38 protein-coding genes and 1 pseudogene are annotated in these 45912 nt (G+C 52.6%); 26 read left to right on the plus strand and 13 right to left on the minus strand.

Translation table 11 applies throughout. From position 1 onward, the window contains the following. Positions 1 to 84 precede the first annotated feature (84 nt). Positions 85 to 522 carry a winged helix-turn-helix domain-containing protein gene (locus FH603_RS23025; RefSeq protein WP_186740550.1) on the minus strand — a complete coding sequence of 146 codons (438 nt, stop codon included), beginning with the start codon at positions 520 to 522 and terminating at the stop codon, positions 85 to 87. Between the two features lie 300 nt (positions 523 to 822). Here FH603_RS23025 and FH603_RS23030 point away from each other — a divergent pair, with 300 nt between their 5' ends. Continuing rightward, positions 823 to 1560 carry a hypothetical protein gene (locus FH603_RS23030; RefSeq protein ID WP_186740552.1) on the plus strand — a complete coding sequence of 246 codons (738 nt, stop codon included), beginning with the start codon at positions 823 to 825 and terminating at the stop codon, positions 1558 to 1560. 238 nt (positions 1561 to 1798) lie between these two features. Here FH603_RS23030 and FH603_RS28655 read toward each other — a convergent pair whose 3' ends face one another. Further along, complete coding sequence (locus FH603_RS28655) at positions 1799 to 2125, minus strand: IS110 family transposase (RefSeq protein ID WP_235985554.1); 327 nt, start codon at positions 2123 to 2125, stop codon at positions 1799 to 1801. After that, complete coding sequence (locus tag FH603_RS28660; RefSeq protein WP_235985549.1) at positions 2028 to 2294, minus strand: hypothetical protein; 267 nt, start codon at positions 2292 to 2294, stop codon at positions 2028 to 2030. The genes FH603_RS28655 and FH603_RS28660 overlap by 98 nt, the downstream gene beginning before the upstream one ends. A 289-nt stretch (positions 2295 to 2583) precedes the next feature. Here FH603_RS28660 and FH603_RS28665 point away from each other — a divergent pair, with 289 nt between their 5' ends. The 4 genes and pseudogenes from FH603_RS28665 to FH603_RS28675 all read left to right on the plus strand — a co-directional run bounded on the left by FH603_RS28665 (position 2584) and on the right by FH603_RS28675 (position 3654). Then, positions 2584 to 2817, plus strand: coding sequence for an IS110 family transposase (locus FH603_RS28665; protein WP_235985550.1), 234 nt, complete (start codon positions 2584 to 2586; stop codon positions 2815 to 2817). A gap of 122 nt (positions 2818 to 2939) precedes the next feature. Beyond that, positions 2940 to 2999 (plus strand): annotated as a pseudogene (locus FH603_RS29145) (hypothetical protein); the annotation flags it as partial. Between the two features lie 63 nt (positions 3000 to 3062). Further along, the gene (locus FH603_RS28670; RefSeq protein ID WP_235985551.1) at positions 3063 to 3392 is read left to right on the plus strand and encodes a transposase; all 330 of its coding nucleotides are present in this window, start codon (positions 3063 to 3065) and stop codon (positions 3390 to 3392) included. Then, positions 3316 to 3654: a transposase gene (locus tag FH603_RS28675; RefSeq protein WP_342355222.1), complete on the plus strand. Its 339-nt coding sequence runs from the start codon at positions 3316 to 3318 to the stop codon at positions 3652 to 3654. Before FH603_RS28670 ends, FH603_RS28675 begins: the two co-directional genes overlap by 77 nt. A 537-nt stretch (positions 3655 to 4191) precedes the next feature. On the opposite strand, the gene FH603_RS23045 is transcribed toward FH603_RS28675, so the two are convergent. The 3 genes from FH603_RS23045 to parS all read right to left on the minus strand — a co-directional run bounded on the left by FH603_RS23045 (position 4192) and on the right by parS (position 6425). Next, on the minus strand, positions 4192 to 5208 hold the full coding sequence (locus tag FH603_RS23045; RefSeq protein WP_186740554.1) for a zinc-binding alcohol dehydrogenase family protein: 1017 nt from the start codon (positions 5206 to 5208) through the stop codon (positions 4192 to 4194). Between the two features lie 287 nt (positions 5209 to 5495). Next, complete coding sequence (locus FH603_RS23050) at positions 5496 to 6002, minus strand: RES family NAD+ phosphorylase (RefSeq protein WP_186740556.1); 507 nt, start codon at positions 6000 to 6002, stop codon at positions 5496 to 5498. Positions 6003 to 6014: 12 nt separating this feature from the next. Further along, positions 6015 to 6425, minus strand: a complete 411-nt coding sequence (gene parS / locus FH603_RS23055; RefSeq protein ID WP_186740558.1) for a type II RES/Xre toxin-antitoxin system antitoxin — start codon at positions 6423 to 6425, stop codon at positions 6015 to 6017. A gap of 146 nt (positions 6426 to 6571) precedes the next feature. Between parS and FH603_RS23060 the strand changes: the two genes are divergently transcribed. Beyond that, positions 6572 to 8551, plus strand: coding sequence for a glycoside hydrolase family 127 protein (locus tag FH603_RS23060; protein WP_186740560.1), 1980 nt, complete (start codon positions 6572 to 6574; stop codon positions 8549 to 8551). A 178-nt stretch (positions 8552 to 8729) separates the two neighbouring features. Here the strand turns inward: FH603_RS23060 and treF are convergent, their stop codons facing one another. Further along, complete coding sequence (gene treF / locus FH603_RS23065; RefSeq protein ID WP_186740562.1) at positions 8730 to 10337, minus strand: alpha,alpha-trehalase TreF; 1608 nt, start codon at positions 10335 to 10337, stop codon at positions 8730 to 8732. A 216-nt stretch (positions 10338 to 10553) separates the two neighbouring features. Between treF and FH603_RS23070 the strand changes: the two genes are divergently transcribed. Both FH603_RS23070 and FH603_RS23075 read left to right on the plus strand, forming a co-directional pair. Next, positions 10554 to 11939, plus strand: coding sequence for a DUF4403 family protein (locus FH603_RS23070; protein WP_186740564.1), 1386 nt, complete (start codon positions 10554 to 10556; stop codon positions 11937 to 11939). 57 nt (positions 11940 to 11996) lie between these two features. Next, a complete protein-coding gene (locus FH603_RS23075) occupies positions 11997 to 12926 on the plus strand; it encodes a YihY/virulence factor BrkB family protein (RefSeq protein WP_317171317.1) in 930 nt (309 codons plus the stop codon). Between the two features lie 18 nt (positions 12927 to 12944). Here FH603_RS23075 and FH603_RS23080 read toward each other — a convergent pair whose 3' ends face one another. Both FH603_RS23080 and FH603_RS23085 read right to left on the minus strand, forming a co-directional pair. Beyond that, positions 12945 to 14132, minus strand: a complete 1188-nt coding sequence (locus FH603_RS23080; protein WP_186740566.1) for a PepSY-associated TM helix domain-containing protein — start codon at positions 14130 to 14132, stop codon at positions 12945 to 12947. 51 nt (positions 14133 to 14183) lie between these two features. Continuing rightward, positions 14184 to 16631 carry a TonB-dependent receptor gene (locus tag FH603_RS23085; protein WP_186740569.1) on the minus strand — a complete coding sequence of 816 codons (2448 nt, stop codon included), beginning with the start codon at positions 16629 to 16631 and terminating at the stop codon, positions 14184 to 14186. A gap of 478 nt (positions 16632 to 17109) precedes the next feature. Between FH603_RS23085 and FH603_RS23090 the strand changes: the two genes are divergently transcribed. From FH603_RS23090 to FH603_RS23130, 9 genes are all read left to right on the plus strand, one after another. Continuing rightward, a complete protein-coding gene (locus FH603_RS23090; RefSeq protein ID WP_186740571.1) occupies positions 17110 to 18723 on the plus strand; it encodes a D-arabinono-1,4-lactone oxidase in 1614 nt (537 codons plus the stop codon). A gap of 67 nt (positions 18724 to 18790) precedes the next feature. Continuing rightward, complete coding sequence (locus FH603_RS23095) at positions 18791 to 20278, plus strand: sensor histidine kinase (protein WP_235985552.1); 1488 nt, start codon at positions 18791 to 18793, stop codon at positions 20276 to 20278. Positions 20279 to 20340: 62 nt separating this feature from the next. Beyond that, positions 20341 to 22320 (plus strand): response regulator, encoded by a 1980-nt coding sequence (locus FH603_RS23100; RefSeq protein ID WP_186740573.1) that lies wholly within the window; start codon positions 20341 to 20343, stop codon positions 22318 to 22320. Positions 22321 to 22618: 298 nt separating this feature from the next. Then, positions 22619 to 23044, plus strand: a complete 426-nt coding sequence (locus tag FH603_RS23105) for a hypothetical protein (protein ID WP_186740575.1) — start codon at positions 22619 to 22621, stop codon at positions 23042 to 23044. 63 nt (positions 23045 to 23107) lie between these two features. Next, positions 23108 to 23797 carry a hypothetical protein gene (locus tag FH603_RS23110; RefSeq protein ID WP_186740577.1) on the plus strand — a complete coding sequence of 230 codons (690 nt, stop codon included), beginning with the start codon at positions 23108 to 23110 and terminating at the stop codon, positions 23795 to 23797. A 305-nt stretch (positions 23798 to 24102) separates the two neighbouring features. Then, the gene (locus tag FH603_RS23115) at positions 24103 to 24693 is read left to right on the plus strand and encodes a hypothetical protein (RefSeq protein WP_186740579.1); all 591 of its coding nucleotides are present in this window, start codon (positions 24103 to 24105) and stop codon (positions 24691 to 24693) included. A 55-nt stretch (positions 24694 to 24748) separates the two neighbouring features. Then, a complete protein-coding gene (locus tag FH603_RS23120; protein WP_186740581.1) occupies positions 24749 to 25384 on the plus strand; it encodes a leucine-rich repeat domain-containing protein in 636 nt (211 codons plus the stop codon). Positions 25385 to 25438: 54 nt separating this feature from the next. Next, positions 25439 to 25957 (plus strand): phage tail protein, encoded by a 519-nt coding sequence (locus tag FH603_RS23125; protein ID WP_186740583.1) that lies wholly within the window; start codon positions 25439 to 25441, stop codon positions 25955 to 25957. 154 nt (positions 25958 to 26111) lie between these two features. Continuing rightward, on the plus strand, positions 26112 to 31190 hold the full coding sequence (locus FH603_RS23130; RefSeq protein ID WP_186740585.1) for a beta strand repeat-containing protein: 5079 nt from the start codon (positions 26112 to 26114) through the stop codon (positions 31188 to 31190). A gap of 63 nt (positions 31191 to 31253) precedes the next feature. Here the strand turns inward: FH603_RS23130 and cysC are convergent, their stop codons facing one another. Continuing rightward, positions 31254 to 31805, minus strand: a complete 552-nt coding sequence (cysC, locus tag FH603_RS23135) for an adenylyl-sulfate kinase (RefSeq protein ID WP_186740587.1) — start codon at positions 31803 to 31805, stop codon at positions 31254 to 31256. A 25-nt stretch (positions 31806 to 31830) separates the two neighbouring features. On the opposite strand from cysC, the gene FH603_RS23140 reads away from it, so the two are divergent. From FH603_RS23140 to FH603_RS23180, 9 genes are all read left to right on the plus strand, one after another. Further along, on the plus strand, positions 31831 to 32532 hold the full coding sequence (locus tag FH603_RS23140; RefSeq protein ID WP_186740589.1) for an aspartyl/asparaginyl beta-hydroxylase domain-containing protein: 702 nt from the start codon (positions 31831 to 31833) through the stop codon (positions 32530 to 32532). Positions 32533 to 32556: 24 nt separating this feature from the next. Beyond that, the gene (locus tag FH603_RS23145) at positions 32557 to 33522 is read left to right on the plus strand and encodes a sulfotransferase family protein (RefSeq protein WP_186740591.1); all 966 of its coding nucleotides are present in this window, start codon (positions 32557 to 32559) and stop codon (positions 33520 to 33522) included. A gap of 146 nt (positions 33523 to 33668) precedes the next feature. Further along, positions 33669 to 34091 (plus strand): BLUF domain-containing protein, encoded by a 423-nt coding sequence (locus FH603_RS23150; RefSeq protein ID WP_186740593.1) that lies wholly within the window; start codon positions 33669 to 33671, stop codon positions 34089 to 34091. A gap of 146 nt (positions 34092 to 34237) precedes the next feature. Continuing rightward, a complete protein-coding gene (locus FH603_RS23155) occupies positions 34238 to 36469 on the plus strand; it encodes a bifunctional alpha,alpha-trehalose-phosphate synthase (UDP-forming)/trehalose-phosphatase (RefSeq protein WP_186740595.1) in 2232 nt (743 codons plus the stop codon). A gap of 119 nt (positions 36470 to 36588) precedes the next feature. Further along, positions 36589 to 37575, plus strand: a complete 987-nt coding sequence (locus FH603_RS23160) for a chemotaxis protein CheB (protein ID WP_186740597.1) — start codon at positions 36589 to 36591, stop codon at positions 37573 to 37575. A 258-nt stretch (positions 37576 to 37833) separates the two neighbouring features. After that, positions 37834 to 38607, plus strand: coding sequence for a sialate O-acetylesterase (locus FH603_RS23165; protein WP_235985553.1), 774 nt, complete (start codon positions 37834 to 37836; stop codon positions 38605 to 38607). Between the two features lie 89 nt (positions 38608 to 38696). After that, positions 38697 to 39917 (plus strand): DUF5009 domain-containing protein, encoded by a 1221-nt coding sequence (locus FH603_RS23170; RefSeq protein ID WP_186740601.1) that lies wholly within the window; start codon positions 38697 to 38699, stop codon positions 39915 to 39917. Positions 39918 to 40132: 215 nt separating this feature from the next. Next, complete coding sequence (locus tag FH603_RS23175; RefSeq protein ID WP_186740604.1) at positions 40133 to 41377, plus strand: hypothetical protein; 1245 nt, start codon at positions 40133 to 40135, stop codon at positions 41375 to 41377. 190 nt (positions 41378 to 41567) lie between these two features. After that, positions 41568 to 42245, plus strand: a complete 678-nt coding sequence (locus tag FH603_RS23180) for a TetR/AcrR family transcriptional regulator (RefSeq protein WP_186740606.1) — start codon at positions 41568 to 41570, stop codon at positions 42243 to 42245. 11 nt (positions 42246 to 42256) lie between these two features. On the opposite strand, the gene FH603_RS23185 is transcribed toward FH603_RS23180, so the two are convergent. From FH603_RS23185 to FH603_RS23195, 3 genes are all read right to left on the minus strand, one after another. After that, positions 42257 to 42664, minus strand: coding sequence for a response regulator (locus FH603_RS23185; protein WP_186740608.1), 408 nt, complete (start codon positions 42662 to 42664; stop codon positions 42257 to 42259). Positions 42665 to 42923: 259 nt separating this feature from the next. Further along, positions 42924 to 45194, minus strand: coding sequence for a TonB-dependent receptor (locus FH603_RS23190; RefSeq protein ID WP_186740610.1), 2271 nt, complete (start codon positions 45192 to 45194; stop codon positions 42924 to 42926). Between the two features lie 179 nt (positions 45195 to 45373). Then, entirely contained in the window at positions 45374 to 45766 is a 393-nt protein-coding gene (locus tag FH603_RS23195; protein WP_186740612.1) for a hypothetical protein, read from the minus strand. Between the last annotated feature and the right edge of the window lie 146 nt (positions 45767 to 45912).

The raw sequence follows: 45912 nt of genomic DNA on the forward strand, positions 1-45912 counted from the left end.
GTCCTCAATGCGGTTCGCAACAAGCTCATCCATCGGGTGTACGCGGTGGTGGAACGGGGTGAAAAATATGACAAAAATTATGTGTCACCACTTGCATAAACCATAGAAATCGGTCCGATGACGTGCTTGCTTTTGTGGCTTCTGTCGACTCCAGCCCGCTTTTTTCAATAATCGACCTACTTGAGAAGGGTCATAACTAACCCCAAACAGTTTTTTGATTACGTCATTCACCCGAGGCCGAGTCCAGACGGCTCCCGAAAATCCATGATGCTCAGCCCCTTTGTTGAGTTCAGCAAGCAGTTGGACGATTTGTTCATCGGTTAAACGACTATTTGGTCCGCTGGGCTTTCGCCAGGCTAAACCAGCCTGACCCTCTTGGCGATACTTTTTCAAAGTTCGACTGACCCAGCCCTCAGTAAGTCCTAGCGCTTGCGCAATTCTGGACTGCTTCCAGCCTTGGTCTTTCAATTCGGCACATCGCCGACGTAACAATTCGTAGTCAGATGGTTTGTATGTTGCCATACAGAACTAAAGAGGCAACCTTTACAAGCCTACTCACAGATCTATATTCAATAACCATTAAATCTCAAGACGCTATTATTAGACAAATAATGTGGAATCGAGATAGTTTCTTCCGAGATGGCTTAAACAATCAGGGACATGGCTTTTTCTACCATGATGGCGCGAATTAGCCAATATATGACGGTAATTCACCCGTAAGCTGGACAATGCCTTTTATTAAAATTCAATAATTAGGTGAGTTAAAACACGCATTATATTTATTTTGTATAATGCGTGTTTTAACTTATAAACATAAAAAAAATGAAAGAATTTTTTGTTCTCCTACTAACATTGATTCGCTTAAGCAACGCTTGCGGACAGTCGCCTATAAACGAAAAAAGTATACAAAAGCCCGAGTTTGGTGTTTTTATTTCTGGCAATCATCTATCAATGACAGTAAATCAATATGTGAATGATCAATATTTGATTTACAATAACTCTAAAGAGCAATACCAAGGGATGGAGGTTGGTACATTTACTCGGTATCAACTGACTACGCGGTTTAGGATTAAATCGACATTGTCCTATCTAAAAAACACGTATTTCATTCAGTTTAAAAACCTAAAAGCAGAAGAAGAAATAGCACAAGGTGCCAGTAGAGCTTGGATATTCTCGGGCCCTATTTATAGTTTTCAACGCATATCCTTGTCGCTCTCCGGTGAGTATTTAGTTCGAGAGCCATTTTATGTGCAAGCAGGGGTATTAGTATCTCGTCAGATTACGGACAAAGCTTATTCAAATAAAGACGAATCATTCTTTCAAAATCAATACAATCAAGCTGACCGAATACTCTATTCATATGCTGAAAGTTTTAAACAATTCAACACGAGTGGCCAAGTGGGAATTGGTGTAGACTTAAGACGGTTTGTGTTAGAAGCTAACTACGAAAGATCCATTTCCTATTTAAACGGCCCATTAAATGTGAATAAAGTATCTTTTAATGAGCCACAACATTTCAGTATTTGGAAAGTATCCGCTGGCTTTAGATTAAATAAGTGAAGCAGTTACAGCCCTGTCAATTAGCTTATAATAAAATCTATCTCTTTGTTAAGAAGGTGTTGGGGAATTATATTTGGGGTGTTGGTTTGATTCGTTGCAACATGATCTGAATGTTGGCTAAAAGCAGCCAACCAACCGAAGAAGATAGCGTATACTCATAGTCCTTGACAATCCGCCGGAAAAACGGGGGCGCCCGTGCGCTTGGTCCACGCAATGCTGCCGCACCGATTTCTATGATCTATGCAAGCCCTGAGACATAAGTTTTGTCATACTTTTCCTTTCGCCTAACCACTGCGTACACTCGGTGAATGAGCTTGTTTCGGATAGCATTTAATACCAGCATTTTGTTCTTGCCTTCGGCCACTTTACGTTGGTAATAGGTACGCAGTTCGCCTTCCTTTCGTATACATGACATTGCTCCTAGATGGAACAGCGCCTTCAAGCGTTTCCTGGCTTGATGACTAACTCTAGTCTTGCCCCGGATACTTGTTCCTGAGCGGTACTCGAACGGGGCAACCCCTGCGTGGCAATCGGACGGCCGAAGCCGCCATTTGTTTGGGGTCAGTAATCGTTGTCATCTCGTTCGTCACGACAATGATTTCCGTGGCGGTTGTCGAGCCGATGCCAGGTACTGAAACAATCCAGTCAAAGAGTTCTTTGAGCCGACCACCGTTCTGAATAAGTCCGTTGATCTGCTGCTCAATGGCCTTCTGTTCGTCCTTGAGGGCGATCAATGACTTACGGGAGCTGCCGCACCGGCCTTTAGGTTTGAGTGCCGGTAAGATTCCAGGATTTGGTAGCTTTCCGTGATGATAAAACAGAGCGGGCTACCCTATCGCTCGGCAAGGCTTCCGACCTATGGTCCGAGTGGTCCGCCACCGCGGTTAGGACCCGCTCTTTTCTGACTTGCAAAGGTTCGTATAGAAATGTGGGACACTAGGCGGCATCGGCCGTCCGACCGTTAGCAAGGTATTGAACAGCAAGGCAAGTCGTTTTTTACGTACCCCTAAACTACTATTCGTTATGGACATTCGCTACTTCGTCGGTGTCGATATTGCCAAAGCCACTCTGGATTGGGCTGTTTACGACGGTAAGAAAATAGTACTGCAAACCAATACACCTAACACCATCGCCGGCATCAAGACCGCCTTACGGCTCTTGAAAACGCTGCCTGACTGGAACCCCAAGCAAGCTGTTTTCTGCATGGAGCATACGGCACCGGCCGCCCGGCGGCATCTACAAGGCCCACTTGCTTGATTTTCTTCACAAACTTCGCTTCCCCATTTGGTTAGAATCTTCCTTACAAATTAAGAAAGCCGCGGGGCGCCCCGTGGCGTGGTCTGCAACGGGGTAAGACTGACTCAATTGACGCTCAGCGTATTGCTGAGTATGCTTTTCGCTTCCGTGATCAGCTTCGGTTATGGGAACCACCCCGCCCGGTCGTTCAAAAGTTAGCTCTGTTAAGTGCTGCTCGTCAGCGGCTTATCAGTGTTTACAACCAGTTGGCTGGCCCTTTAGCCGAACAACAGGGCTTTATCGACCCAATTCTGCAAAAGCAAGTCAGCAAGAGCTGTCAAGCATCATTAACTGCCCTGGAGAAAGATCGGAAGGCAATTGAGAAAGCTATCGACCTACTCATCGAATCTGATCCCCGGTTGAGTCAACTTTTTGAACTGGTTACCTCGGTTCCTGGCATCGGCACGGCTACCGCTACGGAGATCGTCATCGCCACTAATGAAATGAAAACCATATCTGATCCTAAAAAGATGGCGGCTTCGGCCGTCCGATTGCCACGCTGGAGTTGCTCCCTTCAATTATCAGTCAGGCAGTAGCGTCCGAGGTCGCCCCGGTGTGAGTCAACACGCCCGCAAACGGTTGAAATCGTTGTTCCATCTGGGCGCGATGGCAGCTATTCGAGCAAGGGGCGAATTGCAGGATTACTACCAGCCGGTCCGCCGGTGCGGCAAAGTCAAAGAGGGCAAGAACAAAATGCTCGTCTTGAACGCGGTTCGCAATAAACTCATCCATCGGGTATACGCAGTGGTGGCACGGGGTGAAAAATATGACAAAAGTTATGTGTCACCACTTGCATAAACCATAGAAATCCGTGCGATTAGTTTTGGTCCGTCAGTCAATCGAACCTGCCTTCACTCAACCGGCAGCGGCCGACCGCCTTGTAATGGGCCGCGAACCCGTTTTTCTATCTGAGTCGATGCAAGTTCATCAGAGTGGGGACCTGAATCGGAGCATAGGTCTTTCCTCGGCGACCCGTTAGGTTAGCCCCACTCTGGTTGACTGCTGGCAAGCTACCAATTCTTGGTTTCTTACAAGCCCTCAAACCTAAAGGGCGCCCCGGTCAATGTAAGAGTTCTCCTCAGGTATGGACTTGCAACGGTATACTCCTTCTGCGTGGGACAACTCGACCGGTAAGCCGGGGCGGGCCATCCGCTTGAAGGCCTCGTCAACAAAACACGGTCCGCCGAGCGGTCTTTTCTTCATGGGAACTTTCGGGTTTCCCCCCAAATGTGCTTAAAATCCGTCTCCAGTCAAATGCAGCAAGTCCAGGTGTTTTCGACTCGGGCAAAATCCGGTCGGTAATGAGTTGCACAAAAAGACCACCCAATTAGCAACTCAGGGAAGCGTTATCAGGGCTTTTATAACCCCAGTTGCCGGGTCGAGCCATTTCTCAAACTCGATACTTGCGTGGTCAAACTCGACTTTATGTGTGATGTAGGAGGCTGGTTTGATCGTACCCTGTTGAATACAAGCCATGACCTGATCAAAATCGACTGTTGTGGCGTTGCGGCTGCTCATCAGGGTAGCTTCCCGTTTATGGAATTCCGGGTGGCTAAACCGGATGGCTTCTTTCTGTAAACCCACCAATACATAGCGCCCGCCATGGGCCAAATAGGTAAATCCCTGTTCGATTGCCGCCAGGTTTCCGGTTGCATCGATCACCACGGTGGGCATATCCCCGTTCGTAATGGCTTTTAGTTGCTCCAGAACCCCACCGTCTTTTGCGTTGACCGTATACGGGACATGTAACTGGTGTTGGCAAAAGGCAAGCCGGTTGCTATTCATGTCCATTGCAATAACCGTTGCTCCGGCAATTTGGGCAAACTCCATCACGCCCAATCCGATGGGGCCGGCACCAATGACCAGAACGATTTCGCCAGGTTGAATACCCGCCCGGCGTACACCATGAGCGCCAATGGCCAACGGTTCTACCAGGGCTAGCTCGTCGAAGCTCAGCCCATTCCCATGCCGAAGGGAATAAGCGGGCACTGACAGGTATTCGGCCATGCCTCCATCGATGTGAACACCACAAACCTGCATCGATTCGCAGCAGTTGGTTTTACCCGCCCGGCAGGCTATACAATGACCGCAATGAAAATAAGGTATGATCGTCACCGGATCGCCAATGCTGAACGTCGACGATTTGTCAATGTCAACCAGTTCTCCGGCTAGTTCGTGTCCTAGAACGCGTGGATAGGTAAAATACGGTTGACTCCCTTCGAAAGCATGCAGATCGGTACCGCAGATACCAATGCGCTTGATTCGAATAATGGCTGATGCTGGCTGTAAACTGGGCAGCACGTCTTGTTGATAGGCTAATTGCCGCGGGGCCATGCAGGCTAATTTCTTCATACGATTTTGTTGCTATCTATACGACGATTTTCACGCCTTGCTTACGAAGTCCTGCTCTTTGCACGAATAGAGCCGCCTTTAGAGAACGAAATATGGGTACAGGGCAGACATTGCTTCAGTTGAAGCACAAAGTACCAGGAATTTCAGCTCTTTATTAACGATGAATTTAGCAAGATAGCAAGCTATTTTGACGCCTTTCGGGTCTAACTACTAGAAGAAAGTGCCTGATGCATCGTTTCTGGCTTTATCCTTTTGTATTACTCCGCGTCCTGGTCAGTGGAGCGGTGTCAGGTTGGCGATTGATCAATTGGTGGAGAATCGGCGTCCTGCCAGAGTCGGTGTTCTATAGGGAACGGTTCCTGATGCGCAACCCGGATCAGGCCAAAGTCCGGGTGGGCCGGATGGAGCAGGTAGTTGAAGGACATGGGCACGACAACCGACGGAACAGCGGCTACCAGCGTAGCAGGCCGGATAAGCCAGTCGCGCAGAATCCACTGGCTTCGTTCGTAGCTTTCATCGGACCAGTAGGGCGGTAGCTGCTCCGGTAAATAGGTAGTTGCCAGTTCGGCATCGCCCGGAATTTCCAGCGTGAATAGCACCAGCTTTGGCAGCTTTTCATACCGGACGCGGGGCTGGTGTACCAACGACTCAACCAGCGCCAGGGCGGGTGACGAGGTCGTGTAGAGTAACGGAAACCCTTTTGGATTCCAGCGACCGCCAAACAGCCGGGCACCTTCCGTAGCCAACGGTTCCTGGCTGTATTTCGCTTTTACGGTTCGGTAAACAGTGAGCATCCTGGTCGGACATTAACCAACAATGCCATGTTCGATGCGGCCCAGTACATCGTCGACGAGACCAAACCCGGTCGTAGTGTCGAGCAGGTATAGGGGCGGCTGGCTGTTGAGTTCCCGGATGGGTGAACGGAGCCATTCGGTCAGGGTCTGGCTGTCGTTGTCGAAGACATCCAGTCCATGCCGGAGCAGGTTGGTGAGCAGTAGGAGCCGTTCTGAGGCATCCCGGGCCAGTTTCTCGTCGGGTTTGAGCCGGTGCAGATTGCGGACCGACATATTGAGGATTCGTGCCAGCTCGATATCGGTCAGGCTGGCCAGTCCCGCTACCCGATCCGCTTCGGAACGCAGCACACCCTGCCGCGACTTATCGATGACCGTATAAGGTGCGTAAATAGCCTGTTGAGCGGGAAGGGTTGCGTATGCCATACTGAATCGTGCCTTTTTTCACTAGCACAACGGCAATATGCCGAATCTGGTTCAGTTTTACAAATCAGGTTGCTACCACCCGCTTTTACCGGCTGCGTATAAATGGTCGATGGGTGGCTTTATCAGCTAACCAATCACCGGACAACATGAAAACAATCTCGAACGCTATACCCTGCCTGGTCGCTCTCGTTAGTATAGCTGTGCTGCCGGGCCATGCCCAGTTACTCGTTCAGCGGTTCGAGCCGGTCGGGTTTTCGCAGGTAACGATCACCGACCGGTTCTGGAAACCCAAACTGGACAAAGTAGCCACGGCCACGCTTCGGGCCTGCATCGTGCAGACGGAGGAGAAAACTGGACGCATCCGTAATTTCGAAAAGGTAGCCCGCCACCAGAACGAGAAGCACGAAGGCATTTATTATGACGATAGCGACGTGTACAAGGCCCTCGAAGCCATGGCTTATTCGCTGAAAAATCATCCTGATCCAGCCATCGAGCAAAAGGCCGACGCCTGGATCGACAAGATTGCTGCGGCTCAACTGCCCGATGGCTACCTGAACACGTATTATACGCTGACTGGTCTGGACAAACGCTGGACCGACATGGAGAAACACGAGGACTACTGTGCCGGTCACTTGTTCGAAGCCGCCGTTGCCTATTACAACACGACCGGGAAACGCAGGTTGCTCGATGTGGCGATTCGATTTGCGGACCATATCGACTCCACGTTCCGGCTCCAGAACCGCCATTGGGTGAGTGGCCATCAGGAGATCGAACTGGCGCTGATGCGGTTGTACCACCTGACCAAACAGGACCGCTACCTGAAACTGGCCGACTGGTTTCTGGATCAGCGCGGGCACGGATTCGGGAAAGGCGTCATCTGGGACCAGTGGAAAAATCCGAAATACTGCCAGGACGACGTACCGGTGAAAGACCAGAAAGAGATCACCGGCCATGCCGTTCGGGCCATGTACCAGTATACCGGGGCTGCCGATGTGGCTGCGGCTACCAACGACGCCGGGTATATGAACGCGATGAAAACCGTTTGGGAAGACGTTGTTTACCGAAATATGTACCTGACGGGTGGCATTGGCTCCTCGGGTCAGAATGAAGGCTTTACCGAAGACTATGACTTGCCCAATGAATCGGCCTACTGCGAAACCTGTGCATCGGTCGGGATGGTGTTCTGGAACCAGCGGATGAACCTGCTCACGGGCGAAAGCAAATACATCGACATCCTCGAACGGAGTCTCTACAATGGCGCGCTGGATGGCCTGAGCCTGAGTGGCGACCGCTTCTTCTATGGCAATCCGCTGGCTTCGGCTGGCCAGTATGGGCGCAGCGAATGGTTCGGAACGGCCTGCTGCCCATCCAACATTGCCCGGCTGGTTGCTTCGCTGGGCGATTACATCTATGGCCGGTCTGAGCAGGGTATTTGGGTCAACCTGTTTGTGGCGGGTTCTACCACCATCAACATCGGTAAAACCGCCGTACCTGTGCAGCAGGAAACCAGTTATCCGTGGGCTGGTACTGTCCGGCTGCGCGTTGATCCTGCCAGGCCGGTCACCTATGCGCTGCACGTCAGAATTCCCGGATGGGCCAGAAACGTACCCGCTCCCGGTAGCCTGTACCGATTCAGGGATACGACGGCTACGGCAGCCGTCGAGATTTTGCTGAACGGGAAACCGGTGGTTTTTCGCGAGGAAAAAGGCTACGCGGTCATTGATCGGACATGGAAAAAGGGCGATATAGTCGAGATGAAACTGCCCATGGATGTCCGGCAGGTTGCTTCCCGCAAAGAGGTCACGAGTAATCAGGGTCGGGTGGCTTTGCAGCGGGGACCGCTGGTGTATTGCGTAGAAGGAGCCGATAACGCCGGGCGCGCCTGGAACATTGTCGTGCCGGACAGGGCAACGTTTTCTACCAAACCCTATCAGGTGCTCGATGAGCCGGTAGTAGCGATTCTGGCAAATGTATCGGTAGCTGAAGCCGCGCCCGATGGTCTGACAGTGCAGATGAAGCCCCGGACCATTACCGCCATTCCTTACTATGCCTGGGCCAATCGGGGCAAGAGTCCCATGCAGGTCTGGCTGCCGGGTCGGATAAAGGCGGTAAAACTGACGGAGTGATCGTTACTCTCTCCGACGCGTTCAGCGCGGAGGAGATGGCGGTCAGCCTAAAAACAATGCCCAACGTTCACGTTGGGCATTGTAAGAACTACTGTGATTAAACCCATTAATCGGGGCATATACGTTTTATATTATTTATTAGATTGGCGATAGAGTAACATTTTTGTAAAATTTTAGCTTATTCTTCGTTTAACAAGCGTAATAATACACCATTTGTCCAGCCAAAGCCATCCTGATTTGGATACTCACCCCCTTTGGCAGAAGCTGTGCTGATCACATCATATTTCTCGACCATCTTGCCCGACGCTTTATAAACACGCAGGTTCTCGGTTACCCAGTTCAGCTTAATCTGATTGGCCAGCTCGGTTTGTTTGTAATTACGCAATCCCTGAATAGCCATCCACTGTAAGGGTGCCCACCCGTTGGGGGAGTCCCATTGCTCGCCCGTACGTACGAGGGTGGTGGTCAGGCCACCTGGCTTTAAAAAATCCTTTTTCAGAATTTGCCCGACTGCTTTTGCCTGTTCGGGCGTAGCGATATTCATGAACAGGGGGAAAGCAGCGGCCAGGGAATAAACAGCTGCGGGTTGTTGCGCAACGAAGTCATAATCGAAAAAGAACTGTCGTTTGGCGTTCCAGCAGTAGCGCAGAATGGCATCGCTACGTTGCTGCGCCAATTGCTGATACAAGGTTGCCTGCGCCTGATCGCCCTTCAGGCGGTACCCGTCGGCCAGTGTCCGTTCCAGGTTAACAAGCAGGCAATTCAGGTCGACCGGAATAAAATCGGTGGTGTGGATGGTTCGCAGATTTTTACCGTCCCGGAACCACCGGCTGCTAAAATCCCAGCCCGACTCTGCCCCGGCCCGGATATGGCGATAGAGCGTTTTGGGATCGTTGGTGTTGCGGGCCAATCGCACATCTTCTTTGTAGGATTCCGGGCGGGGGGTGTCTTTGTCGTCATAGTAGCGATTCAGGTACACGCCACTGGCCAGCTGCACAACGCGCCGGTAAGCTGGCTTCTGTGGGGTTAGTGTTGCTTTACCATCCATCCAGAAATTATATTCTTTTTGTAACGAAGGCAGGTACTGAAGCAGTACTTCACGCTCCTGCTTCTCACTCAGCAGGTTCACCATGAGCGAGAAAAACGGCGGTTGCGACCGGCCCAGAAAATAGGTTCGGTTCCCGTTGGGAATGAAACCGAAGGTATTGATGAGGTAAGCAAAATTGTCGACCATATTGCGGATCTGGGGCATACGGTTCGAGGCCTGCAACCCCAGCATGGTGAAGTAACTGTCCCAGTAATAAATCTCGCCAAAACGACCACCGGGCACGATGTAAGGCTTTGTCAGGGGAATAAGCGAACCCATCTGGCCCGTGCCTTTCGATCTTGTATCGGCGGGCCGGGTCAGAACAGGCCATAGATCGATCAGGTGCTGCCGGGCCGATTGGCTGGCCTTGCTGGTGTAACCCGAAGCAGGCGTGACGGGTAACGCAAAATTCTCAGCTACGAAGGCTTTGAGGTCAAAGTCGCGACGAACGCGGGCTTTTTCATAAGCGGCCAGAATACGGGCCGGGGCCAGCTTTGGGGTGCAGTCAGCGAATGTTTTCGAATCGGGAAAGATCGCCTTAAGCTGAACGTCTTCAAATAGTTTCCCGAACTGCTGGTCGGGGCCAGCCAGTGACTGCTTTTCAGGTGCCGATTGGGTAGCTGGTTTTTGCGCCGAAACGGGCGACAGGCTGGTCAAAGCCAGGCTGGAAATGAAAAGGAAATGCGTTATATGCTTCATGTAACTTTGTTTTGGGAATAAGGCGTGGTGGTTCAGCACATGATCGGGGGTAATAGTCTACCTGCAAGTTGCACAATTTGTTTCTACGCCTGGCGTCGGGCCAGCCGAAGAACAAAGAGGTCACGACCCCACCCGGATTGGCAAGAGACCGGGTCCCGAATAACTATCCGGAACGAAGCCGGTTATCCAGATACGCCGTTTGCTCGCCAATATTAAATGAAAACACTATCATTCGCGCCGTTTCTCCTCTGCCTGATTCCTATACTTACGTTTACACAGTGCCGGAACGTTGACCCGAAATCGCCGAAAGCAGAAGGATTCGACCCGCCCATTCCATCGCCCGTTTCCTACCTGGCAGGCCCGATTACGTTTCAGCTCCGGGACCTGGAAGGTAAAATCAACCAGGAACTTGATCCCGTTCTGATTGGTAAAGGCTCATCGTCGGGCAGGATTGGGGGGGCGTTTCCGTTTCGGGTAACGCGATCGGGTCGTGTTCGTATTCAGTATGTCAACCAGCAGGTTCGGTTTTCGACTCCGTTGCAATTGTGGATAGTCAGGCCCTTCAGCCAGTCGAAAACCATCGAAGGAAAACCATTCTGCTCGCTACAGATTAACTTTCAGAGTCCGCTCAACGTGACGCCCGATTGGCGGCTGGCCAGTCAGGTCAGGTTTATCGATTACAACTGGGTCATCAAGCCTGAAATTCGGGTGTTGGGCAGGGAAATATCACTGGAAAACCTCATTCGTAAGCTGCTCGAGAATTACCAGCCAGCTATTGAATCAGCCATTGATGGTGCTGTTGGGAAGCAGCTGAGACTCGATCAGCTGATAACGCCGGTATGGATGGATCTTCAGAAGCCATTGCTTCTCGACCGGCAGTATGGCCTTTGGCTGCTGCCCAAACCGATGGCTATAGAGTCCAGCCCGATCAGCGGAAATGCCCGGCAGCTAACGACTCATATACGCATTGCCCTGAAAAGTGAGACAGTCCTGAGCGACAGACAGCCACCCTACAAGCCTACGCCATTACCGACGTTACAAAAGCGGGACCAGATTGAAGAAACGTCGGACCTGCAACTGATGAGTTTTATTCCCTACACCGACATTAACCGGGTGCTGGATCGTACATTCAACAAAAAGTCAACGAAGCTGGCTTTTGGGGCCCTTACCATCAAAAAAACATCGGTATACGGCGGTCAGAACTCCCTGATCGTTAAGGCGGAAGTAAGCGGCCTGCTCGATGGAACCGTTTACCTGCGGGGCCGTCCCGCCTTTGATACGGTCACGAACACCTTAGGAGTGAAGAATCTGGATTTCGACGCACAAACGAACGATGTAGTACCAAACCTGATGGGCTGGCTAATTCATGATAGCCTTATCAAGGTAATCGGCAAATTGGTAACGTTACCGCTCGGCAATGAAATTGCCCAGTTGCCGACAACGATCAACGAAGCGCTCAAGAAAGGGGAGGCCGGTAAAAAAGTAGAACTCAACATACAGGATTTCCGGTTTACACCGAAGACGATCGCTATAAGGCCCGATGGCCTGCAAACGCTGATCCGGGTGCAGTCGAAACTAGGTGTCAACATCAAGAAATTATAAGTGCCGGCCGGTGTGGTTTCGCCTTTTGTCCGCCCGTGTCATCCAATCTGATCTATTGTGAAAAAAGTCGTTCCCATACTCCGCCTGGCCGCTCAGGCTTTCGCTAATCTGAAGGCGAATGATCCGATACGTATGGCCGCGGCAACAGCGTTCTTTTCCTTCTTTGCGTTGCCGCCCATTGTTATCATTCTGAGCCAGCTATACGGTGAGCTGCTTACCGGGGAGGATGAACGGGTGAGTGTGCAGCTGTTCAAAAAACTGGCCGAACTTTTCGGCTACCAGGGTGCCCGTCAGTTGCAGGATATCTCGAAACACCTGCAGGAGCCCCGCTCAAACAGCTTGCTGACCATCCTGAGCGTAGTACTCTTGCTGACGGCCTCTACCACCCTGTTCGCCATCATAAAAGGGTCGTTGAATCAACTCTGGAATGTGAAGCCCTCCAACGACCGTCGGGTCTGGTATGTGCTGCTCGATAAAGGGATTGCGCTGGGTATCATTGCTTTCGCGGGCCTTCTGGTAACCGCTTCCCTAACGATCCATCAGGCGTTGGCACCCTTCATGAACCACTCGTTTCTGAACGCGGCAAACCTGCTGTGGTCGCTGGATGCGGGCAATCACGCCCTATCGATACTGCTGCTGACAGCCTGGTTTGCCAGTGTGTTCAAGTACCTTCCCGATATTCGTATTTCCTGGCAGGCGGTTTGGGTGGGGGCGCTGGTTACGGCCGTGCTGGTCGAGATAGGGGAGCAGGTGCTGGATCGGCTGTTGATAAAGAGCCCTGTCAGTTCCCTGTATGGAACGTCGGGGGCAATTATTCTGATTCTGCTATTCGTCTTTTACTCAGCGCTGATCTTTTACTATGGGGCTGCTTTTACCCGCCAGTATGCGCAATGGATTCATCTGGATGTAGGGCCCGCAGCCAATGCTGTCTCGTATGAGATCAACGAAGTAAACAAGGAGCCGGACTCAGCTGCCGGGTCTGATTGAGTCGTTTGTCAGCGCCCCTTATTTCATTACCTGCACCTTGTCCCGGTAGGCTGCAACGGACATTGACCGGACATGCCTTGCTGGACGGTTTTTTGACTTTTTTCGTCGTCCCCACCAGAGCAGGAACCCCGTTACGGGTAAACTGGCCGAGACCAGGCTGGCCAGAAAGGCCATGATTTTACCGGGTAATCCTGAAATAGCCCCAATATGTACGTCGTAGTTGAGCCGGGCAATTTTGTTGGCCATCGTCGTTGTTTCGTCGAAGCGACCGTATACATGGTTAACCGGCAATTCCTTCATGGTGTACTGGTCGTAATACCGGTAATCGGTTTTCCAGAGGGTGGCAGCCGTTGGGTTGGTCGTGATAGCAATGGACGCCGTTTTCGTCTCGGGAAAATGAACCTCCATTGTTTCGACAGCAGGCTTCGTGGCGGTTGTCTGTTGCCATAAGCGGTCGATGATGGGTGAGCCCGGGGTCAGCGTGGTGGTGGGCAGGACCGATGCCGGTTCGTAATACGCCTGTAATTCCTTGCCGCCCGATGTGGCCCAGTACGCCGATTTGGCGAACCATTGAAATCCCCACACCAAACCAGTACCAGCCATAATCAGAGCGATGGATGCGGCATAGAAGCCCAGCACATTATGCAGGTCGTAATTACGCCGTCGCCAGGGGGACTTCCATTTCACGGAAAACCGCTGTTTTCGGGCTCCCTTATGTTTAGGCCACCATAACACAATGCCTGTTATGAGCATAACCACAAAAATCAGCGTGGCTGAAGCCGCAATCGGTTGACCGATGGTGGGCGGGAGCCAGAGGTAATAATGCCCCTGTAAAACCTGATAGAAGAAATCGCTACTCATATCGCTGACTTCCAGAACATTGCCCGAATACGGATTGACGAATGCCAGGTAATAATAGGTGGGCTCGTAGTGGTAAAAGGTTAAGACAGCCGCTCGCCCGCCCGTGCGGTAGGTGACGCTGTGCAGATTTTTGCCCGGTAGAATCCGTTTGCCAATCGCTCCTAATGCCGACGGAGGAAGCAGGGGTTTGGCTTCTGTCTGCACATAGCGATAGGGTTGCGTAAAGTCTTCGATCTCCGTCTTGAACGCATACAGACAGCCCGTCAGGCTGATCACAAACACAACCAGCCCGGACGTGAGTCCGAGCCAGAGGTGTACCTTGCCAATTGCTTTTTTTAAGGTCATGTTAGAAAAGAAAAGGGCTGTATGTCAGCTTGTAATGTGTCTCTGCTTCGACTAAAACTTGTAGGCTGCGCTGGCAACGAAGCTGCGTAGTTTCTGGGGGTTCATGGTCGTATAACCGATCCAGTACCGCTCGTTCGTGAAGTTGTCGACTTTAGCTGAAAGCCGGAACTTGCGCTGTTCGTAGAAAGCCGAAGCATTCAGTATGGTGTAGGCAGGCAGGATAAAAACGCCCTGGCTGATGCTGTTCATAATTTTATTGTCGCTGGCATAGTTGCCGCCTACCCCAAAGCCAAGACCCTTGACAAGGTTGTCGGGCAGGCGATAGCTCAGCCACAGGTTTGCCAGATAAGGAGAAGAGGCTGTGCTGGGACGACGGCCATTCACATCGGCATCGGCCTTTGTCAGTCGGGAATCGTTATAGCTGAAACCAGCTACCGCGTTGAATCCTTTGAAAGGGTTGGCAATGATGTCGACCTCAATTCCTTTACTGAGCTGGGTGCCATCCTGCGTTTGAGCGAACCGGGCGGCAGCCAGCGGATTGGGGTCGGTGCGCAGGAGGTTCGATACATGAATATTGTAGTAGTTCACCGTAGCCGAAACTTTCCCGGAGCGCGTGCTCAGCTTAACGCCTGCTTCGAACTGGTTGGCCCGTTCCAGTTTGGCAATGCGCCGGGCTATGCTATCGGGAGCCGTAATGTCATAGGCGTTATAGGTACCCCGGTTGGTGAAGCTGTTCTGGTAATTGGCAAAGAGAGATACCTGATCGATAACGGGTTGAAAGACAAGGCCGAACTTAGGCGACAAAGCCGTTTGATCGAAGGAAGGAACCTCAGCACCTGCCAGACCTCCCTGGTTCTGGAAGTGGTCGACCCGCAAGGCCGCCAGCATGCTCAGGCGGTCGGTCAGGTTGAGTACGTCGGAGATAAAAGCACTGTAGGTATTGGACTTCGTCGTTATCGGATAGATAAACTGGGGTGGACCGGCAGCATACAGGGCCCGTAAACTGGTTCCGTTGAAGGTGCTGTAATCATAACCCGGCACGTTGAGGGGGACTGTGTCGAACACACTACCGAAAAAATTCTGATTTGAATTGATGCGCAGATAATCCAGTCCGATAACGATTCGGTTTCTGAGCGAACCCAGCCGGAAATCGCCGTTGAAATTCTGCTGTACCTCAAACACCTCGTTGCGGCTGTTATTGGTCGACTGGTCGGCGCGGGCCAGGAAGTTACCACTAATGGCCGTTGGTTCCGGGTTGGCGACCGAGTTGGGTACCAGGTAGAAGTAGGGCGAAATCCCGTTCGAGTAGCTGTGACTGGACGTTACGTAGGTCGATGATGTAAACTGGGGCGAGATGCGGTAGTTTACCCGGCCAAACAGGTTCGTGCTCCGTGTTTTTTGCGAAAGGCCGCTCCCCATGTAGGAATTCCGATAGTCGAGATTCAGTTCATCGGCACGCGAAGCACCCAGTGCGGCTGCGGGATAATAGAAGAAGATAATCTGCTTCCCCACACTGCTTCCCTCCATGAGTTCGCCATCGAGGTGGATCGAAAGTCGGTTGTTCACTTGGAACGAGAGACTCGGTGCCAGAGCGAGGCTGCGGTTGAACCCCTGATTCTGAAAGTTATCTTCGTAATTGAAAGCCCCGTTCATCCGGAATAATATCGATTTTGCCGGGTTCAGCGGTGTGTTCACGTCGAGGCTCACCCGGTTGAAACCGTAGCTGCCACCCGCGTAGGACACTTCGCCACCGAATGTGTCATACGGTTTTTTGGTCACGCGGTTGATAAGGCCACCATAGGAGGTAAGCGCGCTGCCGAAGAGGGTAGCCGAAGGGCCCTTGATCACTTCCAGTTTCTCCAGGTTCACCACATCGATACTGCTCGTTACGTTACCGGCCAGCCCATTCCGAAGTTGGCTCTGAACGATAAAGCCCCGGGTATTGTAAAAACTGCCGCCATCACCGGCGCGGCCCGTGGCTTCCCACATCCGCTGGACACCGGGCGCATTGCGCATGGCGTCGTCGACCGAAAAGACCAATTGTTCGGTAAGAAGCTCTTTGCCAATGGTATTGTATACCTGCGGGTTTTCCAGATTTTTCAGCGGCATACGGGAAACATAGTCACTCTCCGAACGGACAAACCGATTCAACTGGCTACCGCTGACGTTAACCTCCTGCAACTGCTGTGCCGTCTCACTCAGTTCGATAGCTACCGTTGTAACCTCCCCCGGCAGAATATCGACAGGCTTTTCCAGCGTTTGCTGACCCACAAGTGAGATGAGCAGGCTGGAAGCACCAACCGGTATGTTTTTGATTGTAAACTGCCCTTGCTCATTGGTGATGGTTCCCCGGTTCGTGCTCTTTATCAGGACGTTGACATAAGGGGCTGGTTGTCCGTCGGCGGTGGTAACCTGACCGCGTACCGCCCCCTTTTGGGTTTGCGCACCAGCCGTCAGGGTGGTAAATACTATAAAAAACAGGGTACAAAAACGTTTCATGAAGCTTGTGTTCAATTGATATGATGTAGTGTAGTCGATTTAATGTCGTGAGGCTCACATAGCTAATCTCAACCGGCACACTAACTAGTTGCTATGGGATATACTTATCCGCTAGCGGTGGTGGAAAACTAATGGTGGTACAAACCTAGGGTCTATTTAGAATTCGTCCAAACAAATGAGAAGCTTATTTTTAAAGAATCTAAATAATGTTATTGCTATGATAGAAAATCTTTGAATACTACCAGTTTAGAAATGCCTTCGCCTACATTTTGGGGTTAAGGGTTTGGTGTGGACAGACCAGATAGCATCCAGTGAAAAACCGGTTACCCACGCCAGAGCAGTAAAGAGAATGGAATCAACAGCCGACAGACCTGTCGTTTAACCGCTGAAATAAGAGCTTCTAAAAAATTATTTATAAATGTTTGTTACCCAGTATATTGGTGCGATTTCTGTAAAATCATAAACTTCCTCTTAACTCATGTCTTCTATTAGTATCATTAAAACCTGTCAGATCGATGGGCTGACCTATTACCTGCCAGCCGAAGAAAACCAGCTGGCCGATCTGTTGCGCTACGCCAGAGCAAACGATCTAAAGGTAGCCGTTCGGGGGGCGGCCCACTCATTTCCGCTGATAGCGCAACAGGAAGCAGCCCCCAATTCGCTGTTCGTGACGCTGGCCCACCTCAACAAAGTAAACCTCGATAGCCAGACTGGACTGGTGAATGTTCAGGCGGGATGTCACCTTGGTTATGATCCCTTTGATCCACTCAAGCTGTCGACAATTGAGAATTCGCTGCTGTATCAGATCGATCCCATTCACCTGGATGGGCCGGAAAAAGGTCGCCGGACCAACCCGACAGGCTGGGCGCTGCCCGATCTGGGTGGTATCAGCCACCAGACCGTTGGGGGATTCATGGCTACCGGGTCCTCGGGCGGATCGGTACGCTATTCGTTCGAAGATGCGGTGAGGGCCGTCACCGTCATGCATCATGGTGTCGACGATGTGGAAATCAACACCTATACGCGGCCTCAACCCGACACTGACACCGACCCGTTCTACGCGCTGGCTTTCGCACACCGGGGACTATTGGGGGTTGTCCTATCGGTCGCGTTTCAGTGCGAACCGACCTACGACGTTACCGGTACTGAAGTTGTCAGCACCCCCACTACGTGTAGTATCGACCTGTTTGGGCCGGGCGACGACAAGCGGCTGGGTCTAGCCGATTTCTTCCGGGGCCTTCCCGATCCGGAGCAGCACCGGTCTGACTACAGCCGTCTGATCTGGTGGCCGCAGCCCGGCATGGAGCGAATGGTTGTCTGGCAGGCTCAACGAACCAGCCCTGCCGACGAAGACGCTTCATTTCCGCAGGAATACAAAGAAGTGCCTTACTATTTTGGCTCACCAACGCTCTCTACGCTGGGGGCCGACATGATTTTCACCGCACTAGGCCGCTGGCAAAGCTGGATCGCTGAATTTACGGTCGACCAGCCGCTGCTTCGCGTCCTGCTGCTGAAAGCGGGGCAGGAGTTACAGCCCAAAATTATGGAACACGTACTCGCCCTGTTTGTATCGCTTGACACCCCCCTGCAACGGTTTTCGGACGTGTGGTGGCAGCTACTGCCGATGGATAACCAGATGAGTGACCGCCTGTTTCCGGTCTGGTTCACCGAACTCTGGATACCCCTCGACAAGACCGAAGCGGTTATGAATACGCTCCGTGAATTTTATGCCGATGCCCAGCACCCCGAACGGGCAGGGACCTTTTGCTGCGAGATCTATGCGGCCCAAAAAAGCAACTTCTGGATGAGCCCTGCCTACCAGACAGATGTCATCCGGATCGACCTGTTCTGGTTTGCAGGTAATACCGATGGCACCCCCGAAGCTTATTACCAGCAGTTCTGGGCGTTACTGGCACCCTATGGTTACCGGCCTCACTGGGGTAAGTACCTGCCCGCAGCCAATAGTGAGCAGGGGGTCGATTACCTGCGAAACCTGTATCCGAAGTGGGATGACGTGATGGCCCTCCGGAGCGCGCGCGATCCGTATAATATATTCCTGACAGATTACTGGAAGCAGCATCTGGGTCTTTGAGAAACTACCAGCCGGGATTCGCTATTTTTGTATTCGTTGTAACCAGACTTTTGAATGAGTGAGGTTTATGGATACAGTCTACAGTGAACCATCAACCCCTCGGGTACCTCTCGTTTTTCGGGGACTGATACAGTGGTTAGAGGTACGGTGGGAATTCCTGATCAACATTGGGGTCAGCGACAAACTGACCTTTTGGGAACGTAAGCGGGTGCGCCTGGTCAACGGCGTTACCGTTGTTGGTCTCAGTGTGTATTTTCTATATATGGTCATTTTTCTGGGATCACCAGACCGGGTCACGTTCTGGCTGGTGATCCTGGTTTTGGTGGCCAATCTGGGTCCACTGTTGCTTAACTGGAAGCGCCGGTATACGGCATCGGCTTACTACCTGATTTTGCAGAACACCGTTTTGTATTCGCTGATACCCATCGCGAAGTTTAACGATGGGTCAGATTTCCTGTTGATAACGGCGGGCATCATGCCCATGCTTTTCTTTCGTAATCGGCGGACAATATTTTTTCTGCTTGGGATCAATGTAGCTGCTTTTTTCGCCGTGCGTTATGCCCAAACCGTGATTGTACCAATCTGGCACACGCCCGATTCGACAGACCTGCACGACACCAACCTGTTTATGTTCATTCTTACGCTGTTTTTGGTCGTCTATATATTTCGCACCGAGAACATGCAGCAGGAAAATCGCTTAATGGTGCGAAATGAACAGATTCGTCAGTCGCTGGCTGAGTTGCGGGCTACCCAGATGCAACTGGTTCAGAAAGAAAAGATGGCTTCGCTGGGTGAGCTGATCGCCGGTATCGCCCACGAAATTCAGAACCCGCTCAACTTCGTCAATAATTTTTCGGAAATATCGGTTGAGCTGATCGGCGAACTGAACGAAGAGATGGCGGCTGGCCACCAGGCCGAAGTCCAGGTGCTGGCCGGATTCGTGAGCGACAATCTCCGTAAAATTGCCCATCACGGCCGACGGGCGGAGTCTATCGTAACCGGAATGCTGTTGCACAGCCGCGCCGAAGTAGGGGAGAAGCGCCCCACAAATCTGAATGCGCTGGCCGACGAATACCTGCGCCTGACCTACCATGGCCTTCGCGCCCGCGACAATACCGTGACCGTTAAACTGACCGCCAACCTGGATCCATCGATCAGCCAGATAGACGGGATACCTCAGGACCTGGGCCGGGTACTTCTCAATCTATTCAATAATGCGTTCTACGCCGTAGTCCATAATCAAAAAACCGCCGGGAGTAGCTACGAACCGGAGGTAACAGTGACGACCCGCCATGCGGGGAACTGGGTAACTCTGCATGTACGGGACAATGGCTCCGGGATAGATCCCGCCATTCTGGAGAAAATATTTCAGCCTTTTTTTACGACTAAACCCACCGGGCAGGGAACCGGGTTGGGATTGTCGCTGAGTTACGATATCATTACAAAAGGGCACGCGGGTGAACTTATGGTTGACTCTGTTCTGGGAGTTTTCACCGAGTTTATTATTCGTTTGCCAATTCGTCAGGCTGGTCGAGAAATTGGAAATAGGTTGTAACGGTGGGATAAGAGGGGCAACGAGGCCAACGTGTGATAGAACCAGTTTTAACAGTAAGGTGAATGAACACCAAAATATTGGTCGTTGACGATGAAGAGGACATCACATCCCTGATTCAGCAGCTCTTTCGTCGTAAAATTCAGGAAGGCGTTTACGCGTTCACATTTGCCGGCAGCGGGCGCGAAGCGCTGGCGCTGATTCAGAGCCAGCCGGATTTCGATGTGGTCCTGGTCGATATCAACATGCCTGATATGGATGGTCTGACGCTGCTGAACCACCTGCCGACGCTATTGCCGAACGGCCGGGCAGTGATGGTGTCGGCTTACGGCGATATGAACAACATCCGTTCGGCCATGAACCGGGGTGCTTTCGACTTTGTCTGCAAGCCCATCAACCTGGGCGATCTGGAACGAACGATTCAGAAGACCGTTCAGCACGTCAGTCAGTTGCGGAAATCGGCCCAGCTGCAGGAAATAGCTGCGTTGAAAACAAGGCTTTTCGACAATATCACCCACGAGTTCCGAACGCCCCTGACGCTTATCCTCTCACCGGTCGACCGGCTTCTCCGCAACTGTGACGAAACTCAGGGTTCCAAACGCGATTTGTTGGCCATCGAGCGAAATGCCCGCCATTTGCTGCGGCTGATCAATCAACTGCTGGAACTGGCCAAGCTGGAAGCTGGTCAGCTGCGCGTAAACCCCCAGCCCGGTAATGTGAGCGATTTTTTTGGCAAGCTGGTTCAGGCGTTCGTTCCTTTAGCTGAACAACACGGCACTACGTTGACGTATCAGACCGATGTAGCGGGCACCTGGCTTTTCGACGCGGAGAAAGTAGCTCAGATTGCGTACAACCTCATCGCTAATGCCATCAAATTTACGGCTGGGCGCGTTGACCTGGGCAGGATCGATGTCCAGCTGAAAACGGGATCTTTAGTGCGCCTGACTGTTACGGACAACGGGGTAGGGATACCCGAAGCCAACATCCCCTTTATTTTTGACCGGTTCTATCAGGCTTCGGCGCCTGTCGGGCGGGTCCAGTCGGGTACGGGAATCGGTCTTTCGCTGGTCAGGGAACTGGCCGAGCTGATGGGTGGTGTGGTTTCGGTACAAAGCCAGACGGGGGCCGGAACGCTGCCCTCGGGAACAACCTTCTCCGTTGAACTGCCCCTGGTTGCATCGGCCACACCCGACGGAGCCGACTCATTCGACCTGTCGTTGTGGGACTGGTTTCCGCTTCCCGCCACGGAACCTTATTCCCGGTTTGTGATCAACAAGCCGCCTATAGACGCCCCCCTGGTTGTACTCGTAGAAGATAACGACGAACTGCGAACGTTTCTCCGGGATGAACTCGAAAGTCACTACCGGGTACTGACAGCCGCGACGGGTGATCAGGGCTGGCAGCTCATTCAGGCCGAACTGCCCGACGTGGTCATATCCGATGTGATGATGCCCGGTCTGGACGGGTACGAGCTTACCCAACTCATTAAAACGACCCCCACCACCGACCACATCGCGGTTATTCTCCTGACCGCCAAAGCAACCGCCGATAGTCGGCTAACGGGCTTGCAGCGTGGAGCCGACGACTACCTGACCAAACCGTTCCAGGTGGAGGAGATCATGCTGCGGTTACGTAACCTCGTTACCCGTCAGCAACGCTTACGAACGCTATACCAGCAGCAGCTATCGCAACCGGAGTTACCCCAGCCACTGGAAACGGTGCAGGAAGGATGGCTTCGAACGCTATACACCGTGCTGGAAGCAAACCTCGACGATTCATCGCTGAATGTGGAGCGTCTGGCCGAGGAATTGGCGATGAGCAGTAAAACCCTGCTGCGTAAGGTTCACTCACTCACCCAGCTATCGACCAACGAACTGATCCGCCAATACCGACTGCGTAAGGCGGCCGATCTGCTGCGGGCCGGGTACGGGGTATCAGAGACGGCTTACCGGGTTGGGTTTGAAACCCCTTCCTATTTTGGTCAGTGTTTCAAAGAACTTTACCAGGTCACGCCCAAGGAATTTGCCAGTTCGATCGTGGTATAAACCCACAGACTGCGCTTCTTAGTATCGAAAAATGCTATCCCCCCGTTTGCTGATTGACGTCAGCAAACGGGGGGATTTTGATTAGACGGTACCTCATTAAGGTAATAGAGTAAGGGTGTCCGATATGTAAGCATGTTTGTCCGAAAATGAATGCCTTTACTAAACTACCAGCCTCAATTTTGTTACCGTCATCGATACGGTAGCAACAAAGACAATGGACAGGCTACCCGTCGATTGGCGGGCCCCCGCTGAAAAGCCCTTAACCGAGTAGGCACCCTTCCTCTTCCTTCAACTTATCATGGGTTTCTTACAATTTATCCCGGCCGACAAACTGGCAGCGCTCTACGATACCGGCACCCGTCAACTGCGGTTGTACGCCAAAGGCAACGCGCAGGAATTTACAAGTGGCATCTCTTTTTACCGTGATCCCAATTTTGTTGGGGGGCTTAAGTTCGATTTACAGGGGTGGGTAGGGCCGCTGGGCCAGGGCCTTCAGCCATACACCAAAACGCAGGCATTCAGTATCCAGCTGCCTTCGCCGGTTGTCAACTCAAAATCGGTGATCATTGCCGATGCCAACAACCCGGACGGGGTTCCGGTCGACATTCACTATACGGGGCTTGGGGAGACAGCCCCGGCGGCACTCAACGGAGCTGGCGAGATGCTGGCAGTACCCTCCGATGACGCGGCACCAGCGCCGTTGGCAGGACAGGAAATTATCTGAACCTTGTTTAAAGAGCCTTTCAAGGTCAAACAATCGGTTGGGGGAACAAACCCCGGTGGCTCGGTGGCAATCAAGTTCGATCGGGCTTACCTGGACATGACCGATGCCAGCATGCAGGGGACCGACATTAGCTGGACCTTCAACTCGCTCCAGATGGGGAATACGCAAATAATCGTAACCATCTACGGAGGGGTCGCCAAATACGTTTTGCAGCATGTGTACGACGTTCAGATTTTTGTGCTGGATGAGGTAAAACCCATGGCCAGCACCGCCATTCTGAGCTATCTGGGCCGGGTCAATATCGCGATGCGCCTGATCAGAGAGCAGTATCCGGATGCGCAATTGTACGAAGTACAGGCAACGGCCAAAGCACCTTCGACCAACCCTAACGATATTTCTCAGCTGAAGGTAGTATGCCGGGCGGGAACCGGTACGGCTATTATCAACTCTACGGGCTGGGGCACGTTTGGGGCGGTCTCCTTCATTGGGCAGCCATGGCTGGAGGATGTCGTAATCGACTGGCCTATCGCTATGGAACTGACCGAAGCCGATTCGTTGCTGAAAGCGGCCGGATTTACGGGCTCTTATGGCAACGTAACCCTCCGCCACCCGCTTTATCCCGGCGTAAACGAACCGTATTACATCTTCGGAATGACCTCCGGTCAGTACGTCTTCGTCGGTGTCAACGATAAAAAAGTAACCGTCAACCAGGCTGGTCAGCCTTTCGTGTCGACCGAGTCGGTTACGGCCTGATCTTCCTGTCCACACCCTGTACAATGTCTTCCTCTTTTTTTAATCGAATGTCGTTGGGCTGTTCTACGCAGCCCAACGACTGCTTCGAAGGCGGCTTGATCACTGCTAAATAGGTATAGGTTACTTTTCAAATTTGAATAACCACATACAAAATCCTGCTTTTTACCTACAAATAGTACAGTAAGGGGATGATCTTAGTTACTTTTATCCCAACTCATATAAACAAAAATCAATCTGTTGGTAGTAGCCCGACAGACTAGTGGATAATTCATCTGAGACTGATTAACTTTCTATTCCCTTTTCTTATGAAGCGACGTCTATTTATTGGTCAACTCGTTGCGGGTTGTATGTTACCCCTACTGCCCGACCCTGTTCTTGCCCATGCCTCTTCCGGGGACATGAAAGCCAGGCAGGCTATACATGTCTTCCTGAATAGGGTAGGCGGATTGGTTACGAGTGGTCAGGTGGGTAGTCCTGAGCGACTGACCATTGCCCGCGTGTACAATCCCGAACGCACCAACCTGTCTTCTCTGGTAACCCTGGCCAACCGCGATATCGAGCTGGCTGGTCGTGTACTGAGCAGGGATTTATCGATAGAGGCCGCTCCCCTCATTGATAACACCTTACCGGGCTCGTTTGGCTCTTATTCTGCCCGTTTTGACCGGGAGGGTTTTCAGGTTATCTGGCAGGCACTCGCCCGCATCGGCCGTTCAGAACGTGTGTCTGAAGGGACTATGCTGCTGATGGGGAGCAAAGGGGTTCTACAGCTGAACATGGATCAACTGAGCTACCGCCTGGTCGATCTGAGGGGTCGGGTGGTGCAGTCCGGGAAATCAGAAGGGATCGCTGCCGTGAACCGATCGACTGTTGCCCAGGATCGTCCCGGCTTATTTTAGTACCTGTCCAGTTTAACCGATCGAGAATGAACCCATATTTTACACGGTAGTTAACATGAACTCAGACATTACCGCGCCTGCCAGGACGTGTCCGCCCGGTGCCGATACGCATGCCAAGCGCCTTACGTGGTGGAGCGAACTGGAACCCCAGTGGCGGGCAGCCTTTCAGGCAGCCTCGTTTGGCCATACGAATCAACCCTCATACGAAGACCTGGAAGCACTTTGGCAAACTACGGTGCTGCGTTTTGCTGGCCCCAGGGCTTTCCACCCCAACCTGCCCTTCGAACTATCCAATTGTTCCGGTCTGGCTGGCATGAGCAACCTGGAAATTCTGGTGCTGACCAATCATCACCTTGACTCCATCGCTGAGGTTGCCGGCATGCCCAACCTGAAGAGTCTGTTTGTCAATAACAACGCCATTCAGAGCCTGGAGGCCCTGTCCGGTCTGACGCAGTTGACCCAATTGTATGCACAGATCAATCAGATAACGTCGATCGAACCGCTGCGCAACCTGACCGGCCTGACAGAGGTGTATATCAATTTTAACGCCCTCAAGACGCTGAACGGACTTACCCGCAAACACGCCAATATCCTAAAGTCGTTTTATTGCCTCCCGAACGATCAACTACCCGATCGGGAGACATTACGCGTGGAACGAACCCTGGGTATTCGCTGTCGCTCGCTTCACTGATTAATCGTATTCATTTTTATTCAATCATACGTTATACCTAAATCCTTTAGTTCGATGGAACCCTTTATTGGTCAGATTATTATGTTTGGTGGCAACTTCGCTATTCGGGGGTATGCCATTTGTAGCGGGCAACTTATGTCGATAGCCCAGAATACAGCCCTATTTTCAATACTAGGAACCACATACGGTGGGAACGGTCAGACAACTTTTGGTCTACCTGACCTTCGGGGACGGGTCCCCATCGGGCAGGGTCAGGGCCCTGGCTTACCTAACTTCACGTTGGGCCAACTTGCCGGAACGACGTCGGTAACGCTCAATTCCTCAAATATGCCGATCCACAACCATTCGCTTGTTGCCGTAACGGAAACCGGCAACGTCGCATCGCCCCAGAACGCCTTCCTGGCCGCAACGGGCGCCCTTGATCCGGAGTACCGTGCTTCAGGTTCCAACGTGGCAATGGCGCCCCAGTCGATTGGGAACGCGGGTAGCAGTCAGCCTTTCAGCATCATGCCACCCTACCTGACGATCAATTACCTGATCGCTTTAGAAGGCATATACCCATCCCGAAACTAGTGACCATTTGCCCGTTGGTCAATAGGGTGAACGAATGCTCCGTATTGACTAACTGCAATAGACGTTGATAGCTGCGGATCAAAACATCTGATGGCTATTGAGCTATTCGAACCAATCAATGTATTACTCAAAATAACCTTTTTTCTTCTATCGCATGAAAAACTTCTACGCTGGACGGGTACCGGAAGATTCCTTCCGACCTATCCGCAATCTCATAAACCAGACGCTTTCTCTTCGGGTAGCCTGGGGTGTGTTCCTCCTGCTGTCCATGCTGTCTTTACGGACGCAGGCCCAGACAGCTCCCAGTTCGATCACCATTTCGGGAGCCTGCTTCGGAGGAACCTACGTCCTCGATAAAGTGAGTGACAACTATGAAGCAACCAACCGGCCGGCCTACCTGGGTTCAGGGACGGTTACGCTGAACGGTACAGCTTATAACGATGTTCAAATTGCGGCTTTTTATGAACCGTCCGGCCCTGCCTGGGTAATCGCCTTCGACGGGGGAGCTTACCTCTCCAACCCGAGTACAGCGAATATTCCGCCCACATCAGGCTGGGTAGTTGAAGACAATTCACAAGCGTTCGGCAATTGTACGGGGCCATCACCGTTTCAGGTAACGACCGGAACCGTGCGTATTACACCCGCCAGCCTCGCTGCGGTTTGTTCCGGTTCACCTGTCAGTCTTACGGCTGTGCCGACCAACTTTACGTCGCCTACCTACGCCTGGAGCAGCACTCCATCGGGCTTTTCGGGCTCAGGAGCGGTCTTCACGCAAAACGCGCCGACTGTCAATGCGACAACAAACTATACAATCAGGGTTGTTGCCACCGGTGGGGTAGCCAGCGCTACGGCCACCATCGGCGTTACGGTCAATCCATCGCCCACGCTGGTAGCGGGCGCTACGGTCAATCCAACTACCTGCGGAGGAACGAGTGGCAGTATTGCCTTCACCACATCCAACCTGCCAAACGGTACTTATTCGGTAAGCTTTACCGGTACGGGCAGCCCGAAAACGGTTACCGTCACCAGCAACGCGTTTAATCTGACGGGTCTGGGTGCGGGTACCTACAGCAACTTCTCGGTTACCAGCAATGGCTGCACGGGTACGGTAGCCACCTCCAAAACGCTGACCGATCCGGTAGCGCCAACCCTGACACTGGGTGCGGGTACCAACCCGACGAGCTGTGGGGGTTCTAACGGCAGCATTGCCTTCACGACCAGTCTGGCCAACGGCACCTACTCGCTGACGTATACCGGTACGGGTAGCCCCCAGACCATCACCGTTACTAGTGGCGCTTTCAGCCTGACGGGCCTTTCGGCGGGTACCTACAGCAACTTCTCGGTCACCGCTAACGGTTGCACCGGTACGGTTGCCACGTCCCGTACCCTGAGTGATCCGGCCCAGCCCCTGGCCAGCGTTGGTGCCGCTCAGTCCATTTGTGTTGGTACAGCCGCCACACTGTCAGCCACCGCTACCAACGGTACAGGTGTATGGAGCGTCCAGAGTGGACCTTCTACCTCAGCTTCGCAGTTCAATAACACAGCGTCAACCTCGGCGGTATTCACCCCGGCCGGTGGAGCGGGTAGTTATACCCTGCGCTGGACCGTGAGCAACGGCAGCTGTACCCCCGCCACTGCCGACGTGGTCATCACCGTAAACGCTTTGCCGACACTCACGGCCGGCGCGCCGACGAATCCTTCCTGCACAGCCAGCAACGGGAGTATTGCCTTCACCACGGGGAATGTGCCTAATGGTACCTATTCGGTAAGCTTTACCGGTACGGGCAGTCCAAAAACGGTCACCGTCACCAGCAACGCGTTTAGTCTGACGGGTCTGGCTTCGGGTACCTACAGCAACTTCTCGATCACCGCCAACGGTTGCACCGGTTCAGTCAGTTCGTCAGTGACATTGAACGAACCAGCTCCGATCACGGTAAGTCTGTCCTCCAGCGGTACTATTACGTGTAGCAATACGGCGGTTACGCTAACGGCAAACAGCGCTGAGCCAAACCTTGTCTATGTGTTCACGGGGCCATCGGGCGCGGTTGCCAGTACGGGCGCTACGGCCAGTGTTAGCCAGGCGGGTACCTACACCGTCGTTGCCAGCGCACCTACGGGTTGTACGGCCAGCGCTACAACTACGGTTATCAGTGATGCGCTGAGCCCTCAATCTGTAAGCATTAGCCTGAGCGGCCCTTTAAGCTGTAATGAATCAACGGTCACAGTAACAGGCGGAACTAGTACGCCCAATTCGACTTTCGCCTTCACCGGACCCGGTATTGTGAGCGTTAGCGGCAATGTGGCCACGGTTAACAGAGCCGGGTTGTACACGGTGATCGTAACTTCTCCCAATGGATGCACAGCCTCTAACTCGACTACGCTTACAGGCAGCGCTGATCGTCCGGAGAACCTGAGTCTGACTGCCAGCGGCCAGATCAGCTGTTCGCAAACTACCGTTACCTTAACGGCCGCCAGCTCAACGACCGGTGTCACGTACAGTTTCAGTGGTCCCGGTATCGTCAGCACGACGGCCAATACCGCGCTGGTAAGTCTGGCCGGTACGTATACTGTCGTTGCGACGGCCACTTCAGGCTGTACATCGCTTGCTACAACTACTGTTATCGGCGATACACAATCGCCCCAGAACGTAAGCCTGACGGCCAGCGGTCCGATTACCTGCACAAACCCGACCGTTACGCTCACGGCGGGCAGTACGACCGGTGGGGTTACCTACAGCTTTAGCGGCCCTGGTATTGTCAGTACAACCGCCGGCACGGCCACTGTCAGTCAGGCGGGTACCTATACCGTTAGGGTTACCGCTACGAACGGATGTACGGCAACCACATCGACAACGGTTATCGGTAACACCGAAGCACCTCAAAATGTCGGTCTCGTAGCCAGTGGTTCGATCAGTTGTGCCAACCCGGCCGCTACCCTGACAGCCAGCAGCAGCTCGGCTAATGTGACCTATGTCTTCAAAGGGGCATCGGGTGTCGTGGCGAGCACGGGTGCTACGGCCAGTGTGACGCAGGCGGGTACCTATACCGTCATTGCTACGGGCCCGAACGGGTGTACGGCCAGCGCCACGGTTACGGTTGCCGGAGACTCCGAACTCCCGCAGAATGTGACACTCAGTGCCAGCGGTCCGTTGAGCTGTACGGTGTCGTCGATTCTGCTCACGGCGGGCAGCAGCACATCCGGCGTAACCTATACGTTCAGCAATGGAGCGGCCCAGATTGGCAATGGCAACACGGCCACTGTCACCAGCGCGGGTACCTACTCGGTCGTTGTAACACGCCCTAACGGCTGTTCGACCTCGGCCAGTACCACGGTGATACTGACCAACGACGTGCCACCCGCCCCTGACCTGAGCAGCCGCACGGTGTCTCAAAACACGGGCGATGTGACGCTGACGGCCACCAACTGCACGGGTACCATCAACTGGACTGGTCCCAACAACACCAGCGGAACCGGTTCCATCGTTGTTCCCACAGCTACCGTGGGTAGTTTCGCTTATGCGGCCGTTTGTGTACGCGGCACCTGTACCAGCGCTCCGGCGAACCTGACGGTAACGGTTACGTCTGCCGCCAGCCAGGCATTGCAACTGGTTACACCCCTGTACAACTGCCTGACCGGTAGCCTAACCTTCCAGACGACGGGTGGTACGGGTGGCCTGATCGAGTTCCGCGCCATTGGGGTAACGGACTGGAGCAGCAACCCAACCCATGTAGTCGAAGCTGAACTGCGGGCCGATGCGAACAGCAGTGGTGTACTGATGCTGATGGCTCGCCAGAATGGGCAGGTGGTAACCCTGAATTTCGACTTCCGGGCTTTCTGCGCCGGCAGCAACGGCAATCAGCCTCCACAGGTTGTAATGCCTATATCGACCCAGGGTGCAACCCAGGGTAGTCCATTCAGCTTCGCGATTCCGTCCGGTACGTTCGCCGATCCGGAAAATCAAGCTCTGACGCTTTCCGTACAGGGGTTACCCGCTGGTCTGTCGTTTGCGGGTACTACCATTAGCGGAACACCGACGGTATCGGGTAACTTCCCCCTATTGGTAACCGCAACCGATCCGGGCGGACTATCGGCTAATACCACGTTCATGCTGGTCGTTACCGCAACGGGTACAGCCCAGCCGCTGGCGCTTATTGTACCGCTCTACAACTGCCAGACGGGTGCCATTACCTTCCGAACAGAGGGCGGCAACGGTTCGCTGATCGAATACCGGGCGGTTGGCGTAACCGACTGGTCGCCTAATCCAAGTCAGACGGTAGATGCCCCCCTGCGGCAGGACCTGAGCAGCTCACCGGTATTGACACTGATGGCCCGTCAGAACGGGGTTGTCGTGATGCGGGAATTTAACTTCCGCACCTTCTGTCAGGACGTTCCGGTCAACAACCTCCCGCCGACGTTCCACGGACCGTTGGCCAGTCAGCAGGGTACTCAGGGACAGCCGTTCAGTTATCAGATTCCACAGGCAGCCTTTAGTGATCCAGAAAGCGGAACACTCACGTTTACGGTAAACGGTCTGCCCGCCGGGTTAAGCTTCAACGGAGCCACTCGTACCATCAGCGGTACACCAACGCAGCCGGGTAGTTATACGGTTGTCATTACGGCGGCAGATCCGCAGAATGCTACGGCAAACGGCAACCTGTTAATCAGTATCGCACCTGGTGGTACAGGGCCAGCTCCGTTGCAGTTAGTGACGCCCCTGTACAATTGCGCAACGGGTGCTATCACGTTCCAGACAACGGGCGGCAATGGTTCGCTGATCGAATATCGGTCGGTTGGCGTAACCGACTGGTCGCCCAATGCGAACCAGACGGTGGATGCACCCCTGCGGCAGGATTTGAACAGCTCATCGGTATTGACACTGATGGCTCGCCAGAATGGAGTTGTCGTGATGCTTGACTTCGATTTCCGCGCCTTCTGCAACCGGTCAACCCGGATCGCGACGCGGGAAACGGCAGAACAACCGCTGCGGGTAACCCTGCTGGGAAACCCGGTACAGGGTGAGTCTGTCGAGGTCGACGTAACGGGAGCCGAGGGTAAAAAACTTACCTTCACCCTCACCGACATGAATGGCCAGACTGTTACCCAACAGGCGATTCCGTCGGCCGCTGTGGTAGAACGTCAGTCCCTGCGGATTGGTCGCCGGGTTGGCGGGGTACTGCTGCTGCGGGTACATACCGACAGCCAGCAGGCAGTGGTCAAAGTGATCGTGCCGTAAAGGACCGAAGCATAGGATTATCCCGGAATTGGGATGGTCACCAGAATCAGCGTCATCAGATGGCTAGTTTACGTCATCTGATGACGTTGTTTTTAACCAGGTAAGCAGGGCATTCAGCAGGCGTTGTTCGCTGGCTTCCCGTGTTTCGGTGCTGGTATCGATATGGAGGTCCGGCGTTTCGGGCCTGTCATACGGGTCATTGACGCCGGTTAAATTGGTGATATGGTCCGCATGCGCCTGAGGTAGCAAGGCACGGGCATAGAGACCTTTGGTATCGCGCTGCTGTAAAGTCGGCAGGGCACAGTCGATAAAAACAAGTCTGGAGCCTGGCATCAGCACGGCCAGTTCATCCCGTACCGACTTATATGGATTGATAGCTGCCAGTATAACGATGACCCCATGATGAACCAGCCGCTGGCCGATAAAACCCAACCGCCGGATATTCTCCTGCCGGTCCTGAGCCGAAAAGGTCAGTTCGGGCCATAGATGTCGTCGGTAGCGGTCTCCATCAAGTACCTCGACCCGGTAGCCCAGTGTGGTCAGGCGTTCGGCTACCCCCTTCGACAGGGTGGATTTTCCGGCCCCGGATAAGCCGGTAAATTGAATAAAAAGCATACTAAACCAAGCGTTAGTTTATACGATGGACAATCGATTTTTCAAACTGCCTTTTTACTTTGATGAAGCAGCGCTCACCCAGGATCTGGCGCTAAGCCGGGCGCTGAACTGGCGGCAGCATTTCAACCAGCGGGACTATGCCGGAGACTGGAGTAGTCTGGCCCTCCGGTCGGCATCGGGCCGTGAGGACGATATTTACGCGCACCCAATCCAATACGACTATGCTGATACAGCCCTGCTGGCGAAATGTAAGTACTTCCGGCAGGTTTGTGATCAATTTCAATGCGAAAAAGAATCGATCCGTCTGCTGGCCCTGGCACCGGGCAGCGTCATCAACGAACATACTGACCTGCACACGGGGTATCCCTACGGCCTTTTCCGGCTACACATCCCCATTCAAACGGCAGAGGCTGTCCGGTTTCGGGTAGCAGGTGTCGATTTACCCATGCGGGCGGGTGAATGCTGGTATGCTAATTTTCACCTGCCCCATAGCGTACGCAACGAGGGGGCCATTGAGCGGGTACACCTGGTCATCGATTGCCGGCGAAATGCGTGGTCCGACGCCCTGTTCGGGCAGGTGGGTTATGACTTCGGGGAAGAGGCCCGCGTGCTGGATTACTCCCGGCAAACCAAACGGCAGATGATAGCTGAATTATCCCGAACGGACACCGAAACGTCCCGTCAGCTGGTTGCTCAGCTCCGGCAGGAGTTAGGTGAGGGTAACTGATTTGTACGATTGAAAACATAGTTAATGGCTACACGCACCGAATCCTATCCGTTACAACACTGGATCCCGTACAAGCTGCGGACCACGAACGGCCAGCCTGACTGCCGCTGGCTATACCTCGGAGACCACCCGATGACGGCTCCCTTTTTTGACGATACGCAGCAGCGGTGCTTATCGCATCCGTATAATTCGAGCCCGTACGCCAGTGTCAGTTCGCTCGACGGATTAATCGAGATGGCGCAGGCCGTTCCCGCCGTAGCACCTACTGCATTTATATTTCACGTGTCGCGGTGTGGGTCGACGTTGCTTGGCCAGTTACTGAGTTTGCTGACGAATGCGGTCGTGCTGTCGGAAGTTCCCATTCTCGATGCCCTGCTGCGGCTGCCAACCCCGGTTGATTCCGGGTTGCCCTCCCCGGCTGATCAGGCTTTTGTGGCCGCCTTACAGTTGTTGAGCCAACAACGAACGGGTCGGGAAGCGGCTGTATTCATTAAAACCGATAGCTGGCATCTGCTGCAATACGGGACGCTGCGCCGGTTGTATCCCAAAACACCCTTCATTTTATTGTACCGATCGCCTGATGAGGTTCTCCGGTCGCAACGTAACCGGCGGGGCATGCAGGCTATACCGGGTCTGATTCCGCCTGCTTTCTTTGGATTTACAACTGACCCCAACGCTCCAGTCGATTTAGATGCGTACATGGCCATGGTACTGGAGCGCTATTTTGAGGTATTGTTAATGATTGCCAAACAGGATTCCAACTGCCTGCTGATCGACTACCAGGCCGATGGCATGGTGATGATGAATCAACTCATTCGGTTTCTTGACCTGACGCCCGACGCCGACGTGTATGCTGCCATGGCAGAGCGATGTGGTTACCATGGCAAGTATCCGGGACAACTCTTTGGAAAAGAGCCTGTCGTTTCTGAATGCCCCGAGTACCTACAGCCGGCAATGACGCTGTATCATCAACTGAATGCCCTGCTTTAAATCGGCTAAGCGCTTGTTAGTCTATTGGGTTTAGTCCATTAACTAGTTAATTGTAATAGTTTTTGTTTAATATAAACTAAACAGCTTACTTAATTATTTAACAATTTAAACTAATGAACAAAATATAAACTTCCCTGACCGCCCACATGGACTATTGTACTGTCTACCTCAGTTCATCAACTGGGTTGCTAGCTGAAGCCGAGTTGGCACAGATATTGGAAAAAAGTCAGAAAAAAAATCAGGCTTCGGGTATTACCGGTATTCTTCTCTATTTCAACGGGAACATTATCCAGGTGCTGGAAGGGGACGAAACAAAGGTGAGAGCCTTATATGAAGTTATCAGTCGCGACCCCAGGCATTCGCATGTAATCAACCTGTATTCGCAACCGATCGAGCAACGGTCGTTCTCCGACTGGTCGATGGGGTACAAGACGTTATCGGCCACGGAGTTAAAGGGTGTACAGGGCATGATTCCATCAACGGCGGAGGGGCTATCGTTAAGGGCCAATTCGGATAATATCGTGGTGGCCCTCGTCAAAATCTTTTACCAGAATAATTACCGAAACTAATACCTGTTCCGGCGCGCTGACAAGACCATTGGCTTATTTCGGCAGCTTACTTACGAAGCAGAAACCCAATACCGTAGTTCTCCTGACGAACGACTTACTGAACCAGCCTTAGGTTTGTGCTTCAGTACAGGTATCCTCGTTTCGTTATGAAAAACAATCGACTGATCATTATTTCTTACCGGCTTCCCTTCTCGATCAAAACCGATCAGAAAACGGCAACGGTACAATCCTCATCCGGGGGGCTGGTTACGGCTGTCAAGTCGCTGGACCTGAGTCAGTCAGCCCACAAGCCAATCTGGATCGGGTGTGCCGACTTTACGCAGCGGCAGTGGGAAAAACACCGGCATTTAGTCGATGATGATTTTGAGTACGTGCCTGTGTTCCTCGACAAGGCAACCCAGAAGGGCTTTTACAACGGCTTTTCCAACTCGGTTCTCTGGCCGCTTTTTCATTACTTTCCTTCTTACGTGGATTACCACGATGAACATCTTAGGGCTTATCAGGCAGCTAACCAGCAGGTCTGTGAAACTGTAGTCGAACATCTTCAGCCAAATGACGAGGTATGGGTACATGATTACCACTTTCTGGGACTGCCTCAGCTAATTCGGGAGCGGGTACCCACGGCCTCTATTGGCTTCTTTCTGCATATCCCGTTTCCTTCCAACGAGATGCTCCGGCTACTTCCGAAACGGTGCCGGGATTATCTGCTGACGGGTTTGCTGGGTGCCAATCTGATTGGTTTTCACACCAACGATTATCTCATCCATTTCCTTGAGTCGGTACAGCTAAACCTGGGTTTACCGCACCAGATGGCAAAAATCCTGTACCAGGATCATTGCGTACAGGGTCAGGCATTCCCGATCGGTATCAATTACGGGCTCTATCACGATGCCTATGATGAGCCCGACGTTGTGGCCGAGCGTGCCGAACTACACCAGGCTTATCCCGGAAAAATCATTTTTTCGGTCGATCGGCTCGATTACACCAAGGGGGTGATGCAGCGGTTGGATGCGCTCGAAGCGTTCCTGCAGACACATTCCGAGTGGATCGGCAAATTGGTGTTCATTCTGGTGGTAATTCCCTCCCGTGATGAGATTCAGACCTATTGGGAGCGCAAACAGATGATTGAGCAGGCTGTAGGGCGGATCAATGGTAAGTTCGCCACCCTGACCTGGATGCCCATCGTCTATCGGTATGCTTCGCTGTCTTTTCCGCAGTTGATGGGGCTGTATACCGCCTGCGATGTGGCGCTCATCACCCCCCTTCGGGATGGTATGAACCTGGTCGCCAAGGAGTTTATAGCCTCCCGTCAGGATCAGCAGGGCGTTCTGGTCTTGAGTGAGTTAACGGGTGCCGCCAATGAGCTGGGCCAAGCCCTGATGGTCAATCCACTCGATGAATATGAAGTGGCTGAGCGGCTGGCTGAAGCATTGGCCATGCCACCGGAAGAGCAGGAACGCCGGATTGCGATTATGCAAAAACGAATTTCGACCTATAGTGTACAGGAATGGGCGGCCGACTTCTTCAACGTGTTACAGACGGCCAGTCGGGGAAGCCACCAAAAAAGTCAGGTGGTAGCTTTGAAGGGCAGTAGTAAGCACAACCTGCTGGTGGCTTACGAGCAGGCTCAGTCGCGCCTGCTCTTGCTGGACTATGACGGTACTATGGCTGAATTTACTGCCCGTCCCGATCAAACGACACCGTCGGTTGAGGTGATAAGTCTCATTCGGGAACTGGCGGCCTCACCCCAGAACAACGTTGTCATCATCAGTGAACGGTCTCACGAAACGCTCGAAAGCCTGCTGGAAGGCTTACCAATCGATATCGTGGCTGAGCACGGTACTTACCTCCGTCAGGAAGGCATCTGGCGGAGTTCGATACTGGATGATAGCCATTGGAAGGAAACCGTACGGCCGCTGCTGGAAGGGTTCGTGAGCCGCTGTGATGGCTCTTTCATCGACGAAAAAAGCCATTCGATTGCGTGGCATTACCGGGAGGTGAGTGAGACAATTGGCTTTGAGCGGTCGCGGGAGCTTGTTCTTACCCTCAACGCATTACTGCCTTATCAACTACGCGCTATTGATGGCAATAAAGTAGTCGAAGTTAAAATTGCCGATACTGACAAGGGACGTATGGCCAGACAGTTAGCTATGGCCTATCCGTATGATTTCGTACTGGCTGTTGGCGATGATAGTACGGATGAGGACATGTTCAGGGACCTTACGGGAGATGGCCATTATACGGTTAAGGTGGGTCGAGGGGCCACAACAGCCGGTTACCGACTTGATTCAGTCAAAGAGGTTTTGTCTTTACTGACGGCCTTTGTCAAGGCTACTCCCTATACGCCTGATAAGCATACCGGGTCAATGGTATCCTAAATGTTCCGATGCCTCGCTATAGAGACAAAAGGCGGGTGTATATTGACTTTTAATGTGTTTACCAACGATGCACCATTACTTGCTTGCTGCCTGGGTATTTAACAACAAGACAACCACGTATGAGTAAACGAAATATAGTCGTTATTGGTGCTTCGGCTGGTGGGGTGTATGCGCTGAAAGAGTTTGTGGACTTATTACCAGCTGATTTTTCGGGATCAATCTTTGTGGTACAGCATATGGCAGCAGATGCGCTTAGTTCTCTGCCCGAAATCCTTAACTTTAGAGGTAAGTTAAAGGCATGTCATCCAGTCGATGGAGACCCCATTCGATCTGGCAGAATTTTTGTAGCGCCACCAGATCATCATCTGTTGATAGAAAAAGGTCGGATACTTGTAAAAAAAGGGCCAAAAGAGAACCGGTTTCGCCCATCGATCGATGCACTATTTCGGTCGGCGGCTTATAATTACGGTCCCCGTGTTATTGGTATAGTGTTAACAGGATTACTCAATGATGGAACGTCGGGCATGTGGACGGTTAAGCGACTGGGGGGGGTTAGTATTATCCAGCAACCTCAGGAAGCGCTGTACCCCAGTATGCCGGAAAGTGTACGAGAGAACGTCGAGGTCGATTATGCTGTGCCCATCGCCGATTTAGCCCCGTTGCTTGTCGAATTAGTAGCCCAGGAAGTCGACCCCCGTCCCAGTCTTTCATCCGTCGAGGATCAATCGATAGCAACCGAAATCAAAATAGCCGAGGAAGAAATGGACCAAGCTATGAAATTTTTCAAAGAGGGTCAGTTGACAGCGCTAACCTGCCCTGAATGCCATGGGTCGTTGGTTAGTATCCAAGAAGGAGGATTAGTTCGCTACCGGTGCCATACGGGTCATGCCTTCACCGCCGGGTCATTGCTGTCGGGGGTGAATCATACCATCGAGGAGTCATTGTGGAACGCGATCCGGGCACTGGAGGAGTTGATTATGATACTAAACAAATTAGGGCAGGTCCAGCAAGACAAAGGTGATTTAGCGAGTGCTCAGTCTTATTTCGATAGAGCTGCCAAGGTTCAGGAACGCGTCGATAAAATCCGGCCACTGGTATTTGAATAAAGGAGGCTCTGTTTATTCCGCGTCATTCCTGCGCTTTTTTGCCCTCGCGTCCGGCTCATCGGGATTAACCGTAGCCCCTTCCTGACACAACCGCTTGCCGACGGCACCCTGTTCTGATTATTTACCAGAAACAGTGGTCATCTTTCCTTATTTTCGGGACCTGGTTGCCTGGACAACCGTCTGGACAGGAGCCGTCTGTGCCTTACCCGAGATGAACTCATTTGTATGGTTAAAACTGGTTTGATCGCTGTCTTTCTTATGGCTATCGCTTCCCTGGCGGTACTCGCCCAATCGGGTTTACCCCAAGGTATCTCACCAGCTAACTTCCACCTGTATGTTCTGGCCGGGCAATCGAATATGGCAGGCCGGGGTACGGTTGATGCCGAGGATAAAACTCCGCATCCGCGCGTCTGGATGCTGAATCGTGCCAACCAGTGGGTGCCCGCCGTCGAGCCCATGCACTTCGACAAACCAACGGTGGTAGGCGTTGGGCCGGGGCTGGCATTTGGGAAGCTGGTGGCAGAAATGGATACAAACGCTTTTATTGGGTTGATACCAACAGCGGTAGGCGGGTCGGCCATGGATAGCTGGCAGCCCGGCGGCTACCACGAGCAAACCAAAAATTACCCCTATGACGAAGCGATCAAACGGGTTCAACTGGCGCAGCAGGCCGGTACGCTGCATGGTATCCTCTGGCATCAGGGCGAAAGCGACAGCCACCCTGAGCTGGTAAGTGGCTATGAACAAAAGCTCACCCAGCTGATTGGCCGATTTCGGCTGGTTTTCAACGCACCGACCCTGCCGGTTGTCGTGGGCACGCTGGGCGATTTTTACGTAGCCAAAACACCGTCGGCGGCTCAGATCAATGAACTGCTCCGGGGACTGCCCACCCGGGTAGCCAGAACTGCCTGCGTCGATGCGTCGGGCTTGACGGATGGCGGTGACGATACCCATTTCGATGCAGCATCGGCCCGTGAGCTTGGCCGCCGGTATGCCAGCGCAATGAAAGCGCTGACCCGGCAGAAGCCCTGAAGCCAGAAAAAAAGGAGGACCGAAAAGCGCAATCCCGGGCGCTGCCTGTTTAAGGCGTAGAAACTTTTCCTCGCAGAGCCCAGCCCAATATGCATCAGGCAGAAACAGTATCCAACTCACCCACCTCCCTGGTTAAAATCTCTGACCGGGTCATGTCGATCGATTTACTGCGGGCCATTACGATGGTGCTGATGATTTTTGTGAACGATCTGTGGTCGCTGACCGATATACCCGCCTGGCTGGAGCATGTACCCCAAGGCGCTGATGGCATTGGACTGGCCGATACCATTTTTCCGGCCTTTCTGTTCATCGTCGGCATGTCGTTACCCTATGCCATTGAGGCCCGGCGCAAAAAAGGAGCTACCGTTACCGCGCTTGTTGGTCATGTCGTCGGCCGGTCTATTGCCTTACTGGTAATGGGCGTTTTTCTGGTAAACGGTGAATCGATCAACGAAGCCGCTTCGGGTATACAGCGGGCGGGCTGGAATACGCTGTCGTGTCTGTCATTTATTCTCATCTGGGGTGTTTATCCAAAATCACCTTCCTCCGGGCTTGTAGGGGCCAGCAAGGGAATCGGAATCATTTGTTTGCTGATACTGGCCTTCCTGTACCGGGGCGGGGACGTAACCCTGACCCGGTTTGGTACGCATTGGTGGGGTATACTGGGGCTTATTGGCTGGTCCTATCTAGCAGCGGCTTTGGTTACGGTTTTCGCCCGTGGTCGATCGAGCCTGCTGTTTCTGGCCTGGATTGGCTTTGCTATACTCAGTATGGCTGATCAGGCAGGGTTAGTACCTGTTGCCGTCGATTTTATTCCCGCTGCCATCCGTGGTGGTACGCTGGTGGGCCTTGCTATGGGTGGCGTAGTCGTCGCAACCCTTTTTCAAGGGTATCGCCAGCGGGGAGATACTACGTGGATGACAGGTGTCTTTCTACTTTTGTCGGTTCTTTTAATCGGTTTATCCGTAGGTACCCGGCCGTTCTGGGGGCTCAGTAAGTTAGGCGCTACCCCCGCCTGGTTATTCCTGTGTAGTGCTTTTACCCTGCTCGCCTTCACAGCCTTGTACTGGCTGGCCGATATCGGTAAAAAAGCAACCTGGTTTTCAGCCATAAAACCGGCCGGGACAGATACGTTACTGTGTTATCTGCTACCCTATTTTGCCTATGCCCTGATGACACTCCTGCCTTTTCACTTGCCCAAGGCGCTGCTAACAGGCGGTGTTGGCCTGCTCAAATCCTTACTGTTTGCGCTTTTTTGCGCCTGGACTACGGGCTTGCTGAACAGGGCGGGTATCCGATTGAAGCTCTGAACAGGTAAGCCACCCACCAGAGCGATATTTATCTGCCTGAAAGACAGGTATGTCTGAACAACTGAGCCGGACTAACCGATCTCAAATCTCATTGTAGAATTTAATTTACTTATCTGATCGAGACTGTTTTCAAAAAAAACGGTCTGACTCGATTGTGTACTAAAAATTACTATTAACTTTGAAACACAAAGTACTTTCAAATCTTATCTTGATCTATGCGTGAGGAAATCCTGTTAAACATCGACAGTCCCCAACAACTGGAAAAGTTGTACTGGACCAACAAGCCATCTTTTAAAGTGGCCTTCAATGCGCTCTATCCACAATTGGAGAACAACCCGCTCGCCGAGGGTTGGTATCAACGACTGAACTACCGGTATGAAGAACCATTCTGGGGAAATGCGCAGGAACGGGTCGTTGTACTGGTTGCGTCGCTGCTGGCAGCGCTGGTAGCTCAGTTGCCAGCTATGTTATCGCTGGACAAGGAGTTCTTTTACCTGCGTAATGCGGGATTTATCGTCTTTCCACTTTTGATCGCCTATTTCGGCTGGAAGAATAAAATTTCTGCCAAAACAGGCGTCTGGCTGGCTGTACTTATTCTGTTAGCCACCGCGTTTATCAATTTGCTTCCTCAACGTTCCTCCAGCAATACCTTACTCCTGTCCTGTATTCATTTGCCGTTGTGGTTATGGTCGCTGCTGGGCTTCACGTTTGATGGAGGTAAGTGGAGGGGGGGTGTAAACTGGCTGGGCTTTCTGCGGTATAATGGTGAGCTGGCGGTGGTGATTGCGCTCCTCCTGCTGTCCGGGGGGCTCATGACGGGCCTTACCCTTGGGCTGTTCGAGTTGAGCGGCTGGCACATTGAAACGTTCTACTTTAATTACGTTGTGGTATGCGGGCTGGCTGCTGTACCCATCGTGGCTACTTTTCTTACCCAGGTACAGCCCGCCCTGGTCAATAAGGTGTCTCCGGTAATTGCGAACCTGTTCAGCCCGGTGGCGCTGGTCATGCTGATAGTCTATCTGGCGGCTACCGTTTTTTCCGGGAAAGACCCATACCATGATCGGGAGTTCCTGTTGCTGTACAATGCGTTGCTGATCGGTGTGATGGCCCTTATTTTCTTTTCTGTATCCGGGACAACACCCGTAAACAGGAATTCTACCCAAATCCTGATTCTGTTTCTACTCTCACTGGTGACCATAGTGGTGAACGGAATTGCCTTGTCAGCCGTCCTGTTCCGGATTGCGGAGTGGGGAATTACGCCTAACCGGGCAGCGGTATTAGGCGCGAACGTGCTGATGCTTAGTCATCTACTTTATGTAGGGGTGAGACTTTTTGGCGCTATTACCCGAAAGACCGATCTCTCCCTGGTGGGAACGTCTATGGCGTTTTTTCTGCCGGTATATAGTGGGTGGAGCGCTTTGGTAACCTTTGTGTTTCCGTTACTATTCGGGTTTAAGTAAATTCTACTATCCTGACAGACACTGGTCTAATCCGTGTTCAGCGGGCAGTTAACGGGCAAACCTTTTAATCTTGATTAAACACTATCTAGCTACTAATCAGCCGTTCGTACACTATTCATTAAAAGATGAGAGTATTTAGTGACTAATTAGGTAATTAATCGTCTAACTTAATATCTACTCAACGATTAATATGCCAAGTACACAGAAACATACTCGTAATCGAACAGCTACTACGCAGCGAATCGTCGATGCCCTTGAAGAATTGCTAGCCGAGGGCGGTATCGACGGCGTTAGCATCTCGTTATTGGCCCAAAAGGCCGATATTAGTAAAGTTCTTATTTACCGCTACTTTGGCGGTCTGGATGGTTTGTTCGATTACTACCTTCGCCTGGGTCGGATCGTACCCCAGTATTCGGTGGCTTTGCTTGAGCAGATGCGGCCTATAACGCCAACTGATTTAGCCCCAATCTGGTCTGGACAAGCCTTACAGTTATTTCGGCGCGTGCGTGCCTCCCGGTCGGCACGGGAACTGCTGATGGCCACGGTAAAAGAACATAATCCCCTCGCTGATGTGGTTAGTCAGGCACAGGATGCCGAACTAACCCGGATGGTCGGTCAACTTGCCTTTGTAGAGGGTGCCGATTATCAGGCTACATCCGCCGTGTTACTCGGAGCGCTGTCACACCTGACTATTCAAGCCCAACAGAACCGACCCATGATTGGCATCGATCTGCGCACCGAAGCTGGCTGGCAGCGTATCGAAGCCGCCGTTAGCCTTATCTATAAGGCATTGGGGCGTCTGGCCACAGATTCAACTACTACTCAGATAGCGACCAGACCTCAGGGTTTCGAAACAACAAGTTGGTAAGCAGCTGCTTACTAATTTAAACAACGGTAACGCAGGGCAGTAACTGAATTAACCAGCTGCTGGTAGTTGCCGGCTTTCATTATGAAGGCTTGGGCACCAAGTTCGTAGCTGCTTTTAATGTCGTTTTCCTGCTCTGAACCACTTCGTACGACAACGGGTATACCCCGCCACTGACAGTCCTGTTTGAGGAGCTGAAGCACCTGGGTCCCGCTCAAAACGGGTAGGTTCCAGTCCAGTACGATTAAATTTGGTAGTCTTCCATCCAGGCAATGAGTCAGGTGGGTTACTAACTCGGCTCCATCTGTGAAATAACGCAGCGTGCAGTCGGTATGATGGCGGTTGAAAATTTTTTGCAGTAAGAAGTGTTCGTCCAGGTCATCGTCGACCAAATAAATCAAGGGCTGAGCGGTAGTATTCATGTGTATAGATTTATTTCTGCAGGGTTTTATTTGATATTGTCTTCAAAGTAATGGGGATGAGTTAAATAGTCAACAAAAACATAGACTTAGTCGAACATATCTACTAGTAGGTATGCTTTTCAGTCCGTTTCTACTAATCACCTGACAAAAAGCCTGCTGAGAGGATGGACTTATCCGCTTTCGGCAGGCTTTTATCAGTACGATGTAGGTGATGGTGTCAAAGTAGCCTGACGAATCGGGTAAGGAATATGGCAAGAGGTCAGAAAGAATACATCAGACTTAAGCGCGCAAAAAACGGGGTTCCGGGCGTGAAGTGAATCTCATTGACCGGTGCGGCTTCACCCCGCAGGCGACTCTCCGTGGCGAACTGGGTTTCTTTCCAGCGCGCGTCGAACAGGTTTTGCACCGACAGCCCGAGCGTGTAGTTCCGGTTTGTATAGGTAGCCTGTACATCATTGACAAAATAACCCTTCGCCACAAGCGAGTTGTCTTCGTTGGCTGGTCGGTCAGCGATGTACCGGTACCGCAGTGAACCACTAAACCCTGCCTTGGTTTGTAGCGACAGCTCCCCAACCGACGTAAAGCGCGGAGCCAACGGCAGGTAGTTCTGTCCTGATTCTGCATCGAGGGAGCGGGGCTGGGCTGTATTCAGATCGAGATCAGCGTACAGGGATTTAGTAAGCTGGTAGCGTACCGACACATCAACGCCCTTCCGCTGCGTACGCCCCCCCGCTTCTACGACGCCTTCGTCGCCAACATACACAAACTCCTGCGCCAGCCATAGATACCAGGCGGCTGCGTTGATGAGGAGTTTAGGAAACGGCTTATAAATTACGCCCAGATCGGACCCGTAAGCCGCCGGCAAAATCTCTCGTCCATTCTGAGGGACCACTACGCGTGCATCGTTTGAGTGAAAGCCTTTGCCCGTATTCAGGTATACTTGCAGCCGTTGGTTCGCCGTGTAATATAGATTCAGCTTTGGCGAAACAAGGGCCTGCGTGGCTCGCCCGGTCTGGGGTGTAACCGGGATCCGGTCGGTGTATTGGCTGCGAAAATAATCTACCCGGAGACCTGCATTGACCGTAAACCGATCCGATAGTTGAATCAGCTCATCGACGTAGACAGCCGCGTTGAGTTCGTTGATATCGCCATACGTCACCCGTTGCAGCGTTTCCGTACGGTTTTTACTGTACGATAGTTCGGTGGGGGTGTTGCGGCCTGCTGTCATGTCGTGCCGGTATTGTACCCCCAGCGTGGTTGTCCAGTTGGTGCGCCCAATAGCGTTTTGTGTCGAATAGCTGCCGTTATAGCCGACGATGTTGCGTCGCTCTTTCTGCCGGATCTGGTCGCCGTTGATCGAGTCGCGGAGAAAAAATGTGAAGTTAGAATACAGTTCGAAGGCATAGTTACTGTAAAACAACTGGTTTTTGATGACGTGGTCACGGGGCGTCACGGTCGTGAATTGCGCATTGACATTTGTTCGGCTGGTCTCGCCCCCTTCTGTGGGGTCAACGGAGCCGAAAAAGCCGGTTAGGCCAGAACTAACGGCCCGGTCTGGAATTTGACCCGAGTGGTTCCATTTGCTGTAGAACGTCGAACCTGTCAGCGTCATGTTGGTATTGGCCCCTATATGACCATGATATTTGCCCAGCAGGTTCAATCGCCTGAATGCCTGCGGGTTCTCAAAGTAGGAGTTCGTGTAGGAATACTCCGACGCGAGGTAGGCCGATTGGTTTTTGGCGCGGCCTTTACTGCCGAGTAAATCCAGGCCGGCTACGACGCGGTAGGTATCATACTGTCCGGCTTCCAGTTTCACGAAACTTTTATCCAGCGCCGTACGGGTTCTGAAATTTACCCAGCCTGCCGTAGCAAAGTTGCCTTTTTCGGTGTGGTACGGTCCTTTTTTGAAGTCAGCCCCTTCAACCAGTTCAGGAATCACAAAGTGCAGATCAGCGTAGCCCTGCCCATGTGCGTGTGAGACCATATTCACGGGCATGTCATCTACCGTGAGCCGGATATCGGTTCCGTGATCGAGATCAAAGCCGCGTAGAAAAATCTGTTCGGCTTTTCCCCCGCCTGCGTGCTGCCCGATGAACAGGCCCGGTACCATGCGCAAAATTTCCTGCGAGTTGATGATGGGCCGCAGTTTGATGTCCAAACTGCTGATCAATTGCTGGTCGTGTGCCCGATGCGATGATACCAGCACCTCGCTCAGTTGAACCGGCGCGTTCGAGAGCGTTGTTTTTACCAGTGTCGTCTGGTCGTCCTGCACCAGTACGATAACCGTCTGCGCCCCAAAACCAACGTGCGACAGTTCGATTGTATACGACGCGGGGGTCAATCCGTCGAAGCGATACTGCCCTAACTCATTGGTTAGAGTTGCCTTACCCAGGTCGGATAAACGGACGTTAACTCCCCGCAGCGGCAGGTTAGTGGCCTGGTCATAGACCGTACCGACCACCTTACCCTGATGAGCGAATGCAGATAAACTGGCGAATAAAAACAAGAAAAAAAGGATACGTCTTTTCATTGACGGGAGAACGGAAGATGACCACTCAGGAACACACGAACACACCTGTGCCACAATTGCTGCACACAATAAGGATCTCAGGAAGCTAGCATTGAACGAGTACGCGGGCGCAGTGTATCGGCACGTGCGTAGTTGACACACGTGAACGCTACTGTTTCTGCGTATACTACGCTGGAGTGTTACCAGGGGGGCTCATCAACAGGGCGGGCAACGGCAGGCAGGGCGACCGCCAGATACCCACCTACTGACCCTTTGGTCTGGTAGATGGACAGGAAAGAGAAAGAGAGTTTGCCGGGTAGGCAGTGGGCATCAATCCCGGTTATTTTCAGCGACGGTTGCCTATCGGGCGTGCTGGCGTCGGTGGTTGACTGAACGGTCAGGTCTGACAGTTCGTCGAGGCCCAACTCCATACCGTCGAAATCCGAATAACGGTCCTGGTGGTGGTGAACCTGGTGGGCATGGGAGTCGGCTGTGGCGAAGCGCGGTTCGTCAGGGGCATTGATAAAGCCCGTTCCCGCAATGAGCAGGTAGCTGGTAAGCAGCAGCACGGTGAACCAGGCCCGGACGAACATGACTAGAGTTGTTAAACGAACGCGTCTACAGCGTAAAATTTGGATTTGTTTTGCGGGCGTCGGCAATTAGTTTGTTGCTGGCTTCGGCATTGCCCATCGCTTTGGCGATAGCGCCGGCACGCTGTAACAATTCGGGGTCTTTAAGG

The organism is Spirosoma utsteinense, assembly GCF_014282275.1.
GTDB lineage: Bacteria > Bacteroidota > Bacteroidia > Cytophagales > Spirosomataceae > Spirosoma > Spirosoma utsteinense.

What these genes read in the sequence shown, in the direction of transcription:
- FH603_RS23025 (WP_186740550.1), bottom strand. Translation starts at nt 522, where the DNA reads ATGGCAACATACAAACCATCTGACTACGAATTGTTACGTCGGCGATGT.
- FH603_RS23030 (WP_186740552.1), top strand. Translation starts at nt 823, where the DNA reads ATGAAAGAATTTTTTGTTCTCCTACTAACATTGATTCGCTTAAGCAAC.
- FH603_RS28665 (WP_235985550.1), top strand. Translation starts at nt 2,584, where the DNA reads ATGGACATTCGCTACTTCGTCGGTGTCGATATTGCCAAAGCCACTCTG.
- FH603_RS23045 (WP_186740554.1), bottom strand. Translation starts at nt 5,208, where the DNA reads ATGAAGAAATTAGCCTGCATGGCCCCGCGGCAATTAGCCTATCAACAA.
- FH603_RS23050 (WP_186740556.1), bottom strand. Translation starts at nt 6,002, where the DNA reads ATGCTCACTGTTTACCGAACCGTAAAAGCGAAATACAGCCAGGAACCG.
- parS (WP_186740558.1), bottom strand. Translation starts at nt 6,425, where the DNA reads ATGGCATACGCAACCCTTCCCGCTCAACAGGCTATTTACGCACCTTAT.
- FH603_RS23060 (WP_186740560.1), top strand. Translation starts at nt 6,572, where the DNA reads ATGAAAACAATCTCGAACGCTATACCCTGCCTGGTCGCTCTCGTTAGT.
- treF (WP_186740562.1), bottom strand. Translation starts at nt 10,337, where the DNA reads ATGAAGCATATAACGCATTTCCTTTTCATTTCCAGCCTGGCTTTGACC.
- FH603_RS23070 (WP_186740564.1), top strand. Translation starts at nt 10,554, where the DNA reads ATGAAAACACTATCATTCGCGCCGTTTCTCCTCTGCCTGATTCCTATA.
- FH603_RS23080 (WP_186740566.1), bottom strand. Translation starts at nt 14,132, where the DNA reads ATGACCTTAAAAAAAGCAATTGGCAAGGTACACCTCTGGCTCGGACTC.
- FH603_RS23085 (WP_186740569.1), bottom strand. Translation starts at nt 16,631, where the DNA reads ATGAAACGTTTTTGTACCCTGTTTTTTATAGTATTTACCACCCTGACG.
- FH603_RS23090 (WP_186740571.1), top strand. Translation starts at nt 17,110, where the DNA reads ATGTCTTCTATTAGTATCATTAAAACCTGTCAGATCGATGGGCTGACC.
- FH603_RS23095 (WP_235985552.1), top strand. Translation starts at nt 18,791, where the DNA reads ATGGATACAGTCTACAGTGAACCATCAACCCCTCGGGTACCTCTCGTT.
- FH603_RS23100 (WP_186740573.1), top strand. Translation starts at nt 20,341, where the DNA reads ATGAACACCAAAATATTGGTCGTTGACGATGAAGAGGACATCACATCC.
- FH603_RS23105 (WP_186740575.1), top strand. Translation starts at nt 22,619, where the DNA reads ATGGGTTTCTTACAATTTATCCCGGCCGACAAACTGGCAGCGCTCTAC.
- FH603_RS23115 (WP_186740579.1), top strand. Translation starts at nt 24,103, where the DNA reads ATGAAGCGACGTCTATTTATTGGTCAACTCGTTGCGGGTTGTATGTTA.
- FH603_RS23120 (WP_186740581.1), top strand. Translation starts at nt 24,749, where the DNA reads ATGAACTCAGACATTACCGCGCCTGCCAGGACGTGTCCGCCCGGTGCC.
- FH603_RS23125 (WP_186740583.1), top strand. Translation starts at nt 25,439, where the DNA reads ATGGAACCCTTTATTGGTCAGATTATTATGTTTGGTGGCAACTTCGCT.
- FH603_RS23130 (WP_186740585.1), top strand. Translation starts at nt 26,112, where the DNA reads ATGAAAAACTTCTACGCTGGACGGGTACCGGAAGATTCCTTCCGACCT.
- cysC (WP_186740587.1), bottom strand. Translation starts at nt 31,805, where the DNA reads ATGCTTTTTATTCAATTTACCGGCTTATCCGGGGCCGGAAAATCCACC.
- FH603_RS23140 (WP_186740589.1), top strand. Translation starts at nt 31,831, where the DNA reads ATGGACAATCGATTTTTCAAACTGCCTTTTTACTTTGATGAAGCAGCG.
- FH603_RS23145 (WP_186740591.1), top strand. Translation starts at nt 32,557, where the DNA reads ATGGCTACACGCACCGAATCCTATCCGTTACAACACTGGATCCCGTAC.
- FH603_RS23150 (WP_186740593.1), top strand. Translation starts at nt 33,669, where the DNA reads ATGGACTATTGTACTGTCTACCTCAGTTCATCAACTGGGTTGCTAGCT.
- FH603_RS23155 (WP_186740595.1), top strand. Translation starts at nt 34,238, where the DNA reads ATGAAAAACAATCGACTGATCATTATTTCTTACCGGCTTCCCTTCTCG.
- FH603_RS23160 (WP_186740597.1), top strand. Translation starts at nt 36,589, where the DNA reads ATGAGTAAACGAAATATAGTCGTTATTGGTGCTTCGGCTGGTGGGGTG.
- FH603_RS23165 (WP_235985553.1), top strand. Translation starts at nt 37,834, where the DNA reads ATGGCTATCGCTTCCCTGGCGGTACTCGCCCAATCGGGTTTACCCCAA.
- FH603_RS23170 (WP_186740601.1), top strand. Translation starts at nt 38,697, where the DNA reads ATGCATCAGGCAGAAACAGTATCCAACTCACCCACCTCCCTGGTTAAA.
- FH603_RS23175 (WP_186740604.1), top strand. Translation starts at nt 40,133, where the DNA reads ATGCGTGAGGAAATCCTGTTAAACATCGACAGTCCCCAACAACTGGAA.
- FH603_RS23180 (WP_186740606.1), top strand. Translation starts at nt 41,568, where the DNA reads ATGCCAAGTACACAGAAACATACTCGTAATCGAACAGCTACTACGCAG.
- FH603_RS23185 (WP_186740608.1), bottom strand. Translation starts at nt 42,664, where the DNA reads ATGAATACTACCGCTCAGCCCTTGATTTATTTGGTCGACGATGACCTG.
- FH603_RS23190 (WP_186740610.1), bottom strand. Translation starts at nt 45,194, where the DNA reads ATGAAAAGACGTATCCTTTTTTTCTTGTTTTTATTCGCCAGTTTATCT.
- FH603_RS23195 (WP_186740612.1), bottom strand. Translation starts at nt 45,766, where the DNA reads ATGTTCGTCCGGGCCTGGTTCACCGTGCTGCTGCTTACCAGCTACCTG.